We start from the raw sequence: 57671 nt of genomic DNA on the forward strand, positions 1-57671 counted from the left end.
GGTTCCTTATATTATCCGGTATTAGCTCCGGTTTCCCGAAGTTATCCCAGTCTCACAGGCAGGTTGCCCACGTGTTACTCACCCGTCCGCCGCTGACTTCTTAAAAGCAAGCTTTTAAGAAATCCGCTCGACTTGCATGTATTAGGCACGCCGCCAGCGTTCGTCCTGAGCCAGGATCAAACTCTCCAATAAAGAGTTTGAGCTTTTGCTCAAAATTTGCTAGCTTGTCTTGCTTTTCGTTCATTTGTTAATCCCATAGGATTAACGTTTGACGCTGTTGTTTTGTTTAGTTTTCAAAGATCATTTACTCTGTCGTCTCTCTCAAGGCGACTTTATAATCTTACCAAATCTTCCATTTCGTGTCAACAACTTTTTTCATTTCTTTTTTCGAAGAAGTGATGTCGTTTGTGACAACGAATATTAATATACCATCGCCAGAATACAAAGGCAATAGGTTTTTTCAATTATTTTCTCGAAACGATAATGTTGTAATAGTCTCATTATTCAAAGGTGACAATCTGTGCGTTTAAGAAGTCTACATTCCTTTAGATCCACTATTGATAATAGAGAAAAAATCAAACGAAAAACGCCGACCTTCTTTAAACAGAAGGGCGGCGCTCCTATAGAATTAACGTTGTCTCATTTGTGGGAATAACAGTACGTCTCTAATAGAAGGAGAGTTTGTCAGCAGCATCACAAGGCGGTCGATCCCGATGCCAAGTCCACCTGTTGGCGGCATGCCGTACTCCAACGCTTCAATAAAGTCGTGGTCCATCTCATGCGCTTCGTCGTTTCCTTGCTCTTTTTCTTTAAGCTGTGCTTCAAAACGTTCTTTTTGATCGATTGGATCGTTAAGCTCTGTAAAAGCATTTGCATGCTCACGGCCCACGATGAACAATTCAAACCGATCAGTGAAGCGTGGATCTTCTGCATTCTTCTTCGCAAGTGGAGAGATTTCCACAGGGTGTCCATAGATGAATGTAGGTTGAATTAACGTTTCTTCCACCTTTTGCTCGAAGAATTCGTTCAGAATGTGACCGAATTGCATATGTTCTGTGATCTGGATGCCATGTTCTTTTGCAAGAGCACGCGCTTCGTCGTCAGTCATCTGCTGCCAGAAGTCTACGCCTGTCGCTTCTTTAACAGCGTCTACCATGTGCAGTCGCTTCCATTCAGGTGTCAGATCGATTTCACTGTCTGCATATTGGACCTTGGTGCTGCCCAATACTTCCTTTGCAATATGAGCTACCAGATTTTCCGTCAGGCTCATGATGTCTTTATAGTCAGCGTATGCTTCGTATAGTTCAATCATCGTAAACTCAGGATTATGCCTTGTGGATACACCCTCGTTACGGAAGACACGGCCGATTTCATAAACTTTTTCCAAGCCGCCGACGATTAGGCGCTTCAGGTGAAGCTCAATTGCAATACGCATGTATAAAGTCATGTCTAGTGTGTTGTGATGTGTGATGAACGGGCGAGCAGATGCTCCTCCTGCGATGGAATGCATCATTGGCGTTTCCACTTCCAAATAGCCATTGTCGTCAAGGTAACGGCGCATTGATTGGATGATTCTGGAGCGCGCAATGAATGTTTCTCTGCTTTCTGGGTTTGTAATCAAATCCAGATAGCGTTGACGGTAGCGCTGTTCCACGTCTTTCAGGCCGTGGTATTTTTCTGGAAGTGGGCGCAACGCTTTTGTTAGCAGTTCAAAAGAAGTCACTTTAATAGAAAGCTCTCCCACTTTTGTTTTGAAAACAGAACCGGATACTCCGACAATGTCCCCGATATCTGCTGTATTGAAGATTTCATACGCCTCATCTCCAACGGCATCCTTACGAATGTATAGTTGGATTTGGCCTGTAAGGTCCTGGATGTGCGCAAAGCCTGCTTTCCCTTTGCCGCGCTTTGTCATGATACGACCAGCTAGTGTCACAGCTATTTCCTGTTCATCTAATTGTTCTTTCTCGATTTCCCCATACTGGTTGATCAATTCTTTTGAATCGTTTGTGCGCTCAAATCTTGCTCCGAACGGATCCAAGCCTTTGTCACGGTGTTTTTGTAATTTTTCTCTCCTAACCATCAACTGGTCATTCAAGTTCAATTCTTCCTGACTCATTCTATTCAACTCCAACTATTAGATTATCTACTTATATATGTAGCAGCTTTCTTTTATCTATCATATAGACTTTCCAACTATAAATAAAGCTAAAACTGCCAGTAGCAACTTACTGGCAGTTCCATATTGTTTTTGGGGTACGAGGTAATCGCCTTGCTTACCTTTAAACCACCTGTGAATGCATTGCTTCTTTTTGCTCGGACTCTTCAACAAGATTGTCTATCAGACCTACCATGTCCAAACGTGTATTGCATTCGTTGATAGAGTTACGAACCTTTGCGTTGCCACGGATATTCTTTAGATACCAAGCTGCATGCTTACGCATTTCACGTACTGCTACGTTTTCCCCTTTAAGGTCGATTAGACGATCAAGGTGTAGTTTACACACATCCATCTTTTCACGAATGGATGGTTCCCCGACCAGCTTACCTGTTTCCAGGTACTGTACAGTACGGTAGATCATCCAAGGGTTTCCGAGTGCCGCTCGACCGATCATGACACCGTCTACTCCCGTTTCCTCGAGCATTCTTTTTGCATCCTGCGGAGTTTGAACGTCACCGTTTCCGATAACAGGGATGTTCACAGACTCTTTCACTTGCTTGATGATGTCCCAGTCTGCATGGCCTTCATACATTTGGACTCTTGTGCGACCATGGACCGCAACCGCCTGGCCACCAGCACGTTCTACGGCACGGGCATTCTCTATTGCATAGATATGCTCCGCGTCCCAGCCGGTACGCATTTTCACAGTAACAGGCTTGTCTACTGCATCGACAACCGCTGAAACCATCTCATAGATTTTGTTAGGATCAAGCAGCCATCTTGCACCTGCATCACATTTCGTGATTTTCGGTACCGGGCACCCCATATTAATATCTATGATGTCGGCCGTTGTATTTTTGTCTACAAACTTTGCCGCTTCCACAAGTGTATTTTTTTCACCGCCGAAGATCTGCAGGCTTAGTGGTTTTTCACGTTCATCAATATAGAGCATGCCCATTGTTTTGGCGTTCTTATAGAGTATCGCCTTGTCACTTACCATCTCGGCACACACAAGGCCCGCTCCGAATTCTTTTACCGTCAGACGGAACGCGGCATTACATACTCCGGCCATCGGTGCCAGAACCACTTGGTTTTTCATGGTGATATCACCAATTTGCAACATTAGTTCTTGACCTCCTCTCTTGTTAATTCCGGTGGCGCGAGTTCTTCAACCGTAATGTTCAGTTCCTGTGCAATCGACTGAATCAGTTCCTCTGAAGGAACACGGTTTCCCCGTTCTACCTCTCCTAAAACAGAGACCGATATATGAAGATTTTTTGCAAATGATTCTTGGGTATATCCTTTCAGCTTTCGGTAAGCCCGGATACGTCTTCCCCACTTTTCGGCTTCCATACGTGTACCCCTTCTCTATCTTGTTGTGCAAGAAGTTCTTTTCTATTTATCTCTATGGGCAGATCTTGACTCTCAGCGATCTCAATTAAAGGAATAAAAACAAAAGCTCTTTCCCACATTCTCGGATGGGGAACATTAAGCTCTTCTGTTTCAATATTTTCTTGGTTATACAATAAAATGTCAAGGTCTAAAGTTCGTGGACCCCAATGAATCTCTCTTTTTCTGCCAAAAAAATGCTCAAACCCCTGTAACACCTTTAATAGATCAACAGGGCTTAACTGCGTTTTTACTTTAATTACCATGTTCAAAAATTTATCCTGTTCTGTATATCCAACAGGATCCGTTTCATAGATGGAAGATTCTTGTTCCACCGTGATTTGTTCGTGACGGCCAATTTTCTCGACTGCCTCATGAAGGTACCCGGCCCGGTCCCCTTGGTTGGACCCCAGAGCAATAAATACAGTATTCATTATGACCGACCCCTTGTAATCTCCACTGCAACAGAATCATAGTGTCCCGGGATAGGCGGGTCCGGCTTGATCGCTTTGACCGTGCAACGTTCAATCTGTTCGAAGGAATTCAAAATATCCTCTGCAATCCTCTCGGCCACCGTTTCCACCAGCTTATGCGTTTCACCCTCGACTACTTTTTTACAAGTATTATAAAGATCCGCATAGTTGACGGATTGTGTGAGGTCATCGGATTTACCGGCTTTGGAAAGGTCCAACTCCACTGTCAGATCCACCGAAAACCGCTGACCCAGTTTCGTTTCTTCCGGGAATACCCCGTGATAGCCATAAAACTTCATTTGATTTACATATATTTTATCGATAAGTAAGCCCTCCCTCTGAAAGCATGGCATCCATCATCTTCGCCATACGTGCAATCTCTTTTACATCATGCACCCGGACAATCTGGCAACCTTTCTGTATCCCAAGGCATATTGTGGCTCCTGTTCCTTCCATTCTCTCCTCCTCCGGTAGATCTAACACATGGCCGATGAACCTTTTTCTGGAGGTGCCAAGTAGAAGCGGGTATCCAAGCGTATGGAACTGATCGAGCTGCTGCATCACTTTCATATTGTCTTCAAATGTTTTGGCAAACCCAATACCAGGGTCCAAGATGATGTTTTCGTCCTTCACTCCGGCACGTTTTACCAATGTGATGCTCTCGAACAAGTCACTAATCATATCCGGGATCAATTGTTGGTAGTTCCGTTCTTTCCTGTTTTGCATGAGGATAATCGGTACTTGAAGTTCGGCTGCAACTGCGGACATGTCAGGATCCGCTTTTGCCCCCCATACATCATTGATGATATGAGCACCTGCCTGCATTGCCTGCCTTGCAACTTCAGCCTTGTAGGTGTCAATGGAAATCGGAACCTGCACTTCTTGTGAAATGGCTTGTATGACCGGAATGACCCGTTCAAGCTCCATCTCGAGAGTCACTTTTTCTGCGCCGGGCCTGGTCGATTCCCCGCCGATATCAAGGATGTCCGCCCCCTGCACCACCAATTCCTTGGCACGCATGACTGCCCGTTCCACCTCATTGTACTTGCCACCATCTGAAAAAGAATCTGGCGTGGCATTCAAGATCCCCATGATCAAGGTTTTTTCCCCTAGTGCCAATTCATATGGTCCACATGTCAGCTTAGTCTGATATAAGTTCGTATTTCCCATTTTTCACTTCAACCTTCTTTACTTGTTGATAGGACAACAGCTGCTGCTCTGTACTCTTTTTATATAAACCCTTCAGACAGGAGAGCCAGGAGGATTCCACCTCTGGAAAAGCTTTGCCATCCAGCCGATCGATCCGTACTATTTCTTGGGTCGAATTCGTGATGAAGACCTCATTCCCGTGAAGAAGATCTTCCGGAGTAAACATACCTTCTTGTACCTCTAGCCCAATGAGTGAACTTAGATGCAGGATGAACTTCCGTGTTACCCCGTTCAAAATTCCCGTCGAAATACTTGGGGTATAGATGGTGTCTCCTTTTATCCAGAAAATATTGGAGACAAGCCCCTCTGCCACATAGCCTTCCTGTGTAAGAAAGATTCCCTCTACTTCCGTTCTAGCTCCAAGCTCCCTTTTACCTAAAAGATTATTCAAATAGTGATGCGACTTCAATCTCGTGTCACCTTCAGGGGTGTTCCGCCTACGCTCCAAAAACACCGCACCCTTGCTTTCAATTGCCATTTGCGGAACCGGCCTTGTAAATAAAAGCAGGGACGGGGTATGGTAAGTCTCAGTCGGAAGTCCCCAGTTGCTAATGCCCGCTGTGACATTCAGACGGATTACCCCATCTGACACCTCGTTTTTCTTCAAGGCCTCCTCCACCAGTCCCTCCAGATACTCATCTGATTCATGCCAATCGATATAGACTGACTCCAACCCTTTTCTTAAGCGGATCAGGTGATCGTGGAACAAAAAGGGCATACCATTATACGTACGGAACGTTTCAAACAGTCCCACTCCATATAGAAAGCCATGATCCATGACCGAGACGTTCGTTTCCTCTATCGGCTGCCAGCTTCCATCCTTATAGACAATCATGCTACACCTTTTTCAAAGAGTAGGTATCAATAAAGTTCCGTAACAGCTCTTTACCTACTGAAGTCATGATGGATTCCGGATGGAATTGCACCCCTTCGATCGGCAGCTCTTTGTGGCGGATAGCCATGATTTCATCCTGATCCGTCCAAGCAGTGATCTCAAAGCAATCCGGCAACGTTTCCTTCTTTACAATCAAGGAATGGTACCTCGTTGCCACAAAGGGATTCTCCAATGTTTTAAAAATCGTTTTCTCATCATGGTGCATTTCGGACGTTTTACCATGCATCAGTCTTTCTGCCTGCACGACGTCCCCTCCGAATACCTGGGCGATGGACTGGTGTCCAAGGCATACCCCGAAGATTGGTTTCTTTCCTGCAAAGTACCTGATTACATCTAAGCTAATTCCCGCCTCATTAGGTGAACAAGGACCGGGAGATATCATTAAAAACTCGGGATTGAGCGCTTCGATTTCTTCAATGGTAATTTCATCGTTTCGTTTTACCATCAATTCCTCTCCAAGCTCCCCTAAATATTGCACCAAGTTGTACGTAAATGAATCATAGTTATCAATCATCAAAATCATACTCTCACCTCTGCTCGTTTTTTTTGCTCCTCTTCACTCAGCTCTTTTGCTTTCCATAGGGCCGCGGCTTTCTTCAGCGATTCCTTGTATTCCCGATTCGGCACGGAATCAATGACCACTCCGGCACCAGCCTGAACATAGGCCATACCGCCTTTGGCAATCATCGTCCTGATGGAGATGTTCAGTTCCATTTCCCCATCATAACCAATCCACCCTATGGAACCAGTATATACAGAACGCCTGACCGGCTCAAGCTCTTCAATGATTTGCATCGTCCTTACTTTTGGCGCTCCTGTAATGGTGCCGCCCGGGAAGGTCGCATCGATGATATCGGAAATATTTTTGTTCTCAGCCAGGACCCCTTGCACATTTGAAACGATATGCATCACATGTGAATACTTTTCAATGGCCATGAATTCATTCACTTCAACCGTGCCGTACTTGCAGACCCGGCCGAGGTCGTTCCGCTCAAGGTCCACAAGCATCACATGCTCCGCTCGCTCTTTTTCATTATCGATCAGCTCTTGGGCAAGCTTACGGTCCTCTTCATCTGTCATGCCGCGAGACCTTGTACCAGCAATTGGTCGCGTACTCACTATATTGCCTTTTTTCTTTACCAAAAGTTCCGGGGAACCGCTGACCAGCTGGAAGTCCGGGAACTGAAGGTACCCCATGTATGGGGACGGGTTGATTTCTCTTAGCGCAGTATAAATCTCCATAGGGTGGGTCTTGAGCGGTTCCGCCTGTCTGACAGAAAGGTTCACCTGGAATACATCACCTTGAGCAATATATGATTGGACTTTCTTTACCGCTTCCATAAAGTCCGCTTCTGTAAAAGAAACTTCCCTTTCGGACATGGCTAGTTTTTCTGGATTGTATGGATAGATAGCTTCCTCGTTTGGACTTGTCCATTGCTCGCGATATTGCTGCAGACGTTCCTTGGCCGACTCTTCCTCCCCTTCAAGCGAATGAGAGATTAAAAAGAGCATTTTCTCTTCTTTGTCATAAACGAACACATCATCAAACAATAAGAAATACAGGTCTGGCAACGCGAGGTCATCTTCAGCGAATTCGGGAATTCGCTCGATGTAGCGGACACAGTCATATGTCAAATAGCCAATTGCTCCACCTGTGAAATCAGGAAAGCCGGGTAATTTCCCGATGGACCGTTCAGAGATAATTTCCTGCAATAACAAAAGCGGATTTCCTGTTCTCTTTTCCTTTTTTCCATCCAGATAATCTACTTGCAGTTCTTCGCCTTTACCTTGAACCGATGCTACAGGATCCAGACCGATAATGTGAAATTTCCCACCACGTCCGCTCTCTAACAGGACATGATACGGCTTGTCCTTAGCAAGTGTTTTATATCGGGTAAACCACTGATTCTCATCCAACTTTATCTTAAGACCTACAGGTACCTTTTGCATTCTTGCTGTCACGCTCCTAAATTGCATACTACCTTTATATTACATGAAATTTATGTAGGGATGCACGATAAAAAACTGATTTGATTTTTGGGATGGATGGACAGGCATTGGTTGTTCCTTTAACTCCTGTAGATTTCCGTTCCAGTTGTTCGCTTTCCGCGGGACGATGCTTGAGCCTCCTCACTTCGTTGCGGGGTCTCAACCAACCGTAACCCCCCGCAGGAGTCTCACACCTTGCACTACAATCTACAGGTGTAGACGTAGTATCAAGATTGTTCCCATTATCATCTGATTTGTATGGAATTTCGTTAACATAAGTACCGCCCTAATAAATAATTTGGTATCCTAGCTGGTGATTGGAGCACAGGGCGAAGACTCCTTCGGGAGGTAGCGCTTAGGGGAGACCCCACAGGCTTGCCGAGGCCACTGAAAAAACTAAAAAATATAGATTTTGATGATTTCTAGCTGTTGCTTGGAGCAAAAGACGTAGACTCCAGCGGGGGAGTAGCGACAATCTTGAGACCCCGCAGGGCATAGCCCGAGGAGGCTCAAGGTCGCCCCGCGGAAAGCGAAGTATTTTGCGAAAAGCAACAGCGGTGTTTAACCAAAACCTAGAATTAAGTACTTTTTCAGTGGCCACCAGGCTTGCCGAGGAGGCTCCCTAAGTGCCCCGAGGAAAGCGAAGCCCAGTGCGGAAATCACCAGCGGTGCGTTTCAGGTAACCAACATAAGAAAAGGGAAACAGCTCAACAGACTGTTTCCCCTTAAGGTAACCTATTCTTCAAATTGATATAATGGCGTGCTCAAATAGCGTTCCCCGTTACTTGGTATGACCGCAAGGACCTTTTTGCCTTTTCCAAGCTCCTTTGCCACTTGCAGAGCAGCCGAAATGGCAGCCCCTGATGAAATACCGCCAAGTATTCCCTCCTGCTTTGCCGCAAGTCTTGCATACTCAAACGCTTCTTCATTTTTCACCGTAATAACCTGATCATAGATTTTTGTATCCAAGATGGATGGAATAAATCCGGCTCCGATTCCCTGAATCTTATGCGGTCCGGGCTTTCCACCGGATAGTACCGGGGAATCTGCAGGCTCCACTGCTACAATTTTGATGCCGGGGTACGTTTCTCTTAAAATTTCACCCGCACCAGTAATGGTGCCGCCTGTTCCGATACCTGATACAAAAGCATCCAAACCGTCGCCAAACTGTTCTACAATCTCTTTTCCTGTCGTTCTTCTATGAATTTCAGGATTTGCGGGGTTGTTGAACTGTTGTGGCATAAATAGACCTTTTTCCTTTGCCAGTTCTTCCGCTTTCCGGATTGCGCCACCCATTCCTTCAGGCCCAGGTGTCAGCACAAGTTTCGCTCCATACGCTCTAAGAAGGTTTCTTCGTTCCAAACTCATCGTTTCCGGCATGACCAGAACCGCCTTCAACCCTTTGGCTGCAGCTATCATCGCTAGACCGATACCGGTGTTCCCACTTGTCGGTTCGATAATCGTGTCGCCTTCTTTCAGTTTGCCATCTTCAATAGCGGCATCAATCATCGCTAGCGCAATACGGTCCTTAACGCTACTACCTGGATTCATGAATTCAAGCTTAAGGTACACATCAGCCATACCTTCTTCTACAATTCGATTCAGCTTTACGACGGGAGTTTTCCCTACTAACTCATCAATAGAATTTGCTACTCGTACCATTATTTTTCCCCCTGTCTTTAAAACTTAGTGTTTTTGTCGGATTAATCCCATTTAACACCATTAAATCTGAATTGTCAATTTATTCGGTTCGACCTATTGTGCAGTTGGGAGGTTCCAATCCACTCCGACCTCATCCCAGAAAATCGAAGCATCTACAGAACCGTCCATATGTTCCATAGCCAAGTGTCTGCGAATTTGATCTTTTACATCCTCAAAGGAATAAGTAACTCCGTCCATTTTTTCATGTAGATAGATTACCGCATACTTTCCATCCACAGAAAAGGGTTCACTCCAAGATTTTTCCTTCAACTTTGCAGCCTCTGTCATATAGGCCGGTGGATAGACTTGGGTTTCATGTGTAAGAAAACCGAGGTCTCCTCCTTGATTGGCCGTCAACTCATCAGTAGACACTTCCATGGCAAGAGAGGTGAAGTTGGAGCCTTCCTCCAATTCCTTGACTACAGCGTCAGCTTCTTTCTTGGTTTCTAATATGATATGGGAAAGATGAAAAGCATCCTCAATAGTATAAAGCTGTTTATTTTCTTGATAAAAGCTTTCAAGCTCTGTCTCAGGAATTGCCACATCCTTTACAAGCAGTTCTTCAAGTAGCAGGCTCGAGCGAATCTGCTCTTTGACCAGCTCCTCAGAAGAGTTGGCATGCAATGGAGATCGGCTATACATGGTTTTGATCATTTTCCATTCTCGATCCACGGACTGCTCAGAAACGGTTACTTTATATTTTTCAGCAATCTGTTTGACGACCTCTTTATTAACCATTTTCGTGAGCATTTCCTGGCCATACATTCCTTCTAGTTCCTCCAACATATCTTTTCTTGTAATGACTGTATCCCCTACTGTTGCGACAATGTTCGCCTGCCCATTTACAAAAGCGCTTGCGTCCGCCGCCTCTTTCAGGGAAAAGGTTTGTTTCACTACCACAGCTAATGTGAGGCAGTTAATTATCACAAGACCAAAAATGATATTCCATACCCACTTCTGCTTTAATCTCCGTTTTTGGTTCATATGTGCCCCCTAGCCCCTTACTTGCTCCCTCATAGCTTCCAGTTCCACTTTACTGAACATATACTTAGCGTTACAGAAATGACAGTGCGTTTCTGCCTGCCCGTCCTCCTCGATAATTTCCGTAATATCCTTTTCTCCCAATGAGATGATGGCTTGTTCAAAGCGTTCTTTGGAGCATGTACACTTGAACTCGATAGGCATCGTGTCCAGGAACTTAATGTTTCCCTCTCCAAGGATTTCTGTCAAAAGTTCCTCTGGAGTCAGCCCTTTTTCAATCAGCTTGGAAACAGGAGTCATATTGTTTATTTTATCTTCAATAACAGTAATCGTTTCTTCTGAAGTGCCTGGTAAAAGCTGAATAATAAAGCCACCTGCTGCCAGGATGGTGTTATCAGGATTGACAAGTACTCCCACTCCTACTGAAGATGGGATCTGCTCAGAGGATACGAGATAGTATGTAAAGTCCTCTCCAAGCTCTCCTGATACCAACTCTGTTTGTCCTGAAAAGTGCTCTTTTAATCCTAAGTCCTTAACAACGGAAAGCGTTCCGTTTGTCCCAACCGCCCGCGCTACATCCAGTTTCCCGTGCTGGTTAAGATCAAAATGCGTTTGTGGATTTGTCACATAGCCTCGTACTTGTCCCTTTGCATTGCTATCGACAAGGATTGCTCCGATTGGTCCACCGCCTTCAATTTTAACTGTCAGTTTATTTTCACCTTTCAACATTGCTCCTAGCATAACGGATGCGGTCATTGCCCGGCCCAACGCAGCAGAAGCGGTCGGCCATGTTTGATGGCGTCTTTGCGCCTCCCCTACTGTATCTGTAGTTCTGATTCCATATGCACGTACTTGCCCTTCAAAAGCTAAAGCTCTTACGAGATAGTCTGACATGTTAGTTAGCCCCTTTCACGGTTCAATCCTCTTTAGTATTTTTCATGTAAATTAAATGCAGCCCCTTCAACGTCAAGAAAGGATCTACAATATCTATGACATCTGATTCGTTCCCTATAAGCGCAGCGAGTCCTCCTGTTGCGATAACCTTTGGGGTCACATCGCTTTGCTTTTTCATACGATTTACGATGCCCTCCACTTGGCCAACATACCCAAAAAGAATACCAGCCTGCATCGCACTGACTGTATTCTTCCCGATAACATCATCCGGACGCGCTATTTCAATTCTTGGAAGCTTTGATGCTCTTGAATAGAGCGCCTCCGTGGATATGCTAATTCCAGGGGCAATCGCTCCACCCATGTACTGCTTGTGTTCATTAATATAGCAATACGTCGTTGCAGTACCAAAATCGACAATCACCAATGGACTTCCGTATAAATGGATACCCGCAACCGCGTTGACGATTCTGTCCGCTCCCACTTCTCTCGGGTTTTCGTATTTTATATTCAAGCCTGTTTTAATTCCAGGTCCGACAATCAGCGGTTTTAAGTGAAAATATTTTTGGCACATTCTCTCGAGAGAGAACATGATAGGTGGTACTACGGAAGAGATGATAATTCCTTCAAAGTCTTTGAAGCTTAAGCCCACATGTTCAAGTAATGATTTGAAAATCATTCCGAATTCGTCTTCGGTCTTGTTGCGGCTAGTTTCCACTCGCCAATGATGCTTTAGTTCTTCTCCTTCATATACACCGATTACGGTATTGGTATTCCCAACATCCAACACAAATAACATTTATATCCCCCACTATGTATTAAAATTAGTTTCATTATACTATATGGTAACCTAACTAACCCAATAGAAATAATTATTCCTTGGGAAATCATGATTCGACAAAATATTAGTATTCGGATTTACTCCCTGTTTCTTTCCGTTCCGGGGTTCGCTTTCCGCGGGGCGACCTTGAGCCTCCTCGCTTCGTTGCGGGGTCTCAAGATTTTCGCTACTCCCCCGCAGGAGTCTACGCAATTTGCTCCAATCAACTGCTGGAAAACACACAAACTATAATAGTTTTCCAGTGTCCTCCAGGCTTACCAAAGAGGTTCCCGAAGCGGCGCCTGGAACGGAAATCAACAGTTATTACAAGAACCTTAATCACAAAAAAGATGCCTGAGTCTAAATCCAGGCATCTTTTTGCTTATTCAGTCTTATTGTCATCCGTAGATTCGGTTTTGTCTGCTTCTTTCTTAGAGCTGATGTTCACTTTTACATCATCCCCACCGTCCGTTTTCACTGGAAGTTCCGGAAGCTTCCCTTTTTCATAAAGGCTCTTGATTTGATCTGCATCAAGTGTTTCAACCTCTAATAAAGTTTGGGCTACAAGCTCAAGTTTGTCACGGTTTTCTGTAAGAATCTGTTTTGCACGAGCATAACTTTCTTTAATAAAGCGTTGGATTTCCAAATCAATGTCATGGGCAATCGCATCACTGTAGTTTTGTTCATTTTGAATATCACGACCAAGGAAGACTTGCCCGCCTGAAGCTTGACCAAACTGCAACGGCCCAAGCTTTTCGCTCATACCGTATTCTGTTACCATTTTTCTGGCGATTCCTGTAGCGCGTTGGAAGTCATTGTGTGCTCCAGTACTTGCTTCACCAAAGGTAATTTCCTCCGCTACACGCCCTCCAAGAAGACCTGTAATTTTATCTAGCAATTCAGGTTTTGTCATAAAGTAGCGATCTTCTCTCGGAAGCATAACTGCATATCCGCCAGCTTGACCACGAGGTACAATCGTTACTTTATGGACCATATCCGCTTCATCAAGGACTACCCCAATAATCGTATGGCCTGCTTCATGGTATGCGACGATATTGCGTTCTTTTTGAGAGATAACTCTGCTCTTCTTGGCAGGTCCAGCAATGACGCGATCAATTGCTTCATCGATATCAAACATGTCGATGCTCTTTTTATCATTTCTAGCTGCAACAAGTGCCGCCTCGTTAAGGAGGTTCTCTAAATCAGCTCCAGAGAATCCCGGTGTTCGCATCGCGATTGTCTTCATATTGATATTATCGTTTAAAGGCTTGTTTCTAGCATGTACTTTAAGTACCGCTTCACGTCCTTTTAAGTCTGGACGATCTACCGTTATTTGACGGTCAAAACGACCAGGTCTTAGTAATGCCGGGTCAAGAATATCCGGTCTATTCGTCGCTGCAATCATAATGATACCTTCATTTGCACCGAAACCATCCATTTCAACAAGCAATTGATTCAAGGTCTGCTCACGCTCATCGTGGCCACCACCTAAACCGGCTCCACGTTGACGACCTACTGCATCAATTTCATCAATGAAGATGATACATGGTGCATTTTTCTTCGCGTTTTCGAATAGGTCACGTACACGTGATGCACCAACCCCGACGAACATTTCCACAAAGTCAGAACCACTGATAGAGAAGAATGGTACGCCAGCTTCTCCTGCAACAGCTCTTGCAAGTAATGTTTTACCTGTACCTGGAGGTCCTACAAGAAGTACCCCTTTAGGAATACGTGCACCAAGCTCGGAGAATTTGCGTGGATCCTTCAAGAATTCCACTACCTCGACAAGCTCCTGCTTTTCCTCATCCGCACCGGCAACATCTGTGAATTTAACCTTTTTCTTCTCTTCACTGTATAGCTTCGCCTTACTCTTACCAAAGTTCATCACACGACTTCCGCCGCCTTGCGCTTGATTAAGTAAGAAGAAGAATAAGATAAAGATAATGACAAAAGGAATGATGGAAGTAAAGAAGGTTACCCAACCGCTCGTTTCTTCCGCAGGGTCAACTGTCATTTGAATGTTTTGTTCTTCTGCAATGTTTTCCACGCGCTCTAGAGCACTCGCACTGTTAGGGAACACCGTTACAAATGTTTCGCCTTCAGTTGCACCTTCCAATTTACCACGCGCCTCATAGACAGAACGCGTTGGCTGGATGGTGAATTCTTTCACCTTATTTTCCTCAAGATTCTGGATGAATGTATTATAAGTGATCGGTTTTTCGCTCGTGTCAGGGCTATTGAAAAAACTTACAACACCGATGACCACTAAAAATATTAATAAATAAAAGATTGTATTACGAAATATTCTGTTCATCCCTTACCTCCTCCCACGATAGCCAAACTAAACCAATAGTAACATAGTAAATTAATCCAATTCAAGGAAACTGTATCGTATCGGGTTAGCTTATTCTTCTACGTTAGAATAAATTTCTGGTTTCAATACTCCGATATACGGAAGGTTACGATATTTTTCAGCGTAATCAAGGCCGTATCCTACAACGAACTCATCCGGTACGATGAACCCGACATAGTCAGCTTTAATATCCGCTTTTCTTCCACTTGGTTTATCAAGTAAAGTGACAATTTTAATGGACTTGGCTTTGCGGTACCGGAACAGTTCCACCAGATAGCTTAGAGTCAAGCCGCTGTCGATAATGTCCTCGATGATCAGTATGTCTCTTCCTTCAACGGAAGTGTCCAGATCCTTCAGGATTTTCACTTCTCCTGAGGAAACGGTGGAATTTCCATAGCTTGAAACATCCATGAAATCCATTTCCAAATATGTATCCATACGTTTAATAAGGTCGCCCATGAATGGCATTGCACCCTTCAGCACTCCGATTGCCAAAGGAAAACGATCACTGTAGTCCTCTGTTAATTGCGCACCCAGTTTTCTTACTTTTACTTGAAGCTCTTCTTCGCTAAAGAGTACTTTTTCGATATCTTTGTTCATTTCGTTGTTGCCTCCCAAACTTTTTGACTCGTCTTGCAGGTTAATACTAAAACAGGACCCATCGTTTCCTCTGTTGCTTCAAAAGTGGAACGTTTAAGCATGGGCATCCATAAAATCTTATTTGCGGAATCCACAATCAAAGGCCATGTATTTCGTTGCTGTATTGGTATTTTGCCTTCTATGAAGATGCTTTTAATTTTTTTGGAGCCGTTCGTCCCCTTCAGTTTTATACGATCTCCGTCCAAACGGGTTCTCGCATGAAGCGGAAGCGCAACCTTGGATAAATCAATTACAGCTTGATTCTCTTTGACATCTGTTTGTTTATAGTGTGTCCAAATCTCGCTTGTGATGATATCATCTGTTGGCAGCGTCACATTGCCTGGGACTTCAAGTGTATACTTGTAGGCATTATCAATCCCATCCTTGTCAAATGTCAATGTGCATTCATTATAGGATCTGATAACCTGTAAGCCATTAGGGAAATGCAGCCTTCCAGAAGGGTGTTCACTTTCCAATAAGGATAATAAATTATCAATATGTATAGAGGAAAGAGATGGAGGAATTTCATTATTATAGAGATAGTTTAATATTAGTTGAATCCCACGCCTTTGTAAAGGTTTAGCCATGAAAAGCAACGGTTTTCTACTCAATACCACTCTATCTTTCGTTTTGCTTCTAATAACGTTATTCCATTCCTTTTCTACTAATGCCTCTATGTATTGTTCATTCTCCTGTAACTGCTCACTGAAGGCCTGGAACTTCTCATGAAGTCCGGGGAATTCCTCCTTCAGTAAAGGTAGGACATGATGCCGCAACCGGTTTCTTCGGTATGCGTCCTTGTCATTACTTGGGTCATGCCTAAATGGAACCTCATGGTGCTTTAAATACTCCATGATATCCTCCTTGGTAATAGACAGCAACGGACGGACAATCATTCCATTTTCAGTTGACCGTTTAGGAAGGATACCGGAATACCCCACCATGGATGCCCCTCTTCCAAGTCTCATCAGGATTGTTTCCACCTGATCATCTGCATGGTGACCAAGTGCCAATACTCCTGCACCGTGCTTCACCATTACCCTTTCATAAAAGGCATAACGGCATTCTCTTGCTGCGACTTGAGGACTGAGCTTTTTTTCTCTTTGGTACGCTGCCACATCGATTTGTTGGGCTTCAAATAGCAGGTTCCTTCTTTCACATTGTTGCTTGACAAAATTCATATCTTCTTCGGATTCCTTCCCACGGAACATATGATCGACATGAGCAACTACAAGTTTTATGCTCTTGGCGTCCTTGATGGAATTCAAATAATGAAGCAAACCCATGGAATCTGCTCCACCACTAACGCCAACCACCACAATCGAATTGTTTGGCAACATGTCATATTTATCTATGAAAGTCGAGACAGTTTCCCACATACAGTTTACCCATTCCTTTAATCTACGCGTATAATTTCTATTTTATCCTACCATTTGATATGTTCTCCTGCAAAAATAGATGCTTATAAATCTGTTAGCAAAAACATCCATACTGCTATATACCCCTCATCATCACGGTAAAACGCTAAGTTTCAGGTTACTTGCCCATATAAATAGAAGAAGTAGGCAACCAGGATGACAGATAATAGAACAGCCGTCTCCATCCATCCATTGCTTGAGGACCTTTGTGGCGTGGACTTCACTGGAGCACTTCCACCTGCTTTCGTTCTCCTGCTTGATTTTGGTGGAGTGGAACTCATTGTCCTGTTGGTATTGGAATGCTGGACCTTATGGCGAGAAGTTGTTGGATTCCGTTGGCTCATGACAGACAACATCCCTTTTTTCATTTCTCCGGCGGAGTGGTAGTTACCTGAAAGCGCGCTTGTCAGGACACCTTCATATCCTTTGAGCCAGCTGTTTCTATCGATATAAACCGATAGTTGTTTCAGCCCTCCATCTCCACTCTTTTGGAACTGCTTGGGATAGCAGATATGAATCATGATCATTGCCACTGAGAAAAGGTCGTAAGAGGCCTCGGCCTTCCTTGACCCAAGCCCCCAGTATCCCCTGTCAAAAAACTCCGTGAATTCCTTAATTGCACGACCATTAAGTGTCGTACCGCCGACGTCCACGAGACGAACTTTGGGAGGGGTTGCCGTTACGATTAAATTGTCCGGTTTCAGATCCCCAAACACCCATCCCTCTTTATGCAAGGTCTCTAAATCGGTCAGTAATTGGAGAATCAGGATCCCCGCCCACTCCATCCCTCTTTTCTGGACAAAAGAGAGAAGGGACTCGCCTTCTAGGTATTCCATGACATAAAAGGAAAAAGTCTGTTTTCCTTTTCCCTGCTCCCAATCGTCCACATCTAACAAAGAAGGCCCCAGGGAGAACCCTCGGACCTTTGAAAAATGACGCAGTACATTTACCTCGGAAGTGATGGACATGCTGTTTTCGCTTATTTTCAATGCAGCTAAGCCCTTGGAACTCCTCGTTAAATATACATACCCCGTCGCACCGTACCCGAGCATTCTGACAATGGTGTAGCTCCCTTTATGCCATTTTCCGATAATGGTCGTCCCTTGTGGCAGGTTACCTACCGGATTCTTCATAGTATTGTTCATCATCGGAAATCAAGCTCCTCAGGTTACGCGTTTCTTTAAAATAAGGAATGGCTTCTTGGATAGCAGGACCGGTCGGTGTTATCCCACCTGTCGATAGTTTTGGAAAGATGCTGGACAGCGATTCCAGTTTTGGTGTCCAATCCAGGATTTTTTCCACTTCTTGTCGTTTTCCCGGGAAAACAAAGGCTGAAAACTGGTTATCACCGATTCTTGCATTCAAGCTCAGCGCCAGGTCCAATAACGCTTCCTTCACCGTAGGAAGTTTGGACTTCATGCTTGCGCTTGTATCCACGAGAATCAGCACCTGCAGGGAAACCGTTTCACCCAGTTCATCGACAACTTCCATCACTTCCCCGCGTTTTTCCGGTGGAAGGTCTTCCATGGAAGTGTCCGATCCCAAGATCTGTTGAAGCTCCTTATTTATAACCCCCTGTAAAGTTTGGGTCATCGCTTTTCTGGTCACCATCTGGACTGTTTGAGATAAGTTCTTTGCATACACAATCTGACTGACTCCGCCACCAGACATTGCGATCCCCTCTATCTCTTGCATCCCTCTCTCATCTATCGTATCCTCATCCATCACACCGATTACATTCACCGTAATTCCCTGCTCTTTGGCAAGGGCCGCCATGGCAATTGGATCATCCCCTGAATTCGAGCATCCATCCGTAATTAATAGAATCTGTTTCAACGTCCCTTTATACACGTTTCGTCCCCTCCTAATGCGTATAATTTACATTAGCCATCATGGACGAGACGAGCTTATTTTATACCCTCTGCTTTCAATTTATCTTCTAGGATGTATTCACTTCCGCTACTTCCTTTTTGACGAGAAGAGATAGAACAAACTTCAGTTCTGACAGCAATTCAATGGGCTTCACGACCTGCTGATTTCTTCGTTTCTTCATCTGTGTGTACTCGTCAGTCCTTACTGGCACATTATTTTTCCCAATAGTAACCCTGTCCGAATGGATCCCTCTCACTACTCCAACTTGATTGCGTAGCATTCCTGCTTCCTCGATTCCTGCCACTACTGCTACTTGCTTCCTTTCCTGCAACTCCACCTTCATCACACGAGGAACCCCCAATCCTTTCATCACTCCAGATACAACTTTAGCTAAGATTGTCAACACTTAAAGCGCCTCCTTCATCATTTGGTTTTTGGATAAATAGTTATAGGCAGGGATGGCTGCCCATTTCGGAATGTTTCTTTCTATTTTTGCAACTACTATTGTCATATCGTCCTGGATTTGTCCTGATCTTGTTCTGATAACCTCCTCCATAATGATATCTGCTATTTCCTGCGGATCGTCCGTCCTGATTTCGGATACTTTTCGCTTCATCCATAAATCATAGTTCTCTACATGTTTAGGCCCTTCAAAAATTCCGTCGCTCATCATAATCAGCAAATCTCCAGCTTTCAACTGGGCACTAACGACGTCCACATCGAACTCTTGAATGATTCCCATTGGTAGGTTACTGGCTTCAATTTTGATAACTTTATCTCCCCGTTTCACAAAACTTGGAGTCGAACCGACCTTTAAAAATTTTGCTGAGGCATCTTGAAGATCGATCATCGCAAGATCAAGCGTCGTAAATATCTCATCTGTGGTCCTTAATGATAGAACCGAATTGACCGACTTGATGGCCACCTTCTCCTTTATCCCAGACTGAAGAATCTCTTGAAGCAACTTTAAGGTTTCTTTGCTTTCATAGTGCGCACGCTCTCCATTCCCCATTCCATCACTGATGGCGATGGCATATTTCCCATGCCCCAGCTCTATGGTAGAATAGCTATCTCCCGAAATCAGGCCTCCTCCTTTTGCTGCATGTGCAACACCAGTGTTCACAACAAATGCTTTCGCAGAGCCAAAAGATACATGACAATATCCATTGTTATCTGCATTGCATTCCTCCTTTTTCACAATAATATTCTCGTGCAATATATCTGAAAGCATTGGGGCAATGAGCTTCTCGCACTCTCCACGCCCTTCGCAGTATGGAACCGTCATTTCAATATCAACATTCCCCTGCTCAACGCTGTATATTTCCACTTGTTCTATTTCAATCCCGAATGCTTGGAGGGCGTCCAGAATCTGATCTTCCTGGACATAATGATTCTCCCTCTCTCGCTGAATCTCTTTTGCAAAATCCTCCATCACCTGGGAAACACCCATTAATTGATCAGCTACCAACCTCCTACTCTCCATTAATTGTTTTTTCAACTTTTCACTCGCGTGGAACTGGGCTAGCTCGTTTTTGATAACCGTCTTCACTTTTTCGGATTTGACGCAATGGCGATCCCACTCCTTCTGTAGTTTGACGTTCAGGCTAATGGTCCCTTCCTCTGTATCCTCCATTAAATGAGTCATATAATCATAGGTTTTCTGGAAATTCTGTGTCCAGCACTGCTCTTTCTTAAAGCAATTTTGACACGTCTTCTCTGTAACATTACTTAAGAAAAGATCGACTTCCTGTTCTGTATTGGAATGTTCAAACTGAAACTTCGAGAAGCTATTAGAGAGCGCCTGGAAAACGTGTGAAAATTGTTCCACCCTATTTGCCGTGACATCACGGACCTTCCTCATGTATTGCTGTTGCTCCGCTGTGTACTCAGCTGTTCCGGGAATGGATTTAGCCAGGTTGGATATCGCTTTTTGCGGTGTCAGTAAAAAAATAGCAACAGCTACCAGAGATTCCATAATGGTAGGTACAAGTAGCGTCATCCCCTCCCCATAAATGCCAATTAGTAATGTGCCTAGAAGCAGTCCCACCGATACGCCAAGCTTGTTCCCTTCCCGCAGCAGACCTCCTAACAGACCAGCAAATGCCAGTAGGCTCATCTGGTATAAATTGGATACAGTTGCCAAGCTTAATATAAGCCCTGTCACCACTCCGACGGTCGACCCAATGGTGGCCCCAGCCACAAATGCGAAGATCAGCACCAGATATCGAGATAATATATGTTCAATAGAGAGATCATAAGCTGTCCAACCTATGGTACCGGTCAGTACAGATGCAAATAGGATAATGAGACAGATAATTTCTTCCGTTTTGAAGGCTTGTCTCTTTTTTCTCATGGTTATAAGCGGAAGACTCTGAAAGAAGATAAGTGTGAGGATGAACCCTAGCCCTGCCTCCACACCAATCATCAGCCAATCATAGGTTACAATACCTGTTGTAAAGTAGATCATGGTCGTTTTAGAAAGGAAGGCTGATGCAAATACCAGGAACGGTATAGATTTGAGTGGCTCTATTTTTAGTGACCGCGCCCATTTGAAAAGAAGGACAAATAGTATCATCCCGCCTAGAACGTACACCGCCGTTAAAGCTGAAATGGTTGCCGATCCGACCATTAAAGCAATTAATGTGAGACCTGCACGTTTCTTTTTCATAAAATACACAGCTGCGAAAAACGGTAATGCAAAAGGTGTAATCTCATTCAGGATCAGAGCTCGTCCTAGCAAAAATCCGATAAAGACCAAAAGAAATCCCTGGTGAAAAAGTATCGTGGTGAGCTTTGTCTTAGTTGAATGCATCGATTTCATGATCGTTCTTCTGAGTTTTCCCAACTGAACGTTGGAAACCGGTTCCCCCATATCCCTTTCTAGTCCCTGCATGATATCCACTCCCATATTTTATCTATTGGGGTCATTATACAAGCTGAAAAGGAAAAGATTTGTCAAACGAACCCCTCTGAACAGAAGAAAAGTTCGACTTATTACAAGGAAAAGAGGTAAAAGCTGTCATGAAATCATCGCATTTGCCATGCGCTTTCATCAGTTTTTGTAAATTCAAAAGGTAATACCGAAGATAATGTTCTAATTTTTCTTACATTTTTAAAATGTGTTGACATATGTTTGATAAGTTAGTATGATAACTCTTGTGTCTTGTGAGGGATATGTAAATTTGGCGGTGTAGCGACGAGCGATACTTCCACGAATTTACTACGAGTTGTCCCTACAGATTCACTTCCCTGAATTAACTTGCAGAGGAAGAGACACGGACCAGTAACAACGGTGCCTGTGAATCCTATATGAAATACTTTATAATTTTGGCGGTGTAGCTCAGCTGGCTAGAGCGTACGGTTCATACCCGTGAGGTCGTGGGTTCGACTCCCTCCGCCGCTACCAACTTTATAAGGCCCATTGGTCAAGCGGTTAAGACACCGCCCTTTCACGGCGGTAACACGGGTTCGAATCCCGTATGGGTCATAATATAAAAGCTGTCACAGCTTCAGGATAAAACCTGATTCTGTGGCAGCTTTTTTGTATTTGCTGAAATCAATAAGAAAAATCTGGCAAAAACCGCCGGCCCGTTTTAGTTACTTGGTTATGCTCCGCTGTTGATTTCCGCAAATGGCTTCGCTTTCCTAGGGGCGCTGCTGGAGCCTCCTCGGCTCCGCCTGCGGGGTCTCCACCAAGCACTATCTCCCTCAGGAGTCTTCGCCTTTTGCTCCAATCAACAGCTCTAGATAATTAGAACGAAACGTTATTGCTTTTACAGTTAACTCAGGTAAATACCATACCTCTACAAAAATCCTTAAGGTTAATGAAGTCATCTTGTTGATTGAAGTGGAAGGCGCGCAGACGCCCGCGGGAGGAAGGGACAGGTGAGACCCCGCAACGTAGTGAGGAGGCTCACGGACCGCCCGCAGGCAAGCGAAGCGCCTGGAACGGAAATCAACAGGATTTTATACTTTCTTATCTTTTCAAAAAAACACGCCCCTCAAAGATTCAGGGCGTGTTCAAACGTTAAGTTTTTATATATGAGATTTTCAGCAGCAAGTTACTTTCTACTTGCTCCACGACCTCCACGTTTTGATTCCGTGCTACGCTTCAGGGTAGTTAAACGATCTTCACTATCCTTCAAGAACCTTGCCATTTTTTGCTCAAAGTTTTCCTTTGGACGGAATTCTTCTCTTTTCCCTCTTGGTGGTCGTTGATTAGAGCGTTGTTGGCTGTTATTCGGACGTTGTGACGGTGCAGCAGAACGTGGTTGTGGCTCACGATAAGTGTCGCTTGCCTTTTTAATGGATAGACCGATTTTGCCATCCTTCTCCACGTTAATCACTTTCACCTCTACTGCATCACCAACTTTTAGATGGTCGTTAATATCCTTCACATAGTTGTCTGCTACTTCACTAATGTGAACAAGACCAGTTGATCCTCCTGGCAACTCAACGAACGCGCCAAAATTAGTTATACCTGTTACCTTACCCTGTAACTTGCTGCCTACTTCGATTGACATAAAAAAAATGCTCCTCCTTAAAATCATAAAAATAAATCACTTTACCTACCATTATACCTAGAGCAAAATTGAGGTGTCAATATGACGACTAATCTGATGACGAATCGTCTGGTATATTGAAGATGATTTCATCATCTTCTGACATGAAATAATCCCTACGTGCGATTTTCGCAATATAATCATCATCGTTCAGTTTTACAATTTCCTCTTCTAAACGCTGCTGTTCTTTTTCCAATTTGGCCAGCTCTTGTTCGACGACTTCTTTTCTATCCTCTTTCTCCTGGAGAATAGCACGTTGATCTAAGAGTGTTTTCCCCATTAGTATTCCAAAAACTAATGCTAAACAAAAGAATAATGATAAACGGCGATAAAGTCCACGGCGTCTTTTCTGCTGCTTTAACTGCTGGTCCTGTTTTTGTTTGGAATAATCGGAATGGATTTTTGATACCTTTTCATCTCTTGCCGCGCTCATCTTATCATTCCTCTCCTAGCGCTTTTTCCAAAAGTTCTTTACTCTATTCATTATACTATGTTTCCTATTCTTTACTAGTGTAAAAAATCCTTCAAGTTTTTTGAAAAGTATGTGTAAATATTTTTTTACAACGTTTGGGACCAGCTTCCATATTAGCATACCAATCCACTTAAAGGGTAATGCACAAATTTTGACAATCCTCCAAACCACAAGTAGTAGAACACGCAATGTGGAATGGACGAACTTCCAAATGCCTAGCAAAATAATGATAAGGGCTTGTACCAATAGTTGAATAGGCTTGATGACAAGCATACGCACAAGTTTTTCCAGGAAACGGTATAAACTGATTACAAGTTGAATGATAGTTTCAAGCAAACTTAAGTAGAAGTAACGGAATATGCTCTGGTAGGCTGCAAAGCCACACACGAGTGCGATGAGGATATAGAAACGAAGCTCACCTTCATTGACTAGCAGCAGGACATAGAAAGTAATAAGGCCTTGCAAGAGCCAAAAAAGGATATCGTGAATGAAGACTATCCATTTGGCTCTTTTTTCCCGCTTCAGAAAACGCCCATACGTATCGATGGACGCTCCTAGCCATGCCCCCACACCGATCATGGCAAGCATTGTATAAAGCTGGATGCTTAGTGTCATTTGAACAACTTACTAAAGAACCCTTTAGCTTTCTCCGCCTGTTGATCGTCCAGATAAATGATTTCCATGATCTTTCCTTTGATCGAGACGACGCCCTTTTCCACATCAAGGTTTTTCATCTGGAGATTTTGTCCTCTTACAGATAGAAAACCCATGACAGTTTCCAGCAAAAACTCTTCATTATCGAAACTTTCCACTTGCTTTACACCTGAGATATCCAACATTCTGCGGCTTCTCATTACGATGTCTTGCTCTTGGACAGTCTGCTTATTTCCTTGATTTGGATCATAGTATTGATTCATATTCATCCCTCACCTATTCATTACTTGAAGATAGTACATATATATGAGAAGGATGAATTTTTAGAACAAGCCTGCCGTCTACTCTTCTGTTTGTTCCACTCTTTCTTCTTTCACGATTGTGTACATCATGGCAGCTTCTTCTTTTTTGGCATTTTCCTGAATGTTATCCACTGATGCAGTCACAATTTTCTGGCCGAAATGTATTTTCAGCTCATCTCCCGCTTTCACATTGCTGCTCGCTTTAGCCTGAACGTCGTTAATATAAATTCTGCCCTGTTCAGCCACTTCTTTTGCGAGTGTGCGACGCTTGATGATTCTCGATACTTTCAAAAATTTATCTAAACGCATGGTCTTTCTCCCCCTATATTATAACCCGTTCTTTTTAGCTTCTTCCCAGATTTCATCCAATTGCTCTAATGAAAGATTCTCGATTGGTTGCCCTAATTCCTTTACCTTTTTTTCAATAAATGTAAACCTGCGGTAAAATTTCCGGTTGGTTAGGCCCACCGCTTCTTCCGGATCGATTTTATAGTATCTTGCAATGTTGACGAGTGCAAAAAGCACGTCCCCAAGTTCTGCTGCTACACGCTCCGAAGTTGGATCCAGTGCCAGCTCTTCCTGCAGCTCCTGTATTTCTTCCTTCACCTTTTCCCACATTGGCGCCACATCGTCCCAGTCAAACCCGACCTTGCCGGCTTTTTTCTGGTATTGATATGCTTTTGTCAAATTAGGAAGCCCTTTTGCAACCGAATCGAGAATGGACTGCTCAGCCCTTTCGCCTTTTTCCTCGGCTTTAATCGCTTCCCAATTGGTGACGACCTCATCTGCATCTTCCACTGAAGTGTCAGCAAAGACATGGGGGTGTCTGCGGATCATCTTTTCATTGATCCCTTCGATTACATCCTCTATGCTGAAGTAACCTTCATCCTCCCCGATCTGGGCATGGAGCATCACCTGCAGTAGAACATCCCCAAGCTCCTCGATGATTCCATCCGTGTCCTCCTCATCAATGGCATCCAGCAGCTCATAGGCTTCCTCTATCAGATACTTTTTCAAGGATTCGTGGGTCTGTTTCTGATCCCATGGGCAGCCGCCTGGACCTCTTAATATCGCAATGGTCTTGCGGAAGGAGGAAAACTGTTTATAAAGAAGTTCCTCCTCATTCACAGCAGGAACATATACGCTCGTTAGATTGTTGATCTCTGCCACACGATCCAATTCATACAAAGGTACCTCTGTGATCTGCTCCATGGAAGATCCCGCTGCCGTTACAATTGTTACTGGATAGTCATCAGGCAGTAGCTCCATTAAGGTGAGCTTCACTTCTGATGCAATGAAGGCGTCGTACACCTGACAAAATATCATCGCCTGAGTAGGTTCGATTGCATCCTTCACGAGTGCGGTTGCATCGTGGAACTGAAAGCCATCGATCGGGTCGAGCCCCACGGCTGTGAACATCGGATCTAGGAAGCTTTGCCCTCCTTTTATATCGAGCTTGATGATTCCTTCCCTTTCTTTATCCAACAGGATCTGTACTGTTTTTTCCGCCACCAGCGGATGCCCTGGTACCGCATAGACGATTTCTTGTTGTTCACTATGCGCTAGTAGCTCTTCTGCAATTCTTTCATATACCGTGCCGAATTCGCCCTCCTGTTCGTAGATTGCATCGAACGACTGGTAGACGAGCCCTTCTTTCTCTAGTTCCGCGATTACGGGGTGTTCTTTTGTGCGGAGGTAAAGGTGTTCCGTCTTCATTAATTGCTTGTAGACTCCCATTGGAAGCTGTTCGAAGTCACCTGCACCAAGGCCTAGAACCTTTATCACATTCATATATGGTCACCAACTTTTTTGTTTTATTTATAAAAATTCGTATTAACTCCCTGTTTCCTTTTCGTTTCAGGTGTTCGCTTTCCGCGGGGCGGTGCTTGTGCCTCCTCGCTTCACTGCGGGGTCTCAAGTCTACCGCTACCTCCCGCCGGAGTCTCTCACCTTGCACTTCAGTTAACAGGGGGAACATTTAAAAATGGATTAGATTTTTACTAGTTTCACCAGTTTTTTTCCTAACGGGAGAAGCAAGAGCTCCTCTCTAGTAAAGAAGTGGTTTTTTATCAACATTAATAGATAGATGGTTCCGCCAATTCCTACTCCCAGTAAGCTCTGGATGGTGGCCAGTGGCCGACTGTGGCCAATAAATGCGTCCGTGAGTAAAAGATAGAGCGCCAAAGCGGCGGACATCACGGCGATACTCACAAGCAACGGAATGGTTGGCATTCTCTCAAAAATGGAGGTTCCCGTCTTCTTTTTCAAAGCCAGGACCAACATAACAGCAACCGAACCGAAGGCGATCAATGTACTGCTTGCCGCTCCCATTGTTGAATAGGAGGGTATTAAAATGACATTAAGTAAATATTTTAGTCCAATTCCAATTACCACAAAAAGGGCAGGAAGATAGGTGTTTCCAAGTCCCTGCAAGATAGCCGCTGCTGTTAGGGCGATACTACAAAACAGAATCGACAAGCCAAGTACTAGTAGAACGTTGTAGCCTTCTTCATTGGAAAAAAGCATCATATTTACTGGTTTGATCAGCCATGCAAGACCTACAGCCGCCCCAGCACCGACACCGATGCTGACACGAATCGAGAGGCTTATTTTCTCTTTTACTTCCGCTTCTTTCCGCTTCGAAAGGATTATATATGGAACAAGGGATAATGAGAAGGCAGTAGCTACCACTGTACCAAGCTGGATAAGAGGCTGCCCCCTGTCATATACGCCTTTCAGCTCTTTGGCACTCTGAGCATCAACCCCGCTTTCCAATAGCCATGCATAGATGGTAAACGCATCGACCATTTGAAAAAGAACCAACAATAGAGAACTGATACAAATCGTAAAGCCTTGAAGCAAAAGGACCTTTACAATAGATTTCGAAGACGGAAGCATTTTTGTAGTTACAAACGTTTGTTTCTGCTCCCTTTTCCTTCTTTGATAAAAGGACAACAGTACCAGGACCGCAGCAAACCCTCCTGCTACCGAACCGAAAATGGCACCTGCGCCAACTTCATAAAGCGAAAAGCCCGCGTTCACCAACAGGTAGGATAGCACCAGGATGGTTCCAACTCTGATCAACTGTTCACTTACTTGGGAAACGGCTGTCGGAGTCATCTCTCCAAGGCCCTGAAAGCTCCCACGCCACACGGAGACTAATGGCAGCAACAGAAAGGAGAATGCCACAATTTTTATTAATATCGCAAGCTCGATATCTCCCATAAAGGCAGCCACGTGCGGTGCACCAAAGTAAAGGAGCAAGAAAAAAGCCAAACCTAGCAACGTAAGAAAAAAGAAAGATACCCATCGGATTTTTCTTGCTGCCTGTTCCCTGGTCTCTTCAGGATGTTCTGCAATAATTTTAGAGATTACGACCGGAAAACCATATGTAGATAAAATAACGGCTACCCCAAAGAAGGGATATACCTGCTGATAAATATAGAATCCTACATCTCCTACGATGTTCTGAAAAGGAACGCGATATGCTGCGCTAAGGATTTTGGTGAGGATTCCTGCAATGGTTAGAATCATTGCGCCCCTCCAGACCTTTTGATAGGAGTGTGGTGATAAATCATTCATAAAAAGCCCGCCTTAAAGGTATTCGTGCAATTGTATAATTATAGCATATTTTTGAAAGGCTCTTTTCTCAAAGATTGTTGCTATTCACTAGTAAAAAGTCGGTTATTGGACTTTTTACGACTTATTTACTCTAAAATAGGCATGTAGTTTACTCTCGATACTCGAGAAAAGAGCACGACCGTAAGGAATATAACGGTTGGTTTATAAAAACGAAAAAACAACAAAGTTTACGAAAACAGCCTTTTGAAAAAAGTTTGTGTGGTACACGCCCCAAAGAAAAGAAGCAGCAGATCGAATATCTGCTGCTTCCACCTAATATTAGTGCTCCATCTGTCTTGCTAAGAAGCCGGCAGCTGTTTCCACAGCTTTCTGTTCCACTTCACCAAGAGATTTATCTTTGGACATGATAACGACTGCACCTATTGGATCTCCGTTAGCTACGATAGGTCCAATGGTATAAGATGCTAGCGTTTCTGTGTGCCCATCGACAATTGCCACTTGTTGTTCATCCGTTTTCAATACGGAATTTCGGTCTTCCATGGATTTCTCCACGACTTCGCTGACGCTTTTGCTCAAATATTCCTTTTTGGAGCTGCCAGCGACGGCAATGAACGTATCGCGATCACAGATTAATACAGGGTGTCCCAGACTATCATAGAGAGCTTCGGCATATTCCTTAGCAAAATCGCCAAGCTCACTAATCGGAGAGTATTTCTTTAAGATTACCTCTCCATCCCGATCGACAAAGATTTCAAGCGGGTCACCCTCGCGAATACGCAGGGTTCTTCTTATTTCTTTAGGAATTACAACGCGACCGAGGTCATCAATACGACGAACTATACCAGTTGCTTTCATTTCTTAGGTTGCCTCCTTCATCCGATGATAAAAAGAGATGAGTTAAATTGGTGGAATTGATCAAGATGTCCTGATTTTGAAGAATTCACCATTCGTTGAAGTTAGTATCCTACACTCAGGGAGTTATATACATGTTGGAAAAGTTTTTTTCTGATAGTAAATTCCCCCAGTATTTATATAGACAACTTTTCACAAACTCAAACCTTTTAGGAAGCATTTACACTTTCTTTTTTAACTTTTTCTAATCCTTTTATCATAGAAATGGCAATATATATCCACTCTTCTGTCGAAGTTCGCTTGGTCTGGATGACAATCTTCAGCTTCTTACCTTCCATCCCCAGGCTGACCATTCTGCCAAATTCATTTCCAAGCAAGAAAAGCTTCTGTCCATCAATGAGTTCACTGGCTTCCTCAGAGAGGAGGATGACGAGATCCTGTTTTGTTTGCTTGACGTAATCCACTTTTTCTTTAAGACCGTGCACCCTCATTTCTGACACTTGGAACAAATAATCGACCTCTTTAGGATAGTTTCCAAAACGGTCTTTCATTTCATCCTGTAGCTCTACGAGGTCTTCCTGTGTTTCTAGTCCCCTGAATCGTTTATACATATCAATCTTTTGTTTACTGTCCGCAATGTAGGATTCCGGAATATAGGCATCAAGCTCCACATCAATGGAAATCTCATGTGCCTTCTTCGTTTCTGTAGGTGCTTGGCGCTGCTCAATTGCTTCTTTTAGCATCTGGGAGTACATATCAAAACCGACTGAGTCGATAAAGCCATGCTGTTGGGCGCCAAGCAGATTGCCAGCTCCACGGATGGAGAGGTCACGCATAGCGATTTTAAAACCGGATCCAAGCTCTGTGAACTCTTTTATAGATTGCAATCTTTTCTCGGCCACTTCCGTCAGCACTTTATCTTTTCGATAGGTGAAATAGGCATAGGCCACACGATTTGATCTTCCTACACGTCCTCTTAGCTGGTAGAGCTGTGACAATCCCATCCGGTCGGCATCAAAGACGATCAGGGTATTTACATTAGGTATATCCACCCCTGTCTCGATGATGGTTGTACTAACAAGCACTTCCGCCTCCCCTTCGAGGAATTCGATCATCACCGACTCCAATTCATTCTCGCTCATTTTCCCATGAGCATATGTGACACGGGCGTCCGGAACCAGCATGGAGATCTCATCAGCCTTCCGCTCGATATCCTCCACTCTGTTATATAAGAAGTAAATCTGACCGCCGCGCGCCAGCTCCCTTTCAATCGCTTCTTTTACCAGGTTTCCGTTATATTCCATGACATATGTTTGGACAGGGAAGCGGTTTTCCGGCGGTGTTTCAATGACTGACAGATCACGGACACCAAGCATCGACATATGAAGCGTCCGAGGAATCGGGGTTGCCGTCAATGTAAGTACATCAATATTGGCTTTGAGCTGTTTGATTTTTTCCTTGTGGGTGACTCCAAAACGTTGCTCCTCATCAATAATCAGTAATCCCAAGTCCTTATATTTAATATCCTTGGATAATAATCGGTGTGTTCCTATGACTATATCAACCGTTCCATTTCCTAGCCCCTTCATCGTTTCCGTCTGCTGTTTTCTCGAACGGAAGCGGCTCATGAGCCCAATATTTATCGGGTACTCCTGGAATCTTTCCCGTATGGTTTCATAATGCTGTTGTGCCAGAATGGTTGTTGGCACCAATAGGGCCACCTGTTTGCCATCTGCTATGGCCTTAAATGCCGCCCTGATTGCGACCTCTGTTTTTCCATAACCCACATCACCACATAACAAGCGGTCCATAGGGCGTGTTTTTTCCATATCCAGTTTAATTTCATGAATCGAGCGCAACTGATCTTCTGTTTCCTGATACGGGAAGGTCGCTTCAAATTCCCGTTGCATCTCCCCGTCCGGTGAAAAGGTATGCCCGACACTGGCTTCTCTTTCGGCATACAGCTTGATGAGATCGTCGGCAATATCCTGAACAGAAGATTCCACCTTGCTTTTTACCTTTTTCCAGTCTGTTCCACCCAATTTATAGACTTTCGGTTCTTTTCCTTCTGATCCCACATATTTCTGGACCTGGTCTATCTGCTCGACAGGTACATAAAGCTTGTCGGAGCCTTGATATTTTATATGAATATAATCTTTATGAAGCCCATTAATATCGAGTGTTTCAATTCCCAGATACTTTCCGATGCCGTGGTTGATATGAACCACATAATCGCCCACATTCAGTTCCGAATAGTTCTTGATGCGTTCTGCATTGGAAAGCTTCTGCCTGTTTTTTGGCTTCTTAGCCTTCTTTTTGAAGAGCTCTTCCTCAGTAATGACCGCAAGCTTTTGCATGGGCAATTCAAATCCGGAGTGCAGATCTCCCTCTAGAATTTGAACCTCTCCATGAGCAAATGCCGATCCTTTTGAAAGCTTTCGGATATCCATTTCATAATCTGCAAATACAGTCTCCAATTTTTCCATCCGTTCCTGATTGGAAGCAAGGACCACCACAGCGTAGTTGGCCTTTCTCCAGCGGTCCACTTCGGATTTCAATAGATGCATCTGCCCGTGGAAATGTTGCATGCTCTTAGAGGACATACTGATCAGGTTTTCAGGATGAGTATGTGGTACCGCTCTTAAGAACAGCGATAAATAAAGGAACGGATGCTTTTTGCTATGTACAATCTGTGCAAAAGAATGTGAGAACGTCAAATCATGCACCGCTTTTCCTTCTGTCAAAAGCTCCACAAGCCACTCCGCTTCCTCTTTGTCCAGACTCTCTGCCGTTTCATGGATACGGCTGATTTCATCCATGATTACCATGCCGCCTTCAGGAAGATAATCTAGTAAACTAGCTGGCGTATTATAAAAGAAAGAGAGGTATTTGTACAACTCAGAAAACACTTGTCCATTGCGTATCTGCTCTATTTCATAGGAGATATTTTCCGTTAACAGCTGTTTCACTTTCTCGTTTTTCACTTTTTTTATTGTTTTCGCCAATTCTTTTTCTAGAGTTTCCCGTCCATTAGCAAGCTCTTGGTCAGTCAGAAGCATTTCGGTGGCTGGTCCGATGGTGACTTTATCCATACTCTTTTGTGACCGTTGATCGTCCACGGTAAAATAGCGGATGGACTCCACCTCATCATCAAAAAGCTCGATACGTACCGCATACTCCTCTGTAATGGGGTATATGTCGATAATTCCCCCTCTGATGCTGAAGTCACCTGGCGTTGCGACCATGCCCACGCGTTGATAACCAAACCTGACTAAGCGTTCTGCGAAGTTATCCATTTCCATCGTCTTTTCCACTTCAATGGTCAACAATGTCTGCTGCCATTTGTCCATGGATGGAAGGATCCGTTTCAAGCCTGCAATCGGTGCAATGACAATACCATTCTTTCTAGATGACCAGTGATTAAGTGCATCTACTCGCTGAGCCTTTAGTTCAGGGCTTGCAATACCGATTTCCGCTGCCAATACATCGTTGACCGGATACAAGTAGAGTTCATCCTCTGGCAGAAAACCCGCAAGGTCATCGTACACCTTTTGTGCATGATATAGATTATGCGTGATGAGCAAGATAGGCGCTTTTCTCTCTTCATACAACGCAGCTATCAGCATGGATCGTGCTGAATTGGATATTCCTGAAACCAACTGTTCATTCAAGCCTTCCTGCAAGCCGACCAGAACCGATTGGAAATCGTCATTTTCACTGAAGTATGGAATGAATCCTTTCATAACAGCACCCCCCTCTCTCAATTGTTTCGGTATATTTATCATTTCGTTTCCTAGACGCAAAAAGGCTTTGGTATCCCACCAAAGCAAATCTATTGTATAAACCGTTCTTGTTCATGCCAGCTTGGATTTCGATCCAGCGCTTCTTGGCAATCCTCACAAATTGTTTTAACATGTACATCACCATTTTGTTGATATGCTATCATTTCATGTCGTTCCGAATCTGACAATTGATGAAAACCCAGTTCTTCCGTGAACACCGACTTGGATTCAATGGTCCCGACCTTATAGCCGCAATGCCTGCAATGATAATGGATAGACATCTTCTTCCCCCCTCATATACCAGGCTCTTTTCGATAGGATTGATGGGGTATGCAATAATTACACATACTCACCAGCAGCAAAACTGCGAAAATGGCCCCTTTTATCACTAGTATAAACAGGGGGAAACATTGTTATACAAGATCGCTTGCACCAGGTGTATGAACTCCGGAAAGACAGTCAGACTTCTTTACATTTCTATTACTGATTAAATGTATTCATTACTTGCAGAAAATCTTTGGACAGATGTTCCTCACAGGCTTCAGTAGCTTTCTTCACACTATCATCAATGGCAGGGCGTTCTTCTGAGTGGAATTTGCCCAACACATAGTCGGATATGGACGGTCCATTTTTCGGACGATCAATTCCCATTCTGATTCGGTTGAAATTTTGTGTCTGCAGATGTTGTATCAATGATTTTATTCCATTATGCCCACCTGCACTCCCCTTCTGTCGCAGGCGCAGTTTCCCTGCAGGCAAATCAAGGTCGTCATAGATTACCACTAGATCCTCTACATCAAGCTTGTAGAAGTCCAATAACTGGCGTACACACTCACCTGATAAATTCATATATGTAAGAGGCTTCACCAATAGTACCTTTTCACCGTTTATCATACCTTGGCCAAATATTCCTTTGAACTTGGATTGCGTCAACGGGATACTCCATTTCTCCGCTAATTCATCTATCACCATAAAGCCGATATTATGCCTTGTTTCTTCATATTGACGGCCTGGATTTCCCAGCCCAACAAAAACCTTCATTTTTTCTCCTCCTGAAACCTCTTCCTCTATTCCAAATAAGGAACGCAAAAATTTCTTCATGGATACCTCCCACAAACCTATTCGCTATCTACCATTTTACTTGAACCTGACGTGAAAAGGAAATAAGAAGAATGGAAATGCAAATCTTCTATATCCGAATGGATTGGGGTTAACTCCCTGTTGATTTCCGTTTCAGGCATTCGCTTTACGCGGGGCGGTGCTCCTTAAACAAGAGAAAAGACGTAACCCATAAGGTTACGCCTCCTCCTCTGTGCTTTCACTTTTTTCTCTGCCTTCTACAAGTTCAGGCTCGCCTGGTTCTTGCTCTTCGCCAGGGTCAATTTCTTCCTCTTGTCGCGGAGGTAAGATGGAAGCAACCACTTCATCTTCTTCGTGATTAAAGCTATATTTGCCTGATGTGTCCAAGTCACCGATAGAGATGTTTTCATTCACTTGAAGCTCGGATACATCCACATCGATATATTCTGGAACATTATTCGGAAGTGATTTGATAGATACTTCGTGAAGCACTTGTTGCAGTACTCCTCCATCCTTCACTCCTGCAGCATCTCCTGTAACATGAACCGTGACATCCACATCAATCTCAGATTTGAAATCGACTACATGGAAATCCAGGTGGACGAATTCCAAACTTTTCAGTGGATTGATTTGATAATCGTAAAGCATTACTTTTCGCTTATCTGAACCGATCTCAAGTGAAATGATGCCGTTTCGTCCGGTTTCACGAATCGTTTTAATAAATTCTTTACTATCGACAGTAATAGATTTATTTTCTGTATCATTCCCATATACAACCGCTGGAATTAATCCTTCCTCACGGACTTTCGTTCTTGAAGATCTTTTGAATTCTGTACGTTCATTTGCATGTAATACTGACATTCTAATCACCTTCCTGGGAAAATAAAATACTTGTCTCTCATACAATTTCCCCAACTTCAGGAAGGTTAAACATAATCTAATAAGATTAATCGAATAAAGTACTTACAGATTTCTCTTCATGAACACGGATAATTGCTTCTGCAATAAGTTTTGCCACGGATAGCTGCGTGATTTTTTCTACCTTTTTCTCTTCCGGTAATGAAATGGTGTTGGTAACAACCAATTCTTTAATTCTGGAATTTTGGATACGTTCAATCGCCGGACCTGATAGAACCGGATGTGTACAGCATGCATACACTTCCTTCGCTCCATTTTCAATCAGGGCATTAGCTGCTAATGTAATCGTACCGGCTGTATCGATCATGTCATCAATCAAGATTGCCGTTCTTCCTTCAATATGACCAACAATGTTCATGACTTCCGCAACATTGGGGCGAGGTCTGCGTTTGTCAATGATGGCGATTGGTGCTTTCAGACGGTCTGCCAGTTTTCTGGCTCTTGTTACTCCACCATGGTCAGGAGACACGATAACAAGGTCTTCTAGTTCTTTGCTGTCAAAGTACTCCGCCAAAATAGGAACTCCTATTAAGTGATCAATTAAGATATCAAAGAATCCTTGAATCTGTGGCGCATGCAGATCAAGCGTAATAACGCGGTCCGCTCCAGCAGTTTCCAGAAGGTTTGCCACTAATTTGGCAGTAATCGGCTCACGTGCTCGTGCTTTACGGTCTTGTCTACCGTAACCGTAGTATGGCATCACAATGTTGATTGTTTTTGCAGAGGCGCGTTTAAGTGCATCAATCATAATAAGCGTCTCCATTATATGTTCATTCACTGGTGCGCTTGTAGATTGGATAACATACACATCACAACCACGGATACTTTCTTCAATGTTGATTTGAACCTCTCCATCACTGAAACGAGCTACCGAGCATTTCCCAATTGGAACACCCACATGTTGTGCAATTTCTTCTGCTAAGGCTGTATTGGAATTTAACGTGAAAATCTTTAGATTAGAATCGGCATACTTTGGCATGATAACTTGAACCCTCCGCTAGGTTTATTTAATGGCTTTATTTTGTGACTCTGTTAACACCGCTGTTGATTTCCGCACCGGGCTTCGCTTTCCTAGGGGTGCTGCTGGAGCCTCCTCGGCAAGCCTGCGGGGTCACAAGTTACCGCTAGCTCCCTCAGGAGTCTTCGCCCTATGCTCCAATCAACAGCTATAAAACACTCTACATCATCAGAATCATTTTATAGAACTTTATAAGAGCCTATTTATTGTGAAGCTTTCCTACATAGTTTTCTTTATTCACTTGACGCGCGCGAGCTATCGACAGCGCTTCTCCAGGTACATCTTCTGTTATGGTGGATCCTGCTGCAACATAGGCGTTCTTACCGATTGTCACAGGCGCCACCAAGTTGGAATTGCAGCCTACAAAAACTCCATCTTCAATCTTTGTTAAATATTTGTTTTTTCCATCATAGTTGACTGTGATCGAACCGCATCCGAGATTCACATCAACTCCAACTTCAGCGTCCCCGATATAGCTAAGGTGAGAAGCCTTGCTTCCATTTCCGAAGGTCGCTTTTTTCACTTCTACAAAGTTGCCAAGCTTCACTTCATTCCCAATTTTGGATTCTGGTCTAACATGGGCAAACGGTCCTATGTTTACATCGTTTCCGATTCCGCTGTCATGCGCCACTGATTGGCGAATGATTGTACGGTCCCCTATTTTGCAGTCTTTAATTTCAGAGTTCGGACCGATTGTGCAATCTTCTCCTATTTGGACAGCACCCAAAATGACGGTCCCAGGGTTGATGACAGTATCCCTGCCAATCACTGCATCTGCAGAAATATACGTATTGTCCGGATCTATGATGCTTACTCCATTGACCATATGTTTTTTGTTGATTCTTTTCTTCATTGTTTTTTCCGCTTGAGAAAGTGCTACTCGGTCATTGACTCCAAGCGTTTCATCAAAGTCCAATGTCTGATAGGCAGAAACGATATCACCTTGTTCTTTCAAAATTTCTATGACATCCGGCAGGTAGTACTCACCTTGAACGTTGTCATTGGAAACATTGTTAAGAGCTGTAAAAAGAGCTTCGTTATCAAAGCAGTATGTGCCAGTATTGATTTCTGTCACCTTCCGCTCTTCCTCACTCGCATCTTTGTGCTCCACGATTTTCCCGACATGTCCTTCATTGTTACGGATAATTCGTCCATAACCAGTAGGATCTTCCGCATAAGCTGTAAGAATAGTAGCCTTCGCTCCAGTGTTTTCATGCAAATCAAGCAGTTCCTGCATCGTTTCTGGTGTGATAAGTGGAGTATCTCCACAAATAACCAAGGTTACGCCTTTTTTATCCTGTAACATCGGTGCGGCTTGCATGACAGCATGTGCCGTTCCCAGTTGCTCTGCTTGCAGGGCGTATTCACTCTTCGTTCCCAGATGGCTTTTTACTGTTTCCGCTCCATGTCCAACCACTGTCACTATTTTTTCAAAGTTCAGTGCAGATACATGATCGACTACATGTTGTACCATCGGTTTGCCACAAACAGGATGTAACACTTTATATAATTTAGATTTCATCCGTGTACCTTGACCAGCTGCTAATATTACGGCATATCGATTTATCATAACGGCCTCCATTTTCACCTAATTATCCATTACGAATATATCCTAAAACGGTGCCTATTTCAAGGAAGTACACGAAAGTACATTTTTTTGACAAATAAGTAGGCTCTTTTCTTAAAGTTTCTGGCTATTAACAACAAACTTTGAGAAAAGAGTCTTCTAAAATGGCTCTTTTCTCAAAGTTTGTTGCTATTCACTAGTAAAAAGTCGGCTATTGGACTTTTTACGGCTTATCTACTCAAAAATAGGCATGTAGTTTACTCTGGATACCCGAGAAAAGAGCACGACAGTAAGGAATATAACGGTTGGTTGATAAATACGAAAAAGCAACAAAATTTACGAAAACAGCCTCTAATATCCAGCCAAAAGAAAAAACAGGCTCTAAAAAAACTCAGCCTGTTTCATCTTCTATCGATTAAGAAGCTCCTGCTTCTTCGTATTCTACTTCTAATTCGCCTAAGCGGTGGTATTCTGTTAGAACCGCTTCCTGAATTTTTCCACGCGTTCCGGAATTGATCGGATGCGCGATATCACGGAATTCCCCATCCGGCGTACGTTTACTTGGCATCGCAACGAACAAGCCGTTGTTTCCATCAATTACACGGATGTCATGAACAACGAATTCATGATCCAACGTGATGGATGCGATAGCTCTCATGCGACCATCGGTATTTACGCGGCGTAATCTTACGTCTGTTACTTCCATTCTGCTCACCACCTTTTGTCCCAATAAAAAACTTAGTATTATAAATTCTCTAAATTTTCTAGAATTCCTTCTTATTTTCAAAAATTTTTTTGAAAATTTTGGGCAAAATGGTGTAAAAAAGAACAGATTCTATTTTACTAGTGCGATTACTTCTATTTCTACAAGAACATCTTTCGGCAATCGTGCCACTTCGACACAAGATCTTGCGGGCTTATGTGTATGAAAGTACTCACCATACACCTCGTTGATTTCCCCGAACTGGTTCATATCTTTAATGAAAACAGTTGCTTTCACTACCGTTTCCAAAGAAGCGCCAGCCTCCTCCAATACAGCCTGCAAGTTTTTAAACACCTGATGCGTTTGTGCCTTTACATCCCCTTCAAGCAATTCGCCGTTAGGCAATAACGGTATCTGACCGGAGCTGTAAAACAGGTTATTGACTGTAATCCCCTGGGAGTATGGACCTATTGCTTTTGGAGCAGCGTCTGTATGAACAACTTTCATTTCCTTACACACCCTTTACTTAAACTTTATATTGTCTTGCACATGTTGAAGATAATTACCTTGTTGCACTTCAATATGACGGTCTCTTTCTTTTACTTTATCAAGCTTGACCAATGAAACATAATCATCGATAAGACGTTCTTCAATATTTTCCGATTCTACGAGGATTCCGATTCCAGCTACGTTGGCTTGGAATTCAGCAAGCAGATTTACCATCCCACTTACGGTTCCTCCCGCTTTCATGAAGTCATCTATAATTAATACGTTAGACCCCGTTTCCAAGCTTCGTTTTGCTAGTACCATCGTTTGAATCCGCTTGGATGAACCGGAAACATAATTAATGCTTACGGTGGAGCCCTCCGTTACCCTGCTGTCACGTCTAACAATGACAACCGGTACATTTAAGAAGCTTGCGACTGCATGAGCAAGAGGAATGCCTTTAGTGGCCATCGTCATGACAATATCCACTTTTTTATGACTGAATGCTGTTGCAAACATCTTCCCCACTTTATTTAATACTTTCGGGTTCCCAAGGATGTCCGTCATATACAGGTAGCCGCCAGGAAGCAACCTTTCCGGCTTTGCGATCAATCCACACAGTTCCTCAAGATATGCAGACGCCTCTTCATGACTTACATATGGAATATACCGCACACCCCCGGCAGCGCCAGGTACGGTAACTAGCGTTCCTATTCCCTGCTGTTCGAACGTTTGTTTAATGATTCCCAGATCTTCACTGATGGAAGACTTCGCGGACCCATAACGGTCTGCAAAGAAGGAAAGCGGAACTAATCCTTGTGGATGCTGCAGTAAATAATGTGTCATGTCCACAAGACGACCACTTCGACGTAATTTCATGCTTTTTCCTCCTAAAATCCGAATATTCTAATGTAAATATAACATTAATATACGGATTTAATCAAGACTGTTCCGCTCCCCAAGAATCCTGACGGCAAACACCTGGTCGCAAAAGCCTCTTAGGCCATTGTAGATACGGTGCATTCTTGAGTCATACTGGACAATCCCGAAGACAGTCGGGCCACTTCCACTCATCAGCACAGCATCCGCTCCGAATTTCTTCATCTGATCTTTAATGTGGGCAACTTCTGGATAGAGCTTTAACGTGACGCTCTCCAATACATTCCCTACAAGACCGACCATTTTTTCATAATCATTTTCATGTATGGCCTCCAACATGCCTTCAACATCCGGGTGGGCTACTTTATCAAGGTTCAAATTGTTGTAAACTTCTGCTGTTGAAACTCCAATTGTTGGTTTGGCAAGAACAATCCAACTATGTGGAGGTGCGGGAATATGCTTTACAATCTCCCCTCTTCCAGTGGCAAGCGCAGTACCACCATACACACAGAAAGAAACATCAGAACCGATTTCCGCTCCGATCTCTGCAAGATCATCAAGAGAAAGGCCCAATTTCCATAGCTTGTTCAAACCGCGTAGCGTTGCGGCCGCATCACTACTTCCCCCTGCCAGTCCTGCTGCAACAGGAATCATTTTCGTAATTCCAATGGAAACCCCCTGCTTAACGTTGAACCTTTCCTTCAAAAGAGCAGCTGCCTGGTAAGCCAAATTTCGATTGTCGTCCGGAACATAGCGATTGTGCGAAATGATGCTGATTTGACCATCGGTACGTTCTGATAGCTCGATTCGGTCTGCCAGGTCGATGGTGGTCATAATCATTTTCACTTCATGGAATCCGTCTGGACGCTTCTTTAGCACATCTAGCGACAAATTAATTTTCGCTGGTGCTTTTTCTAACAGTCTCACTTTCTTCACCTACTTTATTCGTCTCCAATTATCTATGTATTGTACCATATTCCGAGTAAGAAATATCTCCATGATTGGGAAATATTATGTTTCAGTAAGGCTCTTTTCTTAAAGATTGTTGCTATTCATCAGTAAAAAGTCGGCAATTGGACTTTTTATCGCTTATCGGCTCTTAAATAGGCATGTAGTCTTTCCCGTATAGCCAAGAAAAGAGCACGATAGCAAGGAATATAACGGTTGGTTTATAAACACGAAAAAGCAAAAAAATTTACGAAAACAGCCTACAGGAGTGACTTGCTGAAAAAACCGAAGTGGCATCCACTTCGGTTTTGCGATCACAGTTATTTTTGCTGATTTTGTACAAGTTGTCGCTCTGCCAGTTCTATTGCACGTTTGACCATGTTTCCGGCATCCTTCGCTTTTATTCCTCCCCAGCCTTCGCTTTGGACTACATCATAAAAGCCGAGTTCTTTTGCCAGTTCTTCTTTTAACTGATGAGACATAACACTTCTTCGTCTGCTCATGATAAAAGCCCCCTTAATGATCAATATTGGCGACATCATTAGTATTGGAAAGCTTTTGTCATTTTATAAGCGGATATATATGTATTTACAGGTGAGGTTCTGTTATGCGCCGCTGTTAATCTCCGCGCAAGGCTTCGCTTTCCGCGGGGCGGTGTTTGAGCCTCCTCTCTTCGTTGCGGGGTCTCAACCTACCGCTACCTCCCGCAGGAGTCTTCGCCTTTCGCTCCAATCACCAGCTATGTTATTAAAAGGCATTTTTGGGGCAAAATAAAAAGCAGCAAACATATAGTTTACTGCCCACTTAGAACCATATTACCTTCTTCAAAAAATGTAAGTTGTACCGTCTCTGTGAGGACATCTGCATAGCTGTAGGATACACGTTCAAAAGCATTTTCGTCTTGATCTAGTTCTATCACAAATACCGATGGATAAGTTTCCGCTAATATCCCAATGCGCTCAATTGTCTTTCTACGACCACCGTTAGCACGAAGAGTTAACTTTTTCCCTAAATTAGAATCTAACGTTCTTTTGATATCTACTAACGTTTTTCCCATTTTACTCCACCTCACTATAATACATCTAGTTTAACACATTTTTGACAGAAAATCAAATAAAACTTAAAATTATAACAACCCCTAAAGCAACCTGTCAATATATTTCATTCAACAATTATCACCATATGTCTACAATTACTTTGTACAATAACCAGAATAATTATGTATAAAATTTAAAATCTGTTCCAGACCCTTATAAATCAAGTGATTGAACAGGACTGTGAATACGACAAAAAAACCCTTAACTTTTCCTCGCTAAGAGTCTTCGTCTTCTGCTTCATCTTTATATGGCCTGAATGGCATTCCCGTTCGGAGAACTCCCCTTGTTTCTATTCCACCAAGTCCTTTATCGCCTGTTAATGTGTTTCGCAATAGATCCCATACATTCACTCTTTCCATGAAAGGGGTAAAGCAGATCCGGCCAACAATATACACCGGGTCCAATGCATGAATATTTACTCTGGATGGCGAACTGGCAAAATTGGCTCCTGCCTGTATCAACGATTCAAAATGGGATTGGCAGGCTCCTGCAAAGATAACCAACTGATCCAGGTTCGGCTGTATCCTTCGTGCTTCCTTCACCGTCTGCACAAAATGCCAGGAGTGTCGATATGCTTTGATATCAGAGACCTTCCCCTTGCTTTTGGAGTAAGCATCATGACCTGTAATTACTAGAATATCGGGTCGGTACCTTTCCATCAACTCCGTGATTTTAAGGGGCATTTCCTTTTCGCTCGCATGCACCCCGTGGACTGGTACGCCAATTCTCTCATAAAGCTCCATACATTTTTTTAAATACAGGGGGTCTCCATCCAAATGCAGGACCTTCCCAGGCACTTGGAAATAGTTCTGCTCAGTACTGTATCCACCTGTAGCCTCGTACTCATTCTTTTCCCGTATTAGTTGGTAGTCCTGTTGCAATAGCTGCAGAGACCTGTTCACCTTGGACTCCACCCTTTGCTGCCTTGTCATCCGCTCTTGCAGATCTACCACTTTCAGATCATCGTACGGGGCATCGGCCATTAGCCTGACGTCTTCCCCATGTAATAACACTATACGTTGCTTCAATTCATTTTCATATATATCCACCACACGAAACAATAGGTCGTAATCATATGATTTTCGCGCGACAATGTCTCCAATTTTCAGTTTCATCATTTTCCCTCCAACTGGGAGAAGGCATTTACCCCAACGGTCTATCTAACCTAGAGTATGCAGCTTCCTGGAGGTGTGTGAGCACTTTCCAAGGTCTGTAACAGGTTGGTGCGTATAAGAAAAACCAGGCAAAAACCGCCCGGTCTATTTTGTATAGTAAATTATATGGTTATCTTATAGCGGTTGATTTCCGTTACAGGCGCTTCGCTTTCCAGTGGGCGGTCCGGGAGCCCCGTGGAAAGCGAAGCGCGATGCGGAAATCAACAGCGGTGCATAACAGAATCAATTTTTCAAAAAAAAAAAAACGGACCTGTATTAGGCCGTTTCCGTTTTGAATAGCGGGAATAACTCATCACTCAATGCACCGAACTCTTCAATTGAGAGAGTCTCTCCACGTCTTTTCGGATCGATGGAGCTATTGGCAAGTGCCGATTCTATTTCCTGTTTTTTCGCCTTTCCGTCCGGCAGATGGCTTGTAAGGTTGTTAAGGATTGTCTTTCTTCTTTGTCCAAAGCTTGCACGGACCACTTCAAAGAAGAAATCCTCATCCTTCACCCTTACAGGCGGCTCGTCACGTACAATTAAACGGATGACAGCAGAATCGACATTAGGCTGTGGAACAAAGACCGTTTTCGGGACAATCATCACCGTTTCGGCTTTTGTAAAATACTGCACAGCAATGGAAAGCGACCCATACTCCTTCTTACCAGGCTTTGCAGCCATCCGCTCCGCCACTTCTTTCTGAAGCATGACCGTAATACTTGCAAGTGGCAACCCTTCCTGTAACAGCTTCATAATGATTGGTGTGGTGACATAGTAAGGAAGATTGGCCACCACCCTCACTTCTTCAAACTCCTTCAGCTCTTCTCCAATCAGTTCGTTCACATCCGCTTTCAGTATATCCTTATGGATGACGGTAACATTTTTATATGGAGAAAGAGTGTCTTCCAAAATTGGCAGCAGTCGCTGATCTATTTCAAATGCAAACACCTTACCTGCCCTTTTGGCGATTTGTTCGGTCAATGCACCGATCCCAGGACCAATTTCAATCGCGGCCGTTTTTTCCGATACCTCGCCATACTCCACGATATTGCGGAGGATGTTGGTGTCTATCAAAAAGTTCTGTCCTAAGCTCTTTTTAAAAGAGAACCCGTACTTATCCAAAATCTCTTTCGTTCTTTTCGGTGTGGCAATATCTTTATGCATTTATTGCTCCTCCTGATCTATTTTCGCCAATGCTTGTTTTAATTGCTCCAAAGAGATATGAAACATCCGCAGCCGTTTCTGCAACTGCTTGCCGTTTGTGTACCCGATGTTCAGCGCCATGCCCAAACGCTCTCTTTTCGCTTTCGCTTTTGGACCGGCAACAAGTCCGTAGTGAACAAGCACTTCAAACGGGATCTCTTCCGTTTCCTGTTCATACTCCTGATGTAACCCATCAAGTGCCTGTTGAATATCCTTTATTGTGGCATGCTCCACTCCGATTCCTTTTCCGTTTTTGCCGCGGGCCTTATCCTTTGGCAAAAAGGCATGCTTGCACCCAGGGATTGCCTGCCTGATGGTGTGACGGATCTTTTCCCCAGGATAGTCCGGATCTGTAAATACAATGACACCTCTTGTATCCTGCGCATGCTTGATTCGGTTTAGGATTTCTTCATTGATGGCGGATCCGCCGGTTTCAATCGTGTCTGCATCTACCGCCCTTTTTATGGCAACCGTGTCGTCTTTTCCTTCTACTACAATGATTTCTTTTATTTTCATTTTTTCCTCCAAAAGAGTGAAACTTTCCGTCTATGATAAACGTCTAATGTTATAGAGAGCAAAATCAAGCAATAGTATGTATTCTACTTTATTTTGTCTTTTTTGACTAATATATATTTAAGCTCAACTTATATTTAATATTAACAGAAGAACAGAAAAAAGCAGAGGCATGGTGACCCCTGCTGTGTAAATTATCGATTTAATCAAGAATTTTGATTTTCACTTTTTTTCTGCCCCAACGGTAAGCAGCATCTTTATCTGCGAAAAACACATCAATCTTGTGACCCTTGATAGCACCACCGGTATCTCCAGCAACTGCATACCCGTACCCTTCAACATAAACCTTTGTTCCTAAAGGGATGACACTAGGATCTACTGCAATTACTTTCGCACCCGGATTTGTTCGTAAATTAATTCCTGTACTCGTGACACCACTACATCCGTTACAATACGCCGTATAGGCTGTAGAGGAAACATAGAACTCCTTGGAGCTTGATTCCGTACTACGTGACACGACCTGTTGAGGTTGTGGCTGCGGAGGTGGCGGGGCTTTTGTTCCAACAGCTACGATGCGATCCAATGATTCTTTCACCGTTTCTGTTTTCACCAATTCCCGTGACACTTCTTTGCCATTCTCTAAAATGACTTCATAATGATTGGCAACGGTCCCTTCTTGCCCTTGCTGGACCACTTGCTCCTTCCCCTTATCAAGGGAACCATCATTTTTTGTTACAACACCAAATTCAATAGGCTCTTCCACTACATCGGTGACCTTTTCAACTCTAGTAATATTTACTACAGAATCTTTTGCTACCAATTCTTCTAGACTAGGCTCCACTCGGTCAAGATCATTTACTGAGATATCGTGCTGTTCTAAAAAGTCAGCGACCGTAGTCGAAGTAGACCAAACTTGTTGTTTTTCCCCCCCCACGTTCAAGGTGACTTCAAATGCCTTTTCAATGGCAATGATTAAATTATCCTTGATTGGGGTATTTAAATCTTGACTTACTTTATCGTGCTCTTGTATATCTATATCTTCTTCTGTTAATAACTCTTGTACTGTCTCTGCTGTCGTAAAAATGGAGTGCTCCTTATCATCCAAGACAAGTTTCACTTCTTTCGCCGGGTCCCAGACGATCTGCATGGAATTACTGACGACGGTATTCTCCGGAGGTTCCAGTCGGTCCTCAGGATGAACGGTAATGTCCAGTTGTTTCAGAATATCCGCTACAGTTTTTGCGTGAGTGCGTACCGTGACTTCCTCACCATCCACATTCACTGTTACAGCAGCCTTTGTGCCATGGAAGACACCAAAGCCAAGTAAGCTTAAGAAGACTATGAAACTAGTAATAACAATAGCCAGTTTCGTCTTACTCAACGTACTAGAAAACAGTTTTTTCATGCTATCTAACATGTAAAAAAACGCCTCCTTCTCCTCGAATGGATTATATAGACAGTTATGTAACTTGTCAACCCTTTCCATCAGCTCGACCGTAATGTCTATTATGCAGAAGATTCCCACAAAAGGAAAGTGAAAACTATCGACACGATTATCCTATGAAGAGAAGGAGATAGGTAGAACTTATTTGTTTTTTCTCGAATTTGGACAAGTATCAGCGATTTTTGACATATTTCTTTGTCATTTTATGCCGAATAATTTTTTAGCATTTGCTGTTGTTATTTCTGCTACTTCCTCTACCGTCATCTCTTTCAATTCAGCAATCTGTTCTGCCACCAGACGGACATAGGCGGGTTCATTTCTTTTTCCGCGGTAAGGATGGGGCGTCAAATACGGGCAGTCTGTTTCAATGAGAAGTTTATCCATCGGGATCTCTTTTACCACTTCTTTTGGTTTTTTTGCATTCTTAAAGGTGACCGGACCTCCGAATGAGATATGGAAGTTCATCTCCATACATTCCTTTGCAACTTCCAGACTTCCCGTGAAGCAATGCATGATGCCACCTACTTCCTTGGCCTCTTCTTCCTTCAGTATTTCCACGACATCCGCCGTTGCGTCCCTGTTATGAATGACTATCGGAAGCTTCACTTTTTTCGCTAATTGGATCTGCTTGCGGAACACTTCCTTTTGCACATCTTTCGGGGATTTATCCCAATGATAATCGAGCCCCATCTCTCCAATGGCAACTACCTTGTCATGGGCAGCAAGGTCTTCTATCCAAGCAAGATCTTCATCTGTCATATCTATTGCATCAACCGGGTGCCAACCTACAGCAGCGTAAAGGAAATCATACTTCTCCACAAGTTCCATTGCCCGGTTTATAGTTTTACGGTCAAACCCTACCACTACCATGTTGTCTACTTTATCCTTACGAGCTCTATCAATTACTTCTTGCAGATCTTCCTCATATTGGTCTGCATTCAAATGGACATGTGTATCAAATAACATATGTAACACTCCCGTTATATTAATGATAACTCTTACTAATCTCTTTCTTAAAATAATATAAACAAATAATATTCTCCGAAAGAAACAAAGAGGTGCAGCCCGTTGTTACACGTGAAACACCTCTTCTATTATAAAATTATTTTATCCATAAACTAATTATTTTACTTTTGCTCCTAATGGCAAAGAAGCATCAACCGATGCTAAGGACAGCTTTCCATCCTTTTCGCCGGCAAGGATCATTCCTTCCGACAACTCTCCACGAAGTTTAACAGGCTTTAAGTTCGTCACGCAAATGACACGCTTTCCTACCAGTTCTTCCGGTTTGTAGAACTTGGCGATTCCGGAAACCACTTGTCTCTTTTCATATCCAAGGTCCAATTGAAGCTTCAATAACTTGTCGGCCTTTTTCACCGGTTCACAGTGGGTCACTTCCGCAACACGCAAATCTATTTTCATGAAATCATCAAACGTAATTTCCTCGGAGACAGGTGGAGCCTCTTCCACCGCTTTCTCTTCCACCTTTTCGGCAGGTGCAGGAGGCTGCATTACGCTCTTGATGTGTTCCACTTCTTCTTTTACATCCAGTCGAGGGAAGATAGGGTCTGATTTCACCGTTTTCGTTCCAGCAGGAATCTGCCCGAAGCTTGATAGGCTTTCCCATGTTGCCAGAGAGTCATCCACACCAAGTTGTGCGAATATCTTTCCAGGTGTTCTCGTAAGGAACGGCTTCAACAGGATGCCGATGAAACGAAGAGATTCTGCCAGATGGGCCATAACCGAAGCAAGCTGCTCTTTTGTATCTTCGCTTTTCGCCAGGACCCAAGGCTGTGTTTCGTCTATATATTTATTCGTTCTACTTACAAGTTGCCAGATAGAGGATAATGCCACGGAGAATTCCATGTTCTCCATCGCGTTCTCATACTGTTGAACAGTGTTTTCGGCCAGAACACTTAACGTCTGATCAAACTCTGTCACCTTCCCGTTGTACACAGGAACCTCGCCGTCGAAATACTTGTCGATCATAGCAACTGTTCTGTTCAACAGGTTTCCTAGATCGTTAGCTAAGTCGAAGTTCACTCTTTCCACGAAGCCTTCCGGTGTGAAGACGCCATCCGCTCCGAACGGAACCTCTCTTAACAGGTAATATCTCAGTGCATCAAGGCCATAACGGTCGATCAGGGTAACCGGGTCAACCACATTCCCTTTTGACTTGGACATTTTTCCATCTTTCATGAGCAACCAGCCGTGTGCAAAAACTTTTTTCGGCAGTGGAAGGTCCAATGCCATCAGCATGATTGGCCAGTAGATAGTGTGGAAACGAACAATCTCTTTTCCTACAAGGTGAACATCAGCCGGCCAGTATTTCATGTATTTCTCATCATTGTCCGTACCGTAACCAAGGGCGGTAATGTAGTTGGATAGCGCATCAATCCATACATAAATGACATGTTTAGGATCTCCGGGAACCTTAACCCCCCAATCAAAGGACGTTCTGGAAACGGCAAGGTCTTCAAGTCCAGGCTTGATGAAGTTGTTGACCATTTCATTTTTCCTGGATTCCGGTTGAATGAACTCCGGGTTTTCCTCATAATACTGAAGCAGACGGTCCACATACTTGCCCATGCGGAAGAAATAGGATTGCTCTCTTACCAATTCCACTGGATGTCCGCTATCAGGACTTTTCCCGCCTACCACTTTACCGTTCTCCTTGATAGGGTCGACAAGCTGATGCTCACGGTAATACGTTTCATCCGGAACTGAATACCATCCTTCGTATTCATCCAGGTATATATCTCCTTGGTCTAGCAATTGCTTGAAAATCTTTTCTACTACTTCTTTGTGTCGGTTTTCGGTCGTCCGTATGAAATCATCATAGGAAATGTCTAGTTTTTCCCATAATTCTTTGATTCCAGAAACAATATCATCCACATAGCTTTGAGCAGTAATACCTTTTTCTTCTGCTTTACGCTGAATTTTCTGGCCATGTTCGTCCGTACCGGTCAAGTACATCACATCAAAGCCTTTCAGTCGTTTGTAACGAGCCATTGCGTCTCCCGCCACAGTCGTATAAGCATGACCAATATGTAAATTACCACTTGGATAATAGATAGGTGTTGTAATGTAAAAAGTTTTTTTATCGGCTACCATCAAAAATTACCTCCCTATAATCGAAACATATAAAAGCAGAAAACTCCCGCCCAATGGACGAGAGCGATGAGCGTTTTCAACTTCGTATATATATAAGAACATCATAACCTATTTTTTATAACTATTATACATGGTTTGGGCCGGTATTGTTAAGGATTGAGCAAAAACTTTTTCCCTTCTTCCCCGATTTCCACTCCACTTCAAATAAATCATCTGGGTAATCAACTTTTGTCGAAAAATTTGTCGAATTTAATAGTTGAATTTTGTCGAATTATGTTTATAATTATGTTAGTATTCTATTGAAAATTAGTAAGTAATTGTAAATGTTAACCGAGGACCAATTCTGGTAAACCCTTATTTAAGTGCGTTTTCCCCGCTTTTCTAATACATTTTTTAAAAGAAATACAAATATTTTCAAACATTATTGTTGACGGATTTTGTAAATCTTGTTATGATTAAAACACATTAGATTTGTCGAATAATGACGAAAATGATAGATTATTAATATTATAAACTTTTAAAATCAGAGAGGGGTATTTTTCTTATGAAATCTACTGGTATTGTACGTAAAGTTGACGAGTTAGGCCGTGTGGTTATTCCTATCGAGCTTCGCAGAACATTAGGAATTGCTGAGAAAGATGCTTTAGAAATCTATGTTGATGATGAAAAAATCATCTTGAAAAAATACAAGCCGAACATGACTTGCCAAGTAACTGGTGAAGTTTCTGACGGCAACCTTACGTTAGCTGATGGAAAAATCATCCTTAGTCGTGAAGGTGCAGAAAAAATTATCCAAGAGATTCAAAATAGCTTGCAAACAAAATAAATACGACAAAAGAGGTTGCCGCGGCAACCTCTTTTTTATTGGTTTATTGTAACTTTTATATTCTTTTCAACTTATGTTTCCAAGTCAACGTGAAATGCTTGATACACTTCTCTTTTTGGCAGATTCCGCTCCTTGGATACTTGCTTGATGGCTTCTTTGGAGGAACAGCTTTCTTTCTCCATTATTTGTTGCACATGCTCTAAAAGGGAAAGGTCTTTCCACCAGAAATCCTCTTCTTCGTGAACTTCCTCCCTGTTTCCTTCTATTATAATGCAACATTCCCCTTTGATACCTTGCTCTTCATACAGAGCCAGTACTTCTGAGATATTTCCTCTGGTGAACTCTTCAAACTTTTTCGTCAGCTCCCTGCTCACTACGATAGACCTGTTACCGAGTATTTCGTTCATCAAGCTGAGCGTATCCTTCAAGCGGTGCGGGGATTCGTAAAGTATAAACGTATCTGTCAGCTTTTTCAGCCGCTCAAGTTCTTTTTTCTTTTCCTTCTTCTGGCGATCGAGAAAGCCGTAAAAATAAAACGGCTGTGACACGAGACCGGAGGCAATCAATGCTGTCAAAGCAGCATTTGCCCCAGGCAGCGGAACCACAAAAAGCTTCTCCTCCAGAGCTTCCACTACTATTTCATAACCCGGATCAGATATGGAAGGCATGCCTGCATCGCTTACAAGTCCTACATCCTTCCCTTCTTTTAAAAGGTCAATTATTTTTTTTCCACTCTGTTCTTTATTGTGCTCATGATAACTGATAAGCGGAGTTGATATTTCAAAATAATTACAAAGTTTCTTTGTGTTTCTTGTATCTTCGGCTGCAATAAAATTAACTTCTTTCAACAGCCTTAATGAGCGGTAGGTTATGTCCTCTAGATTCCCGATAGGTGTTGGGATTAGATATAATCTTCCTTGCGTATATGAATTGGAGAAACTGTTCTGTTGCCATATTTCCACTTTGAATCCCTCGTTTATTTTTTAGTTACTTGTTAAGCATCGCTGTTAATTTCCGCACTGAGCTTCGCTTTCAGCGAAGAGCATTTTTCTTACTTCAGGGGTGTATTCGCCGTTTTCATCGTAGACTAATAAAGGAGGAAGGATTTTTAGATCTGGGTTTCCATCCTTTATGCCTTCTATTAGAAGTGTGTTAGCTGGCTTCCCAAGCTTGGAATGGACAAATTGAAGACGCTTCGGCTCTAATCGGTATTTCCTCATCAACGTTATAATATCAAGGAGTCTTCCTGGGCGATGTACAAATGCCACTTTTCCACCCTGTTTGACAATATGCCCACTGACACGGACAACGTCTTCCAGTGTGCATTCTATTTCATGCCTTGCAATGGCATAGTGAATATTACTGTTTATTTTCTCTTCCTTTTCGGCCAAGGGAAAATAAGGAGGATTGCACGTTACCACATCGAATTTTTTATTTTGCAGCATGGCAGGTAGCTCTTTCAAATCCTTGTTCATAATGGTCAGGCGATCTTCCAGTCCATTATAGGCAATACTTCTATTCGCCATATGAGCCAGCCGATCCTGTATCTCGACACCAGTTATAGTACCCTTTGTACGTTTACTTAACAATAGCGGGATGATTCCGTTCCCCGTACACAAATCCATAATATTGCCCTTTTGTATCGGAACGTATGCAAACTGCGCTAACAGCACGGCATCCAAGGAAAAGGAAAACACAGAGGGGCTCTGTATAATCCGTAAATTCTCCGCCAACAAATAATCCAGGCGTTCATCACCAATAAGCTCCACCATCTAAAAAACCCTTTCGTACCATAATCTTTCCCTATTATAACGTAAGTCCCATGAAAAACATAAGGAGCAAATAAGAATATACCATTTCAAAATCTAGGAGAAATGGATCTGTTAAACGCGAAAAAGGAGCGTATCGAATTATGTAAGGATTCCCCTGTAGATTGTAGTGCAAGGTGAGACTCCGGCGGGAGGTAGCGGTAGACTTGAGACCCCTGAAGCGTTGTGAGGAGGCTCAAGCACCTCCCCGCGGTAAGCGAACACCTGGAACGGAAATCTATAGAAGTTAGTTGGGACCACCAATCTCTTCCTGGGTAGCTAAAAGAAAGTAAAAAGCCGCCATCCGATTACCGGAGAAGCGACTTTTTACTTCTTATTAAGGAAAGACAAGCAAAACATACAGTCTCCTTCTTTTCGCGGGCTGCCGAAATTCAGGTTGCATATATGAAACCCTTCTTGGTACAGCCTGGCCAAATTATCATAACCCTCACCCACATCGGTTTGCTTGTTTTGCTCTTGCTGTTTTTTCTTGTGCTTCTGTTTGGTGGTAGAGGCTTGTTCCTCCTCTTTCGTCATCTGTTCCAGACGCTTACGGAGATGGCTGTTTTCCACCAACACAGTGTTGTTCTCTTCGATAATAAGGGCAAGGTGCTCTTTTAATTCTCCAAGCTGCTTATATAAATGTCCAATCTGTTCTTCCATATTGCTGACAGAATCAAATATTTCCTTCTTGTCCAAGTTTCCCACCTCTTAATCTGTGGCTTGCGTAGAAACGGCTCCTTCTTGCAATAATTCATCTAACGAATACTCAACCACTCGGTCTTTTCCGGATAACTCCACTTGCAGCACGCGTTCGAGTATATTCAACCCTACCACTCGTCCTACTCCATTCGGTGTTTTGATCACTTCATCAAGATCCGGTAATTGCTCTTTAGCGGACTCGTATTCATCGTTTTCATACTTTAGACAACACATCAGACGACCACAAAGTCCAGATATCTTAGAAGGATTCAGCGACAGATTCTGATCCTTGGCCATCTTAATTGATACCGGTTCAAAATCTCCCAAGAATGTGGAACAGCAAAGCATACGTCCACATGGGCCGATGCCTCCCAATAATTTCGCTTCATCACGGACACCTATTTGTCTAAGTTCAATTCTAGTACGGAAAATGGAAGCAAGGTCCTTTACAAGTTCCCTGAAATCCACGCGTCCATCTGCAGTAAAGTAGAAGATGATTTTATTTCGATCGAATGTATATTCCACATCCACCATCTTCATATCCAAACCATGATCGTTCACTTTTGTGAAACAAACATCAAATGCTTCTTTAGCCGCTTTTTTATTTTCATCTACAATAAGACGATCTTTTTGGTCAGCAATACGGAGTACTTTTTTCAACGGCAGTACGACATCATTCTCTTCGACTTTCTTTTGACCGATGACAGCTTTTCCAAATTCCACGCCTCTTACTGTCTCGACAATGACAAACTCATTATCTGTTATATCAAGCCCATTAGGGTCAAAATAGTATATTTTTCCTGCTTTTTTAAAACGAACTCCCACTACTTCATACAAACTAATATCCCTCCTGCAAGTTTAAAGCTAATTGTTCCATGAGAAGGTGCGGATTCACATTCGATGCTAACCGAGACTTGCTTTGTAATATATATGATAAATGCTCGGTCACTCGCTGTTGAGTCGTTTGGAGAGCCAACTTCCTAATCAATTCTTTCTCGTCGACAAACACCATCTGCTCCTCTTTATCTAACTGAGCATAGAGCATATCTTTATAAATAAATAGCATTAAATCTAAACCTATCTCCATTTGTGTTCTATCGGAAAAATGGGGCATCCATTTTTCCTGTATAAGCAGCAATGATGCTTGAGGGCGATTAAATATCGCTTCATACAATTTTATCACTAAATTTCTTGCCAGCGCAAACCAATCATCTCGACATAATTCTACTGCTTCCCCTAAACTATTCGTCAGTGACGCTGCCGACTTCGCCATTGGCAAGGAAATCTCTTCTGCCATCAGTTTGTCCACCAGCCCTTCAGAGGTTAAAGCCCGGAACGATAGAGGCTGGCATCTGGAAATGATGGTATTCAGCATCTGATTGACGTTTTCTGTCAAAAGAAATGCAAATGTTTCCTGATTGGGCTCTTCAAGAAATTTCAATAAACTGTTGGCAGCATTTGTTGTCATTTTATCAGCATGCTCGATAATATATATTTTTCTCTTTGACTCCAAACCAGTTTTAGTGAATTCCTCTTGCAAAAATTGAATTTGCTGTTTTTTTATCGAATTTCCGTCCGGCTCAAGGACATGCACATCCGGATGATTTCGTGAATCTATCCGCTTACAATTGGAACAGCTCTGACACGGGTTTACACCGTTTCGGTCTTTGCACAACAGGCTTTTAGCAAAAAGATAGCTGACCTCTTTTTTCCCTGTTCCCTTCATCCCGTCCAGCAAATAAGCATGAGCGATCCTGTTCCGCTCCAAACTGTTTGTTACAATTCTTGCAACAGTAGGCTGGCTTTGTAGATCGGACCAACTTTTTATCACCATCATCACTCACTAACTTACATATATAAATTGATGAGCAATCCTTTTATCTCACCAATACTGCTTAATATGTTTATTCTTGATTCCTCTTGATTCATTACCTTATCTGTAAGACCGATTAGTGCCTCATCGATTTCTTTCACCACATGAAGATTCCTTGATTGTCCATCATTTGTCCAATGGTGAGACTGGTTCAATTCCATCCCGAACTCAACCGCTTCTTCCATAAAACGCTTCACCAGTGTTTTATATTTTGCCAAGTCCTGAAAAGAACGTGAATTTCCCAGGCGGTCCCCTACCATTTCTATATCCTTTATTAATGTCTGCAGCTGCTGGGAATGTAATTTGTTGGAGTGCTTTTGCATGACCTCTCCAAAGCCAGCTGTAGTGGTAGTACCACCTCTTTGGTCCATTCTTCCCTTATCTATACTTGTTCGAAGATCGGTTGATATTTTCACTATTATACGTCCCTTTCCTTTGGGCTTTTCTCTCATGGAAACAACTTTTAAAAAAGCAGCCTTTCAGCCGCTTGACTAATTGTTAGAATTGGTGAAAATGCTCCACCGGTAAAACAAAAACGGTTGCGCCACCAACCTCCACCTCAACCGGATAAGGAACATATGAATCCGCGTTCCCACCCATAGGAGATACAGGTGCGACCAACTGCTGACGGTGCTGGCAGTTGTCTTTGATTATATCCAAAGCCTTTTGTACACGAACATCTTCCGTACCTATCATAAAGGTCGTATTTCCTGACTTCAGAAATCCGCCGGTACTTGCGAGTTTGGTAGCTCGGAAATTATGTTCCACCAAGGCATTCATTAATCTGTTACTATCTTTATCCTGAATAACCGCCATTATCATTTTCATATTTAGCGCCTCCTTTATTTTACCATTAATTATCTAACACTTCATTATTTCGGATTTGGTAATTTATATTTCATCCAATTAGAACCCGCGTTTTGTAACATAGGAAATGAGAATTTCCTTTACCTGTTCATAAACCGCATTAAAATCTTTGGACGCATCAACCACGGAAAATCTCTCACTATACCTATCCCTGACCAGGTCATAGCCTTTCTTCACCTTGAAGTGGAAATCAAGCTTCTCCTGATCGAGGCGATTGATTTCACGTTTATTATTCGCTGCAATTCGTTCAAGTCCTGCTTCTGGCTCAATATCAAAATAAACGGTCAAGGATGGCATCATTTTCTCCGTTGCAAACTCATTGATACTTAAGACATCCTCAACACCTATTCCTCTTGCATATCCTTGATAGGCCAGAGAACTGTCAATAAAACGGTCGCACAGAACAATCTTATTATCCTTTAAGGCCGGAATGACCCTTTCCACTAAATGTTGGCGACGGGCAGCAGCATATAGCAATGCCTCTGTTCTCGCATCCATTTCGGTATTATCGCAGTCCAATATGACACTTCGGATTTGCTCCGCTATAGCAATGCCACCCGGTTCTCTGGTCAATAAGATGGGATACTTCCGATCAGCCAGTTCTTTCGCTAACTTCTGGATAACAGAGGTTTTTCCTGCTCCCTCTGGTCCTTCAAATGTTATAAATAATCCCTTCACAAGCGTGTTACTCCTTTTCTTTCTTATATATAAACATATAATTACTTTTTAGCCATTCGCTTCCTTGAAATCTGGCACCGTGATTCACTAGTACCTCTATATATTCCAGAGTGGAACGTGTAATCCTCTCCCCCTTGAATAACAGAGGGATTCCTGGTGGATATGGAATAACCGGTCTTGCCGCAACCTCCCCGACTGCATCCTCCAAGTTGCACCTGACCACCTTATAGTCATGTTGCTCACTGAAAGGAATGGCCAATCTGCTTATTTCTACAGGGAATGGTGGGATCGGCAATTTACCTTTTTCCTTTCCATCCTTTGTTTGACCCAATAATGCTCGATCTATTCTCTCTATCATATCATGTTTTTTCTCATTAACCGCCAGTGGCAGAACAATTAATACATTCTGATGGTCTGCCAACTCAACAAAGAGCCCTTCTTTTTCGAGAAGTTGCTGTAATGCAAATCCAGTCAGGCCGGTAGTGGAGCGAAGAGTCAACTTTAACGGATCAATTTGCAATCCACATTGCGGTACGACCACTTCCACACCTTCTATCTTCTCCAGTTCCTGATGGATAGTTGTTATATCATCGTACACATTTTTTACTTCCTGATCTTGTATGGAAGCAAGATAGTACCTCGCCAGATCCAACGATGCCATCAACGGGTAGGAAGGACTGCTTGACAGTAGTATTTTCAAATAATGAGAGATTCTATCTTTCTTGACCCTATCTCCCTGGACATGCAGAAATGAAGCCATCGTCATAGCTGGCAGGGTTTTGTGTGCAGAATGTACCACTATATCCGCCCCTGAGGCCAATGCCGTTTTTGGAAAAGGTTCTCCAAGTATAAAATGCGCTCCATGTGCTTCATCCACCAACACCGGAACATTATATGTATGAATAATACCAATTAGGCTATCCAGTTGCGTCGCTACTCCATAATAATTGGGATTGGTTAAGATAACCGCCTCTATCCCATCGACCGTTTCCAATGCCTCCTTCAACTGAGTTGACTTTATGGAAACGGCAACTCCCAAATTCTCGTCGACCTCACACGATATAAAAACAGGCTCCGCTCCGGCAAGCTCCAAGCCGTTCAAAATGGATTTATGACAATTTCTTTGAACGAGCACTTTACTCCCTCTAGTACACGTTGCCATGATCATCGCCAGATTTCCGACTGTTGACCCATTCACAAGAAAAAATGTTTCATCCGCCCCATATAAATCAGCTGCCAACCTCTGTGCATCCTCTATAATCCCCTCAGGATCATGTAAATCATCCAACCCAGTAATCTCTGTCGCATCTAACTTCAATATATCGTTAAAATAACCGTTAGCTTCACCAGGAAAAACATCCCCATACTTATGTCCAGGTACATGACCGGATAGTGGAGAACTTTCCCAATGCCTTTTAAGCGCTGAAAACAGCGGTGTCTTATTCTGGTCCAACACAAAGCCCACCCTCTTCGCTTATCTTTCATAAGCTGATCTACTACCATTATAACGGATAGACCGTTAGACTTATAGCTACCCAACTATCTCGCGAAAAAAAATAAAAGCCCTTAAAGGACTTTTCATTGTGCACATTTTTTAACAATCTTTTTAAGAGAAAATTTTCGGAATTGTAATCTTACGGAGCTGTTTGAGATAAAACTTATACTTTGGATTTTCTACTTCCGTCTGCAACATCGTACCCTCGCACTCCGTACAGATAAACTCCGTGTACAGATGGATTCCTCTTTCTTTCTTCTCTTCACATACAATACACGTTTCCCCAATTGATGAA

At 43.1% G+C, this 57671-nt stretch carries 58 protein-coding genes, 2 tRNA genes and 1 rRNA gene (1 of these 61 running past the window's edge); 3 read left to right on the forward strand and 58 right to left on the reverse strand.

The genetic code is table 11. The features are described from left to right. From AB685_RS20145 to spoIIE, 21 genes are all read right to left on the reverse strand, one after another. A 16S ribosomal RNA gene (locus AB685_RS20145) occupies positions 1 to 192 on the reverse strand; the annotation flags it as partial. A gap of 436 nt (positions 193 to 628) precedes the next feature. Beyond that, on the reverse strand, positions 629 to 2119 hold the full coding sequence (lysS, locus tag AB685_RS20150; RefSeq protein ID WP_047972385.1) for a lysine--tRNA ligase: 1491 nt from the start codon (positions 2117 to 2119) through the stop codon (positions 629 to 631). Positions 2120 to 2282: 163 nt separating this feature from the next. Further along, a complete protein-coding gene (gene dusB, locus AB685_RS20155) occupies positions 2283 to 3284 on the reverse strand; it encodes a tRNA dihydrouridine synthase DusB (protein ID WP_047972386.1) in 1002 nt (333 codons plus the stop codon). Next, a complete protein-coding gene (locus AB685_RS20160; RefSeq protein WP_047972387.1) occupies positions 3284 to 3514 on the reverse strand; it encodes a helix-turn-helix transcriptional regulator in 231 nt (76 codons plus the stop codon). The genes dusB and AB685_RS20160 overlap by 1 nt, the downstream gene beginning before the upstream one ends. After that, the gene (folK, locus tag AB685_RS20165; RefSeq protein WP_047972388.1) at positions 3466 to 3987 is read right to left on the reverse strand and encodes a 2-amino-4-hydroxy-6-hydroxymethyldihydropteridine diphosphokinase; all 522 of its coding nucleotides are present in this window, start codon (positions 3985 to 3987) and stop codon (positions 3466 to 3468) included. The genes AB685_RS20160 and folK overlap by 49 nt, the downstream gene beginning before the upstream one ends. Continuing rightward, positions 3984 to 4346 carry a dihydroneopterin aldolase gene (folB, locus tag AB685_RS20170; protein WP_047972437.1) on the reverse strand — a complete coding sequence of 121 codons (363 nt, stop codon included), beginning with the start codon at positions 4344 to 4346 and terminating at the stop codon, positions 3984 to 3986. Before folB ends, folK begins: the two co-directional genes overlap by 4 nt. Beyond that, on the reverse strand, positions 4339 to 5193 hold the full coding sequence (folP, locus tag AB685_RS20175; protein WP_047972389.1) for a dihydropteroate synthase: 855 nt from the start codon (positions 5191 to 5193) through the stop codon (positions 4339 to 4341). Before folP ends, folB begins: the two co-directional genes overlap by 8 nt. Continuing rightward, positions 5165 to 6067: an aminodeoxychorismate lyase gene (gene pabC, locus AB685_RS20180; RefSeq protein ID WP_047972390.1), complete on the reverse strand. Its 903-nt coding sequence runs from the start codon at positions 6065 to 6067 to the stop codon at positions 5165 to 5167. The genes folP and pabC overlap by 29 nt, the downstream gene beginning before the upstream one ends. A 1-nt stretch (position 6068) precedes the next feature. Continuing rightward, the gene (gene pabA, locus AB685_RS20185; protein WP_047972391.1) at positions 6069 to 6650 is read right to left on the reverse strand and encodes an aminodeoxychorismate/anthranilate synthase component II; all 582 of its coding nucleotides are present in this window, start codon (positions 6648 to 6650) and stop codon (positions 6069 to 6071) included. Next, positions 6647 to 8077 carry an anthranilate synthase component I family protein gene (locus AB685_RS20190; RefSeq protein ID WP_082153713.1) on the reverse strand — a complete coding sequence of 477 codons (1431 nt, stop codon included), beginning with the start codon at positions 8075 to 8077 and terminating at the stop codon, positions 6647 to 6649. The genes pabA and AB685_RS20190 overlap by 4 nt, the downstream gene beginning before the upstream one ends. A 774-nt stretch (positions 8078 to 8851) precedes the next feature. Beyond that, positions 8852 to 9778, reverse strand: a complete 927-nt coding sequence (gene cysK, locus AB685_RS20195; protein WP_047972393.1) for a cysteine synthase A — start codon at positions 9776 to 9778, stop codon at positions 8852 to 8854. 93 nt (positions 9779 to 9871) lie between these two features. Continuing rightward, complete coding sequence (locus tag AB685_RS20200; RefSeq protein ID WP_047972394.1) at positions 9872 to 10801, reverse strand: peptidyl-prolyl cis-trans isomerase; 930 nt, start codon at positions 10799 to 10801, stop codon at positions 9872 to 9874. Between the two features lie 9 nt (positions 10802 to 10810). Further along, positions 10811 to 11692 carry an Hsp33 family molecular chaperone HslO gene (gene hslO, locus AB685_RS20205; RefSeq protein WP_047972395.1) on the reverse strand — a complete coding sequence of 294 codons (882 nt, stop codon included), beginning with the start codon at positions 11690 to 11692 and terminating at the stop codon, positions 10811 to 10813. Positions 11693 to 11714: 22 nt separating this feature from the next. Next, positions 11715 to 12488 (reverse strand): type III pantothenate kinase, encoded by a 774-nt coding sequence (locus AB685_RS20210; RefSeq protein ID WP_047972396.1) that lies wholly within the window; start codon positions 12486 to 12488, stop codon positions 11715 to 11717. Positions 12489 to 12891: 403 nt separating this feature from the next. Then, complete coding sequence (ftsH, locus tag AB685_RS20215) at positions 12892 to 14826, reverse strand: ATP-dependent zinc metalloprotease FtsH (RefSeq protein ID WP_047972397.1); 1935 nt, start codon at positions 14824 to 14826, stop codon at positions 12892 to 12894. Between the two features lie 90 nt (positions 14827 to 14916). Further along, positions 14917 to 15465 carry a hypoxanthine phosphoribosyltransferase gene (gene hpt, locus AB685_RS20220; protein WP_047972398.1) on the reverse strand — a complete coding sequence of 183 codons (549 nt, stop codon included), beginning with the start codon at positions 15463 to 15465 and terminating at the stop codon, positions 14917 to 14919. After that, positions 15462 to 16883, reverse strand: coding sequence for a tRNA lysidine(34) synthetase TilS (gene tilS, locus AB685_RS20225; protein WP_047972399.1), 1422 nt, complete (start codon positions 16881 to 16883; stop codon positions 15462 to 15464). The genes hpt and tilS overlap by 4 nt, the downstream gene beginning before the upstream one ends. A 152-nt stretch (positions 16884 to 17035) precedes the next feature. Beyond that, a complete protein-coding gene (locus AB685_RS20230; protein ID WP_047972400.1) occupies positions 17036 to 18070 on the reverse strand; it encodes a serine/threonine-protein kinase in 1035 nt (344 codons plus the stop codon). Further along, positions 18036 to 18773 carry a VWA domain-containing protein gene (locus tag AB685_RS20235; RefSeq protein ID WP_047972401.1) on the reverse strand — a complete coding sequence of 246 codons (738 nt, stop codon included), beginning with the start codon at positions 18771 to 18773 and terminating at the stop codon, positions 18036 to 18038. The genes AB685_RS20230 and AB685_RS20235 overlap by 35 nt, the downstream gene beginning before the upstream one ends. Positions 18774 to 18861: 88 nt before the next feature. Further along, on the reverse strand, positions 18862 to 19200 hold the full coding sequence (locus tag AB685_RS20240) for a hypothetical protein (RefSeq protein ID WP_047972402.1): 339 nt from the start codon (positions 19198 to 19200) through the stop codon (positions 18862 to 18864). Next, on the reverse strand, positions 19201 to 21687 hold the full coding sequence (gene spoIIE, locus AB685_RS20245; protein WP_047972403.1) for a stage II sporulation protein E: 2487 nt from the start codon (positions 21685 to 21687) through the stop codon (positions 19201 to 19203). Positions 21688 to 22123: 436 nt separating this feature from the next. Between spoIIE and AB685_RS20250 the strand changes: the two genes are divergently transcribed. Further along, positions 22124 to 22200: transfer RNA gene (locus AB685_RS20250), tRNA-Met, on the forward strand. 9 nt (positions 22201 to 22209) lie between these two features. Beyond that, positions 22210 to 22281 (forward strand) — tRNA-Glu (locus tag AB685_RS20255). Positions 22282 to 22502: 221 nt separating this feature from the next. Here AB685_RS20255 and AB685_RS32420 read toward each other — a convergent pair. From AB685_RS32420 to metG, 27 genes are all read right to left on the reverse strand, one after another. Further along, positions 22503 to 22628 (reverse strand): hypothetical protein, encoded by a 126-nt coding sequence (locus AB685_RS32420; RefSeq protein WP_277814300.1) that lies wholly within the window; start codon positions 22626 to 22628, stop codon positions 22503 to 22505. A 227-nt stretch (positions 22629 to 22855) separates the two neighbouring features. Then, complete coding sequence (locus AB685_RS20260) at positions 22856 to 23317, reverse strand: S1 domain-containing RNA-binding protein (RefSeq protein WP_047972404.1); 462 nt, start codon at positions 23315 to 23317, stop codon at positions 22856 to 22858. 88 nt (positions 23318 to 23405) lie between these two features. Next, positions 23406 to 23789: a septum formation initiator family protein gene (locus AB685_RS20265; RefSeq protein WP_047972405.1), complete on the reverse strand. Its 384-nt coding sequence runs from the start codon at positions 23787 to 23789 to the stop codon at positions 23406 to 23408. Positions 23790 to 23804: 15 nt separating this feature from the next. After that, the gene (gene yabQ / locus AB685_RS20270; RefSeq protein ID WP_047972406.1) at positions 23805 to 24443 is read right to left on the reverse strand and encodes a spore cortex biosynthesis protein YabQ; all 639 of its coding nucleotides are present in this window, start codon (positions 24441 to 24443) and stop codon (positions 23805 to 23807) included. Beyond that, positions 24440 to 24745: a sporulation protein YabP gene (gene yabP / locus AB685_RS20275; protein WP_047972407.1), complete on the reverse strand. Its 306-nt coding sequence runs from the start codon at positions 24743 to 24745 to the stop codon at positions 24440 to 24442. The genes yabQ and yabP overlap by 4 nt, the downstream gene beginning before the upstream one ends. A gap of 78 nt (positions 24746 to 24823) precedes the next feature. Further along, complete coding sequence (locus AB685_RS20280) at positions 24824 to 25093, reverse strand: RNA-binding S4 domain-containing protein (RefSeq protein ID WP_047972408.1); 270 nt, start codon at positions 25091 to 25093, stop codon at positions 24824 to 24826. Positions 25094 to 25111: 18 nt separating this feature from the next. Then, positions 25112 to 26575, reverse strand: a complete 1464-nt coding sequence (mazG, locus tag AB685_RS20285; RefSeq protein ID WP_047972409.1) for a nucleoside triphosphate pyrophosphohydrolase — start codon at positions 26573 to 26575, stop codon at positions 25112 to 25114. Positions 26576 to 26773: 198 nt separating this feature from the next. Next, complete coding sequence (locus AB685_RS20290; protein WP_047972410.1) at positions 26774 to 28366, reverse strand: polysaccharide biosynthesis protein; 1593 nt, start codon at positions 28364 to 28366, stop codon at positions 26774 to 26776. Between the two features lie 318 nt (positions 28367 to 28684). After that, positions 28685 to 29221 carry a stage V sporulation protein T gene (gene spoVT, locus AB685_RS20295; RefSeq protein ID WP_047972411.1) on the reverse strand — a complete coding sequence of 179 codons (537 nt, stop codon included), beginning with the start codon at positions 29219 to 29221 and terminating at the stop codon, positions 28685 to 28687. Positions 29222 to 29427: 206 nt separating this feature from the next. Beyond that, complete coding sequence (gene mfd / locus AB685_RS20300; RefSeq protein WP_047972412.1) at positions 29428 to 32961, reverse strand: transcription-repair coupling factor; 3534 nt, start codon at positions 32959 to 32961, stop codon at positions 29428 to 29430. 89 nt (positions 32962 to 33050) lie between these two features. After that, a complete protein-coding gene (locus AB685_RS20305) occupies positions 33051 to 33281 on the reverse strand; it encodes an anti-sigma-F factor Fin family protein (protein WP_047972413.1) in 231 nt (76 codons plus the stop codon). Between the two features lie 199 nt (positions 33282 to 33480). Next, a complete protein-coding gene (pth, locus tag AB685_RS20310) occupies positions 33481 to 34041 on the reverse strand; it encodes an aminoacyl-tRNA hydrolase (RefSeq protein WP_277814301.1) in 561 nt (186 codons plus the stop codon). A gap of 255 nt (positions 34042 to 34296) precedes the next feature. Then, on the reverse strand, positions 34297 to 34941 hold the full coding sequence (locus AB685_RS20315; protein WP_047972415.1) for a 50S ribosomal protein L25/general stress protein Ctc: 645 nt from the start codon (positions 34939 to 34941) through the stop codon (positions 34297 to 34299). 85 nt (positions 34942 to 35026) lie between these two features. Further along, positions 35027 to 35980 (reverse strand): ribose-phosphate diphosphokinase, encoded by a 954-nt coding sequence (locus AB685_RS20320; protein ID WP_198530549.1) that lies wholly within the window; start codon positions 35978 to 35980, stop codon positions 35027 to 35029. A gap of 235 nt (positions 35981 to 36215) precedes the next feature. Beyond that, entirely contained in the window at positions 36216 to 37586 is a 1371-nt protein-coding gene (glmU, locus tag AB685_RS20325; RefSeq protein ID WP_047972417.1) for a bifunctional UDP-N-acetylglucosamine diphosphorylase/glucosamine-1-phosphate N-acetyltransferase GlmU, read from the reverse strand. Positions 37587 to 37998: 412 nt separating this feature from the next. Beyond that, on the reverse strand, positions 37999 to 38289 hold the full coding sequence (gene spoVG, locus AB685_RS20330; RefSeq protein WP_047972418.1) for a septation regulator SpoVG: 291 nt from the start codon (positions 38287 to 38289) through the stop codon (positions 37999 to 38001). 129 nt (positions 38290 to 38418) lie between these two features. Continuing rightward, complete coding sequence (gene ridA, locus AB685_RS20335; protein ID WP_047972419.1) at positions 38419 to 38793, reverse strand: 2-iminobutanoate/2-iminopropanoate deaminase; 375 nt, start codon at positions 38791 to 38793, stop codon at positions 38419 to 38421. 15 nt (positions 38794 to 38808) lie between these two features. Then, positions 38809 to 39651: a pur operon repressor gene (gene purR / locus AB685_RS20340; RefSeq protein WP_047972420.1), complete on the reverse strand. Its 843-nt coding sequence runs from the start codon at positions 39649 to 39651 to the stop codon at positions 38809 to 38811. Between the two features lie 57 nt (positions 39652 to 39708). After that, positions 39709 to 40578, reverse strand: coding sequence for a 4-(cytidine 5'-diphospho)-2-C-methyl-D-erythritol kinase (gene ispE, locus AB685_RS20345; RefSeq protein WP_047972438.1), 870 nt, complete (start codon positions 40576 to 40578; stop codon positions 39709 to 39711). Positions 40579 to 40919: 341 nt separating this feature from the next. Continuing rightward, positions 40920 to 41102 (reverse strand): small, acid-soluble spore protein, alpha/beta type, encoded by a 183-nt coding sequence (locus AB685_RS20350; protein WP_047972421.1) that lies wholly within the window; start codon positions 41100 to 41102, stop codon positions 40920 to 40922. Positions 41103 to 41392: 290 nt separating this feature from the next. After that, positions 41393 to 41656: a Veg family protein gene (locus AB685_RS20355; protein ID WP_047972422.1), complete on the reverse strand. Its 264-nt coding sequence runs from the start codon at positions 41654 to 41656 to the stop codon at positions 41393 to 41395. 255 nt (positions 41657 to 41911) lie between these two features. Then, positions 41912 to 42811, reverse strand: coding sequence for a sporulation peptidase YabG (yabG, locus tag AB685_RS20360; protein ID WP_047972423.1), 900 nt, complete (start codon positions 42809 to 42811; stop codon positions 41912 to 41914). A gap of 315 nt (positions 42812 to 43126) precedes the next feature. Then, positions 43127 to 44017 (reverse strand): 16S rRNA (adenine(1518)-N(6)/adenine(1519)-N(6))-dimethyltransferase RsmA, encoded by an 891-nt coding sequence (gene rsmA / locus AB685_RS20365; RefSeq protein ID WP_047972424.1) that lies wholly within the window; start codon positions 44015 to 44017, stop codon positions 43127 to 43129. Then, positions 44018 to 44572 carry a ribonuclease M5 gene (gene rnmV, locus AB685_RS20370; RefSeq protein ID WP_198530548.1) on the reverse strand — a complete coding sequence of 185 codons (555 nt, stop codon included), beginning with the start codon at positions 44570 to 44572 and terminating at the stop codon, positions 44018 to 44020. Between the two features lie 199 nt (positions 44573 to 44771). Then, positions 44772 to 45974 (reverse strand): G5 and 3D domain-containing protein, encoded by a 1203-nt coding sequence (locus AB685_RS20375; protein WP_241773350.1) that lies wholly within the window; start codon positions 45972 to 45974, stop codon positions 44772 to 44774. Positions 45975 to 46211: 237 nt separating this feature from the next. Then, positions 46212 to 46979 (reverse strand): TatD family hydrolase, encoded by a 768-nt coding sequence (locus AB685_RS20380; protein ID WP_047972427.1) that lies wholly within the window; start codon positions 46977 to 46979, stop codon positions 46212 to 46214. A 156-nt stretch (positions 46980 to 47135) separates the two neighbouring features. Continuing rightward, positions 47136 to 49127: a methionine--tRNA ligase gene (gene metG / locus AB685_RS20385; RefSeq protein ID WP_047972428.1), complete on the reverse strand. Its 1992-nt coding sequence runs from the start codon at positions 49125 to 49127 to the stop codon at positions 47136 to 47138. Positions 49128 to 49671: 544 nt separating this feature from the next. On the opposite strand from metG, the gene AB685_RS20390 reads away from it, so the two are divergent. Continuing rightward, positions 49672 to 49953: an AbrB/MazE/SpoVT family DNA-binding domain-containing protein gene (locus AB685_RS20390; protein ID WP_047972429.1), complete on the forward strand. Its 282-nt coding sequence runs from the start codon at positions 49672 to 49674 to the stop codon at positions 49951 to 49953. Between the two features lie 71 nt (positions 49954 to 50024). On the opposite strand, the gene rsmI is transcribed toward AB685_RS20390, so the two are convergent. The 10 genes from rsmI to AB685_RS20440 form a co-directional block, all read right to left on the reverse strand. Next, positions 50025 to 50909 (reverse strand): 16S rRNA (cytidine(1402)-2'-O)-methyltransferase, encoded by an 885-nt coding sequence (gene rsmI, locus AB685_RS20395; RefSeq protein WP_047972439.1) that lies wholly within the window; start codon positions 50907 to 50909, stop codon positions 50025 to 50027. Between the two features lie 51 nt (positions 50910 to 50960). Beyond that, a complete protein-coding gene (locus AB685_RS20400; protein ID WP_047972430.1) occupies positions 50961 to 51725 on the reverse strand; it encodes a tRNA1(Val) (adenine(37)-N6)-methyltransferase in 765 nt (254 codons plus the stop codon). A gap of 363 nt (positions 51726 to 52088) precedes the next feature. Further along, positions 52089 to 52460, reverse strand: a complete 372-nt coding sequence (gene yabA, locus AB685_RS20405) for a DNA replication initiation control protein YabA (RefSeq protein WP_047972431.1) — start codon at positions 52458 to 52460, stop codon at positions 52089 to 52091. 12 nt (positions 52461 to 52472) lie between these two features. After that, positions 52473 to 53300: a stage 0 sporulation family protein gene (locus AB685_RS20410; protein ID WP_047972432.1), complete on the reverse strand. Its 828-nt coding sequence runs from the start codon at positions 53298 to 53300 to the stop codon at positions 52473 to 52475. A gap of 1 nt (position 53301) precedes the next feature. Then, entirely contained in the window at positions 53302 to 54294 is a 993-nt protein-coding gene (gene holB / locus AB685_RS20415; RefSeq protein ID WP_082153715.1) for a DNA polymerase III subunit delta', read from the reverse strand. 17 nt (positions 54295 to 54311) lie between these two features. Then, positions 54312 to 54752: a YaaR family protein gene (locus tag AB685_RS20420; protein WP_047972440.1), complete on the reverse strand. Its 441-nt coding sequence runs from the start codon at positions 54750 to 54752 to the stop codon at positions 54312 to 54314. Positions 54753 to 54834: 82 nt separating this feature from the next. Next, the gene (locus AB685_RS20425) at positions 54835 to 55164 is read right to left on the reverse strand and encodes a cyclic-di-AMP receptor (protein WP_047972434.1); all 330 of its coding nucleotides are present in this window, start codon (positions 55162 to 55164) and stop codon (positions 54835 to 54837) included. Between the two features lie 78 nt (positions 55165 to 55242). Next, positions 55243 to 55881 carry a dTMP kinase gene (gene tmk, locus AB685_RS20430; RefSeq protein WP_047972435.1) on the reverse strand — a complete coding sequence of 213 codons (639 nt, stop codon included), beginning with the start codon at positions 55879 to 55881 and terminating at the stop codon, positions 55243 to 55245. A 7-nt stretch (positions 55882 to 55888) separates the two neighbouring features. Then, positions 55889 to 57334, reverse strand: coding sequence for an aminotransferase class I/II-fold pyridoxal phosphate-dependent enzyme (locus AB685_RS20435; protein WP_047972441.1), 1446 nt, complete (start codon positions 57332 to 57334; stop codon positions 55889 to 55891). A gap of 153 nt (positions 57335 to 57487) precedes the next feature. Beyond that, on the reverse strand, positions 57488 to 57671 hold the 3' portion of the coding sequence (locus AB685_RS20440) for a sigma factor G inhibitor Gin (protein WP_047972436.1). The gene runs 17 nt beyond the window's last position; 184 of the gene's 201 nt are visible here — the last part of the coding sequence; the start codon falls outside the window, past its right edge — the gene reads right to left on this strand; it ends in the stop codon at positions 57488 to 57490.

The sequence above is a fragment of the Bacillus sp. LL01 genome (genome assembly GCF_001037965.1).

Coding starts and splice junctions, on each gene's coding strand:
- AB685_RS20210 (WP_047972396.1), bottom strand. CDS start 12,488: ATGTTATTTGTGTTGGATGTTGGGAATACCAATACCGTAATCGGTGTA.
- hpt (WP_047972398.1), bottom strand. CDS start 15,465: ATGAACAAAGATATCGAAAAAGTACTCTTTAGCGAAGAAGAGCTTCAA.
- AB685_RS20260 (WP_047972404.1), bottom strand. CDS start 23,317: ATGTCAATCGAAGTAGGCAGCAAGTTACAGGGTAAGGTAACAGGTATA.
- ridA (WP_047972419.1), bottom strand. CDS start 38,793: ATGAAAGTTGTTCATACAGACGCTGCTCCAAAAGCAATAGGTCCATAC.
- AB685_RS20290 (WP_047972410.1), bottom strand. CDS start 28,366: ATGAATGATTTATCACCACACTCCTATCAAAAGGTCTGGAGGGGCGCA.
- ftsH (WP_047972397.1), bottom strand. CDS start 14,826: ATGAACAGAATATTTCGTAATACAATCTTTTATTTATTAATATTTTTA.
- AB685_RS20200 (WP_047972394.1), bottom strand. CDS start 10,801: ATGAACCAAAAACGGAGATTAAAGCAGAAGTGGGTATGGAATATCATT.
- AB685_RS20280 (WP_047972408.1), bottom strand. CDS start 25,093: ATGCGTTTAGATAAATTTTTGAAAGTATCGAGAATCATCAAGCGTCGC.
- AB685_RS20315 (WP_047972415.1), bottom strand. CDS start 34,941: ATGTCAGTATTACATGCAAATGAACGTACAGAATTCAAAAGATCTTCA.
- AB685_RS20265 (WP_047972405.1), bottom strand. CDS start 23,789: ATGAGCGCGGCAAGAGATGAAAAGGTATCAAAAATCCATTCCGATTAT.
- AB685_RS20160 (WP_047972387.1), bottom strand. CDS start 3,514: ATGGAAGCCGAAAAGTGGGGAAGACGTATCCGGGCTTACCGAAAGCTG.
- spoVG (WP_047972418.1), bottom strand. CDS start 38,289: ATGGAAGTAACAGACGTAAGATTACGCCGCGTAAATACCGATGGTCGC.
- purR (WP_047972420.1), bottom strand. CDS start 39,651: ATGAAATTACGTCGAAGTGGTCGTCTTGTGGACATGACACATTATTTA.
- AB685_RS20380 (WP_047972427.1), bottom strand. CDS start 46,979: ATGTTATTTGATACACATGTCCATTTGAATGCAGACCAATATGAGGAA.
- tilS (WP_047972399.1), bottom strand. CDS start 16,883: ATGTGGGAAACTGTCTCGACTTTCATAGATAAATATGACATGTTGCCA.
- dusB (WP_047972386.1), bottom strand. CDS start 3,284: ATGTTGCAAATTGGTGATATCACCATGAAAAACCAAGTGGTTCTGGCA.
- AB685_RS20305 (WP_047972413.1), bottom strand. CDS start 33,281: ATGTCTATCCATTATCATTGCAGGCATTGCGGCTATAAGGTCGGGACC.
- AB685_RS32420 (WP_277814300.1), bottom strand. CDS start 22,628: ATGACTTCATTAACCTTAAGGATTTTTGTAGAGGTATGGTATTTACCT.
- AB685_RS20190 (WP_082153713.1), bottom strand. CDS start 8,077: ATGCAAAAGGTACCTGTAGGTCTTAAGATAAAGTTGGATGAGAATCAG.
- pth (WP_277814301.1), bottom strand. CDS start 34,041: ATGAAGGTTTTTGTTGGGCTGGGAAATCCAGGCCGTCAATATGAAGAA.
- mfd (WP_047972412.1), bottom strand. CDS start 32,961: ATGAAAGGATTCATTCCATACTTCAGTGAAAATGACGATTTCCAATCG.
- folP (WP_047972389.1), bottom strand. CDS start 5,193: ATGGGAAATACGAACTTATATCAGACTAAGCTGACATGTGGACCATAT.
- AB685_RS20400 (WP_047972430.1), bottom strand. CDS start 51,725: ATGGTGGAGCTTATTGGTGATGAACGCCTGGATTATTTGTTGGCGGAG.
- cysK (WP_047972393.1), bottom strand. CDS start 9,778: ATGGTACGAGTAGCAAATTCTATTGATGAGTTAGTAGGGAAAACTCCC.
- AB685_RS20390 (WP_047972429.1), top strand. CDS start 49,672: ATGAAATCTACTGGTATTGTACGTAAAGTTGACGAGTTAGGCCGTGTG.
- yabQ (WP_047972406.1), bottom strand. CDS start 24,443: ATGACACTAAGCATCCAGCTTTATACAATGCTTGCCATGATCGGTGTG.
- lysS (WP_047972385.1), bottom strand. CDS start 2,119: ATGAGTCAGGAAGAATTGAACTTGAATGACCAGTTGATGGTTAGGAGA.
- metG (WP_047972428.1), bottom strand. CDS start 49,127: ATGGTAGCCGATAAAAAAACTTTTTACATTACAACACCTATCTATTAT.
- yabG (WP_047972423.1), bottom strand. CDS start 42,811: ATGAAACTGAAAATTGGAGACATTGTCGCGCGAAAATCATATGATTAC.
- rsmA (WP_047972424.1), bottom strand. CDS start 44,017: ATGCATAAAGATATTGCCACACCGAAAAGAACGAAAGAGATTTTGGAT.
- pabA (WP_047972391.1), bottom strand. CDS start 6,650: ATGATTTTGATGATTGATAACTATGATTCATTTACGTACAACTTGGTG.
- spoIIE (WP_047972403.1), bottom strand. CDS start 21,687: ATGCAGGGACTAGAAAGGGATATGGGGGAACCGGTTTCCAACGTTCAG.
- AB685_RS20425 (WP_047972434.1), bottom strand. CDS start 55,164: ATGAAAATGATAATGGCGGTTATTCAGGATAAAGATAGTAACAGATTA.
- AB685_RS20375 (WP_241773350.1), bottom strand. CDS start 45,974: ATGAAAAAACTGTTTTCTAGTACGTTGAGTAAGACGAAACTGGCTATT.
- glmU (WP_047972417.1), bottom strand. CDS start 37,586: ATGATAAATCGATATGCCGTAATATTAGCAGCTGGTCAAGGTACACGG.
- AB685_RS20230 (WP_047972400.1), bottom strand. CDS start 18,070: ATGATGAACAATACTATGAAGAATCCGGTAGGTAACCTGCCACAAGGG.
- spoVT (WP_047972411.1), bottom strand. CDS start 29,221: ATGAAAGCAACTGGTATAGTTCGTCGTATTGATGACCTCGGTCGCGTT.
- AB685_RS20355 (WP_047972422.1), bottom strand. CDS start 41,656: ATGGGAAAAACGTTAGTAGATATCAAAAGAACGTTAGATTCTAATTTA.
- AB685_RS20350 (WP_047972421.1), bottom strand. CDS start 41,102: ATGAGCAGACGAAGAAGTGTTATGTCTCATCAGTTAAAAGAAGAACTG.
- hslO (WP_047972395.1), bottom strand. CDS start 11,692: ATGTCAGACTATCTCGTAAGAGCTTTAGCTTTTGAAGGGCAAGTACGT.
- pabC (WP_047972390.1), bottom strand. CDS start 6,067: ATGATTGTCTATAAGGATGGAAGCTGGCAGCCGATAGAGGAAACGAAC.
- rnmV (WP_198530548.1), bottom strand. CDS start 44,572: ATGAAAATAAAAGAAATCATTGTAGTAGAAGGAAAAGACGACACGGTT.
- yabP (WP_047972407.1), bottom strand. CDS start 24,745: ATGAATCAATACTATGATCCAAATCAAGGAAATAAGCAGACTGTCCAA.
- mazG (WP_047972409.1), bottom strand. CDS start 26,575: ATGAATGTGATAAAGGTTCTAGGCCTTGGTGCAGGTGACTTCGAACAG.